The sequence below is a fragment of the Dyella sp. genome, assembly GCF_035277725.1.
Lineage (GTDB): Bacteria > Pseudomonadota > Gammaproteobacteria > Xanthomonadales > Rhodanobacteraceae > Dyella_B.
In genome coordinates this window covers 1-44611 of record NZ_DATEJY010000127.1, presented here as the reverse complement: position 1 = coordinate 44611, position 44611 = coordinate 1, and the positions used below count along the sequence as shown (strand labels likewise).

General features: G+C 59.0%; 44 protein-coding genes and 1 pseudogene. 21 read left to right on the top strand and 24 right to left on the bottom strand.

What is annotated here, in order from left to right:
- Positions 1 to 448: 448 nt before the first annotated feature.
- On the bottom strand, positions 449 to 898 hold the full coding sequence (locus VJR68_RS12055) for a helix-turn-helix domain-containing protein (protein WP_324147918.1): 450 nt from the start codon (positions 896 to 898) through the stop codon (positions 449 to 451).
- A gap of 98 nt (positions 899 to 996) precedes the next feature.
- Between VJR68_RS12055 and VJR68_RS12050 the strand changes: the two genes are divergently transcribed.
- Positions 997 to 1812, top strand: coding sequence for an oxidoreductase (locus VJR68_RS12050; RefSeq protein WP_324147917.1), 816 nt, complete (start codon positions 997 to 999; stop codon positions 1810 to 1812).
- 34 nt (positions 1813 to 1846) lie between these two features.
- On the top strand, positions 1847 to 2848 hold the full coding sequence (locus VJR68_RS12045) for an NADP-dependent oxidoreductase (protein ID WP_324147916.1): 1002 nt from the start codon (positions 1847 to 1849) through the stop codon (positions 2846 to 2848).
- 251 nt (positions 2849 to 3099) lie between these two features.
- On the opposite strand, the gene VJR68_RS12040 is transcribed toward VJR68_RS12045, so the two are convergent.
- The 3 genes from VJR68_RS12040 to VJR68_RS12030 form a co-directional block, all read right to left on the bottom strand.
- Complete coding sequence (locus tag VJR68_RS12040; RefSeq protein WP_324147915.1) at positions 3100 to 3345, bottom strand: hypothetical protein; 246 nt, start codon at positions 3343 to 3345, stop codon at positions 3100 to 3102.
- Positions 3346 to 3383: 38 nt separating this feature from the next.
- Complete coding sequence (locus VJR68_RS12035; RefSeq protein WP_324147914.1) at positions 3384 to 3644, bottom strand: hypothetical protein; 261 nt, start codon at positions 3642 to 3644, stop codon at positions 3384 to 3386.
- A gap of 111 nt (positions 3645 to 3755) precedes the next feature.
- Positions 3756 to 4235 (bottom strand): fasciclin domain-containing protein, encoded by a 480-nt coding sequence (locus VJR68_RS12030; RefSeq protein ID WP_324147913.1) that lies wholly within the window; start codon positions 4233 to 4235, stop codon positions 3756 to 3758.
- Positions 4236 to 4614: 379 nt separating this feature from the next.
- Between VJR68_RS12030 and VJR68_RS12025 the strand changes: the two genes are divergently transcribed.
- Both VJR68_RS12025 and VJR68_RS12020 read left to right on the top strand, forming a co-directional pair.
- A complete protein-coding gene (locus VJR68_RS12025) occupies positions 4615 to 4836 on the top strand; it encodes a TonB-dependent receptor (protein WP_324147912.1) in 222 nt (73 codons plus the stop codon).
- Complete coding sequence (locus tag VJR68_RS12020; RefSeq protein WP_324147911.1) at positions 4818 to 5045, top strand: hypothetical protein; 228 nt, start codon at positions 4818 to 4820, stop codon at positions 5043 to 5045. The genes VJR68_RS12025 and VJR68_RS12020 overlap by 19 nt, the downstream gene beginning before the upstream one ends.
- A gap of 111 nt (positions 5046 to 5156) precedes the next feature.
- Here the strand turns inward: VJR68_RS12020 and VJR68_RS12015 are convergent, their stop codons facing one another.
- Both VJR68_RS12015 and VJR68_RS12010 read right to left on the bottom strand, forming a co-directional pair.
- Positions 5157 to 5369, bottom strand: a complete 213-nt coding sequence (locus VJR68_RS12015) for a nuclear transport factor 2 family protein (RefSeq protein ID WP_324147910.1) — start codon at positions 5367 to 5369, stop codon at positions 5157 to 5159.
- A gap of 270 nt (positions 5370 to 5639) precedes the next feature.
- Positions 5640 to 6551: a LysR family transcriptional regulator gene (locus tag VJR68_RS12010; protein ID WP_324147909.1), complete on the bottom strand. Its 912-nt coding sequence runs from the start codon at positions 6549 to 6551 to the stop codon at positions 5640 to 5642.
- 104 nt (positions 6552 to 6655) lie between these two features.
- On the opposite strand from VJR68_RS12010, the gene VJR68_RS12005 reads away from it, so the two are divergent.
- The 6 genes from VJR68_RS12005 to VJR68_RS11980 all read left to right on the top strand — a co-directional run bounded on the left by VJR68_RS12005 (position 6656) and on the right by VJR68_RS11980 (position 10483).
- Positions 6656 to 7294, top strand: coding sequence for a DsbA family protein (locus VJR68_RS12005; RefSeq protein ID WP_324147908.1), 639 nt, complete (start codon positions 6656 to 6658; stop codon positions 7292 to 7294).
- A gap of 31 nt (positions 7295 to 7325) precedes the next feature.
- Positions 7326 to 8174, top strand: coding sequence for an MBL fold metallo-hydrolase (locus VJR68_RS12000; protein ID WP_324147907.1), 849 nt, complete (start codon positions 7326 to 7328; stop codon positions 8172 to 8174).
- A 5-nt stretch (positions 8175 to 8179) separates the two neighbouring features.
- Positions 8180 to 8569, top strand: a complete 390-nt coding sequence (locus tag VJR68_RS11995; protein WP_324147906.1) for a nuclear transport factor 2 family protein — start codon at positions 8180 to 8182, stop codon at positions 8567 to 8569.
- A gap of 41 nt (positions 8570 to 8610) precedes the next feature.
- The gene (locus tag VJR68_RS11990) at positions 8611 to 9405 is read left to right on the top strand and encodes an alpha/beta fold hydrolase (RefSeq protein ID WP_414647772.1); all 795 of its coding nucleotides are present in this window, start codon (positions 8611 to 8613) and stop codon (positions 9403 to 9405) included.
- Between the two features lie 130 nt (positions 9406 to 9535).
- Positions 9536 to 10162, top strand: coding sequence for an FMN-dependent NADH-azoreductase (locus VJR68_RS11985; protein WP_324147905.1), 627 nt, complete (start codon positions 9536 to 9538; stop codon positions 10160 to 10162).
- 12 nt (positions 10163 to 10174) lie between these two features.
- Positions 10175 to 10483 (top strand): YciI family protein, encoded by a 309-nt coding sequence (locus tag VJR68_RS11980; RefSeq protein WP_324147904.1) that lies wholly within the window; start codon positions 10175 to 10177, stop codon positions 10481 to 10483.
- 343 nt (positions 10484 to 10826) lie between these two features.
- Here the strand turns inward: VJR68_RS11980 and VJR68_RS11975 are convergent, their stop codons facing one another.
- The 5 genes and pseudogenes from VJR68_RS11975 to VJR68_RS11955 all read right to left on the bottom strand — a co-directional run.
- On the bottom strand, positions 10827 to 11693 hold the full coding sequence (locus VJR68_RS11975; protein WP_324147903.1) for an alpha/beta hydrolase: 867 nt from the start codon (positions 11691 to 11693) through the stop codon (positions 10827 to 10829).
- 107 nt (positions 11694 to 11800) lie between these two features.
- Positions 11801 to 12301 (bottom strand): SRPBCC family protein, encoded by a 501-nt coding sequence (locus VJR68_RS11970; protein ID WP_324147902.1) that lies wholly within the window; start codon positions 12299 to 12301, stop codon positions 11801 to 11803.
- Complete coding sequence (locus VJR68_RS11965; protein WP_324147901.1) at positions 12279 to 12677, bottom strand: metalloregulator ArsR/SmtB family transcription factor; 399 nt, start codon at positions 12675 to 12677, stop codon at positions 12279 to 12281. Before VJR68_RS11965 ends, VJR68_RS11970 begins: the two co-directional genes overlap by 23 nt.
- Positions 12678 to 12773: 96 nt before the next feature.
- Positions 12774 to 13361 (bottom strand): DUF4124 domain-containing protein, encoded by a 588-nt coding sequence (locus VJR68_RS11960; RefSeq protein WP_324147900.1) that lies wholly within the window; start codon positions 13359 to 13361, stop codon positions 12774 to 12776.
- Positions 13362 to 13450: 89 nt separating this feature from the next.
- Positions 13451 to 13615: pseudogene (locus VJR68_RS11955) on the bottom strand (DUF1428 family protein); the annotation flags it as partial.
- Positions 13616 to 13933: 318 nt separating this feature from the next.
- On the opposite strand from VJR68_RS11955, the gene VJR68_RS11950 reads away from it, so the two are divergent.
- Positions 13934 to 15511: a hypothetical protein gene (locus VJR68_RS11950; RefSeq protein ID WP_324147899.1), complete on the top strand. Its 1578-nt coding sequence runs from the start codon at positions 13934 to 13936 to the stop codon at positions 15509 to 15511.
- Positions 15512 to 15771: 260 nt separating this feature from the next.
- Here VJR68_RS11950 and VJR68_RS11945 read toward each other — a convergent pair whose 3' ends face one another.
- Positions 15772 to 16416 carry a DUF6348 family protein gene (locus VJR68_RS11945; RefSeq protein ID WP_324147898.1) on the bottom strand — a complete coding sequence of 215 codons (645 nt, stop codon included), beginning with the start codon at positions 16414 to 16416 and terminating at the stop codon, positions 15772 to 15774.
- A gap of 170 nt (positions 16417 to 16586) precedes the next feature.
- On the opposite strand from VJR68_RS11945, the gene VJR68_RS11940 reads away from it, so the two are divergent.
- Positions 16587 to 17477 carry a hypothetical protein gene (locus VJR68_RS11940; protein WP_324147897.1) on the top strand — a complete coding sequence of 297 codons (891 nt, stop codon included), beginning with the start codon at positions 16587 to 16589 and terminating at the stop codon, positions 17475 to 17477.
- Between the two features lie 147 nt (positions 17478 to 17624).
- On the opposite strand, the gene VJR68_RS11935 is transcribed toward VJR68_RS11940, so the two are convergent.
- Positions 17625 to 18455: an alpha/beta hydrolase gene (locus tag VJR68_RS11935; protein WP_324147896.1), complete on the bottom strand. Its 831-nt coding sequence runs from the start codon at positions 18453 to 18455 to the stop codon at positions 17625 to 17627.
- A 227-nt stretch (positions 18456 to 18682) separates the two neighbouring features.
- Positions 18683 to 20539: a hypothetical protein gene (locus VJR68_RS11930; protein WP_324147895.1), complete on the bottom strand. Its 1857-nt coding sequence runs from the start codon at positions 20537 to 20539 to the stop codon at positions 18683 to 18685.
- 576 nt (positions 20540 to 21115) lie between these two features.
- On the opposite strand from VJR68_RS11930, the gene VJR68_RS11925 reads away from it, so the two are divergent.
- On the top strand, positions 21116 to 22309 hold the full coding sequence (locus VJR68_RS11925; protein WP_324147894.1) for a hypothetical protein: 1194 nt from the start codon (positions 21116 to 21118) through the stop codon (positions 22307 to 22309).
- A gap of 5 nt (positions 22310 to 22314) precedes the next feature.
- Here VJR68_RS11925 and msrB read toward each other — a convergent pair whose 3' ends face one another.
- Positions 22315 to 22731 (bottom strand): peptide-methionine (R)-S-oxide reductase MsrB, encoded by a 417-nt coding sequence (gene msrB, locus VJR68_RS11920; protein WP_324147893.1) that lies wholly within the window; start codon positions 22729 to 22731, stop codon positions 22315 to 22317.
- Positions 22732 to 22933: 202 nt separating this feature from the next.
- Between msrB and VJR68_RS11915 the strand changes: the two genes are divergently transcribed.
- Together VJR68_RS11915 and VJR68_RS11910 are read left to right on the top strand one after the other, a co-directional pair.
- On the top strand, positions 22934 to 24454 hold the full coding sequence (locus VJR68_RS11915; protein ID WP_324147892.1) for a Na+/H+ antiporter: 1521 nt from the start codon (positions 22934 to 22936) through the stop codon (positions 24452 to 24454).
- Between the two features lie 579 nt (positions 24455 to 25033).
- On the top strand, positions 25034 to 25852 hold the full coding sequence (locus VJR68_RS11910) for a trypsin-like serine peptidase (protein ID WP_324147891.1): 819 nt from the start codon (positions 25034 to 25036) through the stop codon (positions 25850 to 25852).
- A 401-nt stretch (positions 25853 to 26253) separates the two neighbouring features.
- Here VJR68_RS11910 and VJR68_RS11905 read toward each other — a convergent pair whose 3' ends face one another.
- Positions 26254 to 26955: a hypothetical protein gene (locus VJR68_RS11905; protein WP_324147890.1), complete on the bottom strand. Its 702-nt coding sequence runs from the start codon at positions 26953 to 26955 to the stop codon at positions 26254 to 26256.
- A gap of 25 nt (positions 26956 to 26980) precedes the next feature.
- Here VJR68_RS11905 and VJR68_RS11900 point away from each other — a divergent pair, with 25 nt between their 5' ends.
- Positions 26981 to 27175 (top strand): hypothetical protein, encoded by a 195-nt coding sequence (locus VJR68_RS11900; protein WP_324147889.1) that lies wholly within the window; start codon positions 26981 to 26983, stop codon positions 27173 to 27175.
- Between the two features lie 116 nt (positions 27176 to 27291).
- Here VJR68_RS11900 and VJR68_RS11895 read toward each other — a convergent pair whose 3' ends face one another.
- Both VJR68_RS11895 and VJR68_RS11890 read right to left on the bottom strand, forming a co-directional pair.
- Positions 27292 to 27840, bottom strand: a complete 549-nt coding sequence (locus VJR68_RS11895) for a hypothetical protein (protein WP_324147888.1) — start codon at positions 27838 to 27840, stop codon at positions 27292 to 27294.
- A gap of 272 nt (positions 27841 to 28112) precedes the next feature.
- Positions 28113 to 29615: a PLP-dependent aminotransferase family protein gene (locus tag VJR68_RS11890; RefSeq protein WP_324147887.1), complete on the bottom strand. Its 1503-nt coding sequence runs from the start codon at positions 29613 to 29615 to the stop codon at positions 28113 to 28115.
- A 191-nt stretch (positions 29616 to 29806) separates the two neighbouring features.
- Here VJR68_RS11890 and VJR68_RS11885 point away from each other — a divergent pair, with 191 nt between their 5' ends.
- The 4 genes from VJR68_RS11885 to VJR68_RS11870 all read left to right on the top strand — a co-directional run bounded on the left by VJR68_RS11885 (position 29807) and on the right by VJR68_RS11870 (position 34126).
- Positions 29807 to 30430, top strand: coding sequence for a YkgB family protein (locus VJR68_RS11885; protein WP_324147886.1), 624 nt, complete (start codon positions 29807 to 29809; stop codon positions 30428 to 30430).
- A gap of 185 nt (positions 30431 to 30615) precedes the next feature.
- Positions 30616 to 32208, top strand: a complete 1593-nt coding sequence (locus VJR68_RS11880) for a carboxylesterase/lipase family protein (RefSeq protein WP_324147885.1) — start codon at positions 30616 to 30618, stop codon at positions 32206 to 32208.
- Positions 32209 to 32550: 342 nt separating this feature from the next.
- Entirely contained in the window at positions 32551 to 32703 is a 153-nt protein-coding gene (locus VJR68_RS11875) for a hypothetical protein (RefSeq protein ID WP_324147884.1), read from the top strand.
- Between the two features lie 28 nt (positions 32704 to 32731).
- The gene (locus tag VJR68_RS11870; protein WP_324147883.1) at positions 32732 to 34126 is read left to right on the top strand and encodes an SH3 domain-containing protein; all 1395 of its coding nucleotides are present in this window, start codon (positions 32732 to 32734) and stop codon (positions 34124 to 34126) included.
- Between the two features lie 60 nt (positions 34127 to 34186).
- On the opposite strand, the gene VJR68_RS11865 is transcribed toward VJR68_RS11870, so the two are convergent.
- From VJR68_RS11865 to VJR68_RS11850, 4 genes are all read right to left on the bottom strand, one after another.
- A complete protein-coding gene (locus VJR68_RS11865) occupies positions 34187 to 34654 on the bottom strand; it encodes a hypothetical protein (protein WP_324147882.1) in 468 nt (155 codons plus the stop codon).
- A gap of 61 nt (positions 34655 to 34715) precedes the next feature.
- On the bottom strand, positions 34716 to 35249 hold the full coding sequence (locus VJR68_RS11860) for a hypothetical protein (RefSeq protein ID WP_324147881.1): 534 nt from the start codon (positions 35247 to 35249) through the stop codon (positions 34716 to 34718).
- 204 nt (positions 35250 to 35453) lie between these two features.
- Positions 35454 to 36494, bottom strand: coding sequence for a glycoside hydrolase family 43 protein (locus tag VJR68_RS11855; RefSeq protein ID WP_324147880.1), 1041 nt, complete (start codon positions 36492 to 36494; stop codon positions 35454 to 35456).
- A 98-nt stretch (positions 36495 to 36592) separates the two neighbouring features.
- Positions 36593 to 39394: a TonB-dependent receptor gene (locus VJR68_RS11850; RefSeq protein WP_324147879.1), complete on the bottom strand. Its 2802-nt coding sequence runs from the start codon at positions 39392 to 39394 to the stop codon at positions 36593 to 36595.
- A gap of 607 nt (positions 39395 to 40001) precedes the next feature.
- Here VJR68_RS11850 and VJR68_RS11845 point away from each other — a divergent pair.
- Positions 40002 to 41798, top strand: coding sequence for a chloride channel protein (locus VJR68_RS11845; RefSeq protein WP_324147878.1), 1797 nt, complete (start codon positions 40002 to 40004; stop codon positions 41796 to 41798).
- Between the two features lie 114 nt (positions 41799 to 41912).
- Here the strand turns inward: VJR68_RS11845 and VJR68_RS11840 are convergent, their stop codons facing one another.
- A complete protein-coding gene (locus tag VJR68_RS11840; protein WP_324147877.1) occupies positions 41913 to 43802 on the bottom strand; it encodes a hypothetical protein in 1890 nt (629 codons plus the stop codon).
- A gap of 517 nt (positions 43803 to 44319) precedes the next feature.
- The coding region (locus tag VJR68_RS11835) for a sulfotransferase (RefSeq protein ID WP_324147876.1) at positions 44320 to 44611 on the bottom strand (292 nt) is incomplete at its 5' end.

The window sequence follows — 44611 nt, the reverse complement described above, 5'->3', positions numbered from 1 at the left end:
CCACAGGCCATGTTGGCCCAAGCCCTTTCCTTTTCGATCATCCATTGGGCCGTAGCCCCATTCTTGGCGGGGATGTCGTCGGCAAAGGCGACATCAGCGCACATCAAGGCAAGTACGGCGACAGATATGCAGATTGCATGACCGCTCATTACGTTCCCCCTGGCATCTCTTGGTTCTCTAGTCACTTAGGTCCGCTCCGGATCGAAAGCGGCCGTTGCCTATTCATGCCGCCGAGCCCAGAACAGCATCGTCTCGACACTGCGCTTCAATTTAGCTTCGTTGCAGCTACCAATCAGCTCATCCAAGAACGCGACAACTGCCTCCCTGCCAAAAACCAAAAACTATCGGCGCGGCCGCATATAAATGTCCTGATAGTGCCGGGACATATCTGACTTCCTGCCCGACTAAATCACGCCTCCGCAAGTACCTCTAGTATCCAAGGTTTGACCTAACGCGCATTCTCCTTCGGGGCAACAATGCGGATCGGTCGCGTTCCGATCTTGGCGCCGGTCACCTCGTCGACAGCTATTGCCTTGATCTCGGTCCCAGTTTGCTCGTCGAGGAATTGAGTCAACTCGCCGCCCTTACGGTGTTTGCGCCCCCACGCTCCGATCATGAAGAGGATCGGTAGGAAATCGCGCCCGGCGGTCGTTAGTCGGTATTCCTCACGTGGGGGGTGCTCGGAGTAGCGGTGCTTCTCCAGCATGCCCTCGTCCGTCAGTGTGGCCAACCGCCGAGTCAGGATGGTTGGCGCGATCCCCAAGCTCTTCCGAAATTGATCAAAGCGCGTAAGCCCTGCATGGGCGTCGCGCAGGATCAGGATGCTCCAGGCGTCTCCCGCGACGGCCAGGCTACGAGCGATCGGACAGGGTTCGCTGCAAACAATTTCATCATTCATATCATTTCGATAGTGACTTCCGCAGAAGGCCGCAGTATAGTCGATATCGAATTAGTAGTAACTATCGACAAACAGCCCCTCTCAGCGGAATTTGAAACATGAACAAGCAAGGCAAAGGCGTCGCCCTTGTGACCGGGGCGTCTTCCGGTATCGGGGAAGCCACAGCAGACCGGCTCACCCTTGCGGGGTACACGGTGTTCGGCACCAGCCGGCGCCCCGCTCCGTCGGGGAGATCGTTTGAAATGCTGCCCCTCGACGTCACGCGCGATGAGTCCGTTCAGGCATGCGTGGAGGCCGTCATCCGGCAGGCTGGACGTATCGACCTGCTCGTCAATAACGCCGGCTTCGGCGTGGCCCCGGCGGGTGCGGAAGAAAGCTCCGTCGAACAGGCGCAGGCAATCTTCGATACCAACTTCATGGGCATCGTGCGCATGACGCGTGCTGCCGTGCCCCACATGCGACAGCAAAGCAGTGGCCGCATCATCAATATCGGCTCGGTGCTTGGTTTCCTGCCCATGCCTTATATGGCGCTGTATTCAGCCACCAAGCACGCGGTGGCCGGTTATTCGGAAGCACTCGACCATGAACTACGCACGCTGGGTGTGCGCGTCTCGGTAGTTGAGCCCGCCTACATCAATACCTCCTTCGATTCGAATCTGATGAAACCCGACACCCCGCTTGACGTATATCGCGAGGTCCGCACGAGTGTGGAGCGCCGCGTCAAAGAGGTATTGGTCGGCGCCGATGGGCCGGAGGTCGTCGCCGAGATGGTGCTTAAGGCGGCTCTAGCTGATAGGCCGAAGATCCGCTACGCGCCAGGATTGGCTAGCCGGATGCGATGGCTACGCCGATTTGCCCCTGCCAGCGTGCTGGATGCGGGAGTTCGAAAAGATCTGCGCCTGGAAGCTCACTAAGCCCTTGCTGAAAACATCTACGAGAGAAAAAAACATGAAAGCTTTCCTGGTCGATCGATACAGCAAGAAAGAGCCTATGCGGCTTGCTGACGTGTCAATGCCTGAGCTCCGGGATAACGAGGTGCTGATCGAGGTGCACGCAGCCGGTGTGAATCTGCTGGACTCCAAGATCAAAAGCGGCGAGTTCAAGCTCATCCTGCCTTACCGACTGCCGTTGGCATTAGGTCACGATGTCGCCGGCGTCGTGACTCGCGTCGGGTCGCGGGTTCGGCAGTTCAGCGTCGGCGATGAAGTGTATGCGCGGCCAGCCGACCATCGTATCGGTTCCTTCGCGCAATTCGTCGCGGTGAACGAAAACGACGTAGCACCCAAACCCAAGAACCTCACCATGGAAGAGGCGGCGTCGATTCCGCTGGTTGGCTTGACCGCATGGCAGGTTTTGGTGGAACGAGCGCATCTCAAGAAGGCGCAGAAGGTTTTCATCCAGGCAGGCTCCGGTGGCGTCGGCACCTTCGCCATCCAGTTGGCCAAGCATATCGGGGCTACTGTCGCGACCACCACGAGCAGCACCAATATCGACTTGGTGAAGAGCCTCGGGGCGGACGTCATCATCGACTACAAGAAAGACGACTTCGAGAAAGTGCTTCAGAACTATGACGTGGTCCTGCATAGCCAGGATGCGGCAGCGCTTCAGAAATCGCTGCGCGTACTACGGCCTGGCGGACAACTCATCTCCATTTCCGGGCCACCTGATCCCACCTTCGCTAGCGGTATCGGCGCACCGTGGTTTGTTCGCCTCATCGTTCGCCTACTGAGCGCCAAAGTCAGGAAGGAGGCGGTCCGTCGCAATCTGAAGTATGGGTTCCTCTTCATGCGGGCCAGCGGTCAGCAGTTGCGCGAACTCACTCGGCTTATCGAGGACGGCGCCATCCGCCCCGCGATGGATCGTGTCTTCCCCTTCGAGCAGACCAACGAGGCCTTGGCCTACGTTGAAACGGGTCGCGCGAAAGGAAAGGTCGTCGTCCAGGTCAAGTAATCCCTTCCAATTTCCGGATATTCCCCATGAAGGTTGAAATTGCCTGAAGCACTCAGCATCACGCTAAGCCCTGCGACATCCAGCGCCCTTCGCAACACGACGAACGACCCCAGGGAAGCCATCGAATCGACAAGATTGACTGTCGGGGTGTGGTTGTTGACATGAGTGCTCATTGCCTCTCCTGCGAAATAGTCTGCTGGTGACCCCTCCGCCGATATGGACCCCGATGTCTCAAGGCAGCAAACCCAGGGTTACCGAATGGCGTCCAGAACGTACCGGATGTTCATCTCTTCCGCGGATTGATAGATAAACTGTCGGAAGACGACAACAAATTGCCGTGATTTACCATTGACCATGACTTGCACCAGATCGCCCTGGCAGGGCACGGGAAAGCCCTCTTTATACGGGGCCATGCCAATCTGGATGTCCGGCTCCACGCCCAAAGTGCGGAGTGCGTCGTCGGTAAAGGTGAAGTGGTTCTGAAGGTAGGCGGACATACGGCGATCCTCGATGGCGGCAAGCCAGAACGGCTCACTCACCTGGCAAGCGGTTTATTTCTCCATGAACGACGCTCCGGCACGCGCAATGGGCATGCAGCAGCGCTGAAGATCGCGTCGACACGCTCTTTCGCTTCATCGATGAGCAACGCTAGCGCCATCCCGGCAGGAATATCCATGCGCAAGTACTCGCGCGCAAAGCGGTCGATCCGGCCTTTATCGTGGAGAATCTCGCAGAACTCGCCGGTGGCGATAATTTGATAGCCACGATAATTCTCGCTTACGGAAATGCTTGGCATAAAACAATCCTCATCCGCATCCCACAAGCTCCCCAGCAGCCACCGAAGCCGTCCATGGCGTGTTCAGTCGATGCGACGTGGCGAGGTCGCCCCGCCACGACCCTCTGTTGCTCAGCGCTTGGTTGGCACGATGACCGTATCGATACCGTGGATGATGCCATTGCTCGATGCGATGTCCGGCTGAGTGATGACGGCGCCGCCGATGCTGAGCGTCTCGCCATCCTTCTTTATCGCCGCGCTTTGGCCCTGCATCATCTTTGGTTCCGTCAATTTCTCGACATCAACCGCCAATGCACGACCCGGCAGAACGTGGTACTTCAATACGGAAATCAATTCCGCCTTATTCTCCGGCTTCAGCCAGTTTTCGAGCGTGCCCTTGGGCAGCTTTTCGAATGCGGCATCCGTTGGCGCAAAGAAGGTATAGGGACCGGAACCTTTCAGAACGCGGCTCAGATCCGCGGCTTCGAGGGCCTTGCCCAGTGAATGGAATGAACCATTCGCTGCCGCTGTATCGACGATATTCTTGGAGGAAACTTGCGAGGTACTGGAGTCATGAGTAGACATGAGTTCGCCTAGAGTGGTAATCCGCATGGCGGATTTTGAGCAGCCGAAGCCGCAACTCCGACGTTAAGTCGAAGAATTACTCAGTTGGCGTTAGGGTATAGGACCGCGTGGCTGAGACGCCTGCCAAGGAGAAGGTTTACTTTCCCGGCGCTTGAGTATCATGCGCCTACATTTGTTAGTTCAGGGTAATCTGTCAGGCAAGCAATTCGTCGGCAAAACTGATGAGCGCAGGATCTCTATAGATCGGATGCCCTCATCATCTCTATCGATTGCCCAGATTACTGACACCATCACGACACCGGTCTAGGTTTGACCCAATGGATGCAAACTGACCATTGCTGATGACAACGTCGCGCCTCCTAAAACGGACTACGCTGGGGCCACGACTATCTCAGGGGCGGTGATCATGACCAGCGTTTCCGGCAAGACGAAGAACGGATTTACGTACGAAGGCGACTACGAACAAGCGAGTTCAGACCGCGTCACCTGGACGGCCACCTATAGACGCAGCGGCCATTTCTACGGAATGCGGCATGGCCGAGTCAGCGAGCTTACGGGTGTATCCGCGGCAGAGGTTGACGATGCCGTCAAGGATGATATTGAAGCGACATGGACCCAGCCCGCGTAGATAAAAATGACGGCGATAGCGTGTGCTACGACATGAAGATCGATGTGGTACGCGAATGCCTTGGTGCCGTAGGAACAAACCTCGCGTTCATTCTGCCGATGACGATGTCAGGCCGGATAGTTCGCGATGTGGTCAGTTATGAGCCTGATAGTGAATATGAGGTGCTGATCATGACCATTAAAGCGATCAGGGTCGGTAGCGCGATTTAAAAGCGGCGGTCCTCTGATCAGAATTTGTAGGTCGCCTGATCATTCCTGGTAGGTGCACGCACCGCCGACACTACCGTCGGCGACGCATCTAATCGCCTTCTAGTCAACTCATCAGCAACGCGCCTCAGCCACAGCTAGCGTGTCGATGTACTGACGGAAGCGCGCAATCTTGCCGGCCTTTACGTCCCAAAAGTGCGCATAGTGCGCCTGCACGGATTTACCCGTAGCGCCGTGCTTGCCGGTGAACACGCCCAGCGATACCACCGTGTCGCCTTCGGCGATGAACTCCGTCGGACCGGGCGCGAAGCTCGACCACTCGGCCATCAGAGGCTTGAATAAGCCTTCCTACGGGTCGGAAGCGAATCAGCTCATGCAAGAACGCGACAACCGCTTCCCTGCCAAACTCGTTCAACAATCTGACGAAGAATCGGAAAAATTATTCCTACTTTTTCGGCTTTCGCCAGGAATAACACCATAATCTTTGAGTTCTTCAATGCTTTGCTAGGCCTTGGATGACCGCAACGGCTTGCACAGGCATCACGCAACGGGATAAATCGATCAGTTTCGCAGCACGCAGTCTGGATCGCTCGAAGGTTAGCCAGGCCCTCGCTCGCCGGAAGCTCGTTGGGCCAGAAGTTCGACAAAGGCACGCACCTTCGGTGGACGGAAGCGCGCGGTCGGAAACACCACGTGGATACTGCCGGAGGGCAAACTCCAGCGCGGCAATACGTGAATCAACCTGCCCGCGGCCAGATCGTCGGCGATAGCGTAATCGGGCAGCACGGAAAGCCCCGCGCCGAGCAGCACGGCTTCGCGCACCGGCAGCGTGGCATCGAGCGAGAGGGATACCTGCAAGTTGACCTCGCGCTGTTCGAGTTCGTTCAAGGAGAAATGCCAGCGTAGCGGCTCGCGCAGCACCGTGTTGGCGACAAAGGGCAACTGGCTGATGTCCTCCGGTACCTGCATGCGCTCGACGCGAGCCCGCAACTGCGGCGGGGCCACCAGCAACTGCCGGAACGTACCTATGCGCCGCGCCTGCAGATGGCTATCGGTGAGCCAGCCAACCCGGACCGCCAGCTCGATGTTCCGCGCCATCATGTCCAACGTCTGATCGCTCAGCACCGCGTCGACCTTGCATTGGGGGTATCGCTGCATGAAGTCGGCAATGGCAGGGACAACCACGCCAATCCCGTAATCGAGCGGCGCGGTAAGCCGCAGCAGGCCGGAAGGTTCGCCGGCCGCTTCGGCCAGCTCGCCGAACGCATCCTCGGTCTCGCGCAAGATGAGGACGCAGCGTTGATAAAACGCCTGCCCGGCCTCGGTGGGCCGCACCTTCCTGGTGGTTCTGAACAGCAAGGCCGTGCGGAACTCCGCTTCCAGGCGCGCCACCTGTTGGCTGACCACGGCCTTGGTAATGCCCAGCCGCTCTGCGGCGGCAGTGAAAGAACCCGTCTCCACCACCGCCGCGAAATAGGCAATCCGCTTCAGATTTCCCCATCCGGCCATGGCTCCCCCATTTGTATGCCGTTAGCAAACAGTTTGTGTATTTGGCTGGGATTTATAAGTCAATGGGCGATGCCTAGGATGCGCAGCACGCCTGGGAGAAACGTATGATCAAGACGCTCCACTATCTCTTTGACCCGCTTTGCGGCTGGTGCTACGGCGCCATGCCGGCTCTGGCGGCACTTGCCACCGAGGCGGACCTCCGGGTCGAGCCGCTCCCCACGGGTCTGTTTTCCGGTGAGCGTGCACGCCCGATGGATGAGGGCTTTGCCGACTATGCCTGGTCCAACGATCAACGCATCGAGCGGCTGACCGGGCAGCCCTTCACTGAGCGCTATCGGAGCCAGGTGCTCGCGGATCGCACCCGGCTGTTCGACAGCGGGCCGGCCACGGTCGCGCTCACCGCCGTGTCGCTGACCGAGCCTGCGAGGGAGCTGGAGATGCTCAAGGCGATGCAGGCGGCGCGTTATGTCGAAGGCCGGGACATCACCGACCTGCGCGTCCTCGCGGATCTGCTCCAGCAAAGGAGTCTTGCCGACGCCGCGATGCAGCTCGAACAAGGATCGCCCGCACTGCTCGCCGCTCATCATGCGCGCACCGCCCGCGCCAATGCATGGATGGGCGAACTCGGCGCGCATGGCGTGCCGACCCTCGTTCTGCAGACCGGCGCAACGCGCACCTTATTGAACACCAGTGCGATCTACACCCATCCGAGTGCGCTGCTCGATCAACTGCGCGCCGCCTGATCCAACCCCCATCCGCCCTCAGGAGTCAGCCATGTCGAAGGCAACACCTCACGTATCCGGCACGACCAGTCAGGCGCTGGCGTGGCGACATTTTCCAGCCGGTGAAAGTGGCTTCTTCCGGGCGCCGGTGCTGATCTCCGGCGCCAACGAAGCGCTGCTGATCGACGCGGGATTCAGCTTTTCCGATGGCGCGGCGCTTGCCGATGCCATCCGTGCCAACGGCAAGACGCTCGGCACCATCTATATCAGCCAAAGCGATCCGGATTATTACTTCGGCCTGCTTCCGATCAGGCAGATGTTCCCGCAGGCGCGCATCCTCGCCGCTTCCGCCACGATCGCTGCGATCCGTGAAAGCGTGGAAAAAAAGCTTGCCGTCTGGGGGCCGAAACTCGGTCACAACGGCCCGCAGTCGCTGCAGCAAATCGTGCTGCCGGAAGCGTTCGATGGCGAGTCGCTCGGCCTCGAGGGGGAGTCCATTCACATCGTTCCCGCCCATGGCCTGAGCAACCGCCGCTCCTTATGGGTGCCGTCGCTGGGAGCCATTTTCGGCGGCGTGCTGGTATTTGCCGACTTGCACGTATGGACCGCGGACACGGCGACCGCAGAAGGCCGCGCCGCCTGGGTGGACAACCTTGAAGCCATGGCTGCTCGCAATCCCGCCGTGGTGGTGCCTGGCCATATGCAGCCCGCTTCCGCCGTGGATGCTTCCGCGATCGCCTATACGCGCGACTACCTGCTCGCATTCGAAGAGGAGTTGGCGAAGGCCCAGGAAAGCAACGCGCTGATCGCCGCCATGCAACGCCGCTATCCCCATGCCGACATGGGCATCGCATTGGACATCGGCGCCAAGGTCGCCACGGGCGAAATGAAGTGGGGTTGATGGCCATGAATACCTGTTTGGACATCATTCGCTCTACCTACGAGGGAAGCGCCGAGGAGAACGGCAAGCACCTCCTCGATGCGTTGGCGCCAGACGCGATCTGGACGGAGGCGGCGGGCTTCCCCTACGCAGGCACCTATGTCGGCCCGGAGGCGATCTCCACTGAGGTCTTCCATCGACTTGCCACCGAATGGATCGACTATCGCGCCACTGTGCACACTTATCTGGCCGACGGCGATCGCGTCGCTGCGTTTGGCGTGTATTCGGGCATCTATCGACAGACAGGCAAGGCCATGCAGGCGTCATTCGCACACCTGTACCGCCTGGAGAACAACAAGATCGTCGAAATGCAGCAATTCGCCGACAGCGCCATGGTCCGCAAGGCGATGGCCTGATGTGCATGGTCAACCACACGCGTACAACCGGAGTAAAAACCATGCCCTTCTTCAGCAAAAAAGTGCCGTCGCGGCTGCGCTCATATCGACTGGTCTTGATCGCACTCATGATGGCCCTCGCTGGACCGTCTCTGCCTGCCTACGCCAACCAGCCGATCCGCAACGTCGTGCTGGTGCATGGGGCATTCGCCGACGGCTCCAGCTGGTCCGATGTCATTGCGCTGCTTCAGCGCGACGGCTACCACGCCACCGCCGTGCAAAATCCGCTGACGTCGCTGGCCGACGATGTCACGGCAACACAGCGCGTCCTGGCACGCCAGCATGGGGACGTCATTCTGGTGGGACATTCGTGGGCGGGCGCTGTCGTCACGGAGGCGGGCAACGCAGCGAACGTCAAGGGTATCGTCTACCTTTCCGCGTTGGTGCCGGACAGTGGCGAGTCGGTCAACACGCTGCTCGACCGCCTTCGCTCACCCATGACCGGCATGAAGCCGGATGAGTACGGGTTGATCTGGCTGGACGATCCAGCGGCATTCAAGCATGTGATGGCCGGCGATGTCCGCGATGACAGGGTCAAGCTGCTCGCCTCGGTGGCGCCTCCCATTGCCACGGCCACCTTCGACGGCAAGATCACGCACGCGGCGTGGCGCGATAAGCCCACCTGGTATCTGGTGACCAATGGCGACCACGCGCTACCTACGCCTGTGCAACGCAAGATGGCTGACCAGATCGGCGCGCACCGTATCACCTTGGCGTCGAGCCACATGTCGCTCATTTCCCATCCCAAGGACGTCGTCCGCCTGATCGAACAGGCCGCCGCGACAGCCGGCCACTGACGCCCCGCCCTTTCGGCGTCTCCACTTCGGATTCTCGCGCCGCGTCTGCGGCGGCGGGATCTGCTTACCCGACTCGTCCGCTTGCGCCTGCACGCGGATAGCCGCCAACTCGCCATCAGGAGAAAACCTCATGCAGCTTCTTCATCTCGATTCCAGCATTCTGGGCGATGCATCGGCATCACGCGGCATGAGTGCCGCCATCGTCGACGCGTTCCGCCGGCAGAACCCTCAGGCCACGGTCGTCTACCGAGATCTGATCGCTGATCCGATTCCCCATTTGGACGGCCCGATCGCCGCAGGCTTTCGTCCGATCGGTGCAAGCGAATTCGATCAAGCCGCCCTCGCCGAGCACGCCCGGTCGGAAGCATTGGTCAAAGAACTGCTGACCAGCGACGTAATCGTGATTGGCGCACCGATGTACAACTTTTCGGTGGCCAGCCAGCTCAAGGCCTGGATTGACCGCGTAACGCAACCGGGCCGGACTTTTCAATACACCTCCCAAGGCCCTGTCGGTCTGGCGAATGGCAAGAAGGTAGTGATCGCCTCCACTCGCGGCGGCATGTACTCCGAAGGCCCTGCCATGGCCATGGATTTCCAGGAGGCTTACCTGAAGGCCATGTTTGGCTTTCTTGGTATTACCGACGTGCATTTCTTGCGCGCGGAACAGCTCAGCAAGGGCGCGGAGCTTCGCGACCTGTCCATCCGGGCGGCGCACGCAGCCGTGGCGGCCTTCACCGATGAACTCGCCTTGGCCTGAGGAGCGTTTGCCATGCTTTATGTCGTTACGCTCACCTATCTGCGTGCTGCCGCTGAGATTGAAGCGCAGCTCGACACCCATCGCGCGTGGCTGATCGGCCATGCGCGAGCCGGACGAATCCTTGTCGCGGGTCCTCTCGACTCAGGTGCGGGCGGCCTGATTCTGGCCCACTGCCAGGATCGCGCGGAACTGGATCAGATGCTTGGGCAGGACTCCTTCCATGTTCATCGCCTGGCCGATTATCACGTGCAGGCCTTCACGGCCGCCCTCCATGCCAAGGCGTTCGCAGCGCAGTGGGCACCGCAAGCGAAGGCGATATAACCAGCCCCGCCGCTGGACGCATCTTCTCGGCTGCGTAGCAGCGGGCACTTCGTAAAGTGGGTGGGCCGGTGAAACGTAGCCAACATGTAGCAGCGTGAAGCACCCTTGGGGAACGGGAGTTGGAATTCACTCTGGCCGATTTCGAGCCATGGCCTCTACCCAGCGCGTTCCCCGTCAGCCTCGCAGATTCTGCCAGACGGTCAATTTATGCTTAACCGCCGTGGACAACTTGTGCTTTAGCGGACAATCGCATTTGCGCGATCCAGCATCGCTTGATCATCCGCTTACGTGGTACATACGATTGCTCAAGACATCGAAGAGCACACGCAACTCTCCCGCGCATCTAACCTGCTGCCTTCCACGCGGCGCCGAGAAAGCGTTCGACGATCTCCGGCAACATCGGGTCGACGGGGAGCGTGTAGTGGGTGGCGTTCGGCACGATGGCGAGTTCATTGGCGGGCCGCAGGGAGCCATCCGTCCCGGCATCGCGTTGGCCGCCTCCCAATGCCTTCCACAATTCGACCATGTGTTCGGGTCGGATGGCGTCAGCGTCGGCAAAAACCAGCAGTGTGCGTGTATGAAGTTTGGCGACGTCGGCGCTCCAGTCGAAGGGGCGTTTGGTCATGTCGCCAACCTTCTTGAAGAGCTTGATCCAATCGACATTGGGATAAGCCTGCCCTAATGGCGATGCCTTGACGCTAGCGCCGAGCATGGCAGCGTTGGCTTCCAATTGTTTGAAGGCGGCGACCACCTCCGGATAAAAACCGTCTTGCTTCATCGCCGCGGACACAAGCACGAGCCTGTCGACCACGTTCGGATGGCGGATAGCGGTTTGCAGCGCGACGCTGGAGCCCAGCGAATAGCCCATCACGTCGGCCTTGCCAAGGTTTAGATAGCTGATCAGAGCGGCAACGTCGTCGCCCATGGTTTCACTGCGCAGTGGCCTCTCGCTGTCTGGCGTGCGTCCATGTGCCTGGAGATGGACGGCGATTACCTGCTGGCGCTTGGCCAGTTCAGCCAGATTGCTCCCGAAACTGTCTGGATCGATGCCGCCGTGGAGAAGAATAAGCGGCTTGCCGGTGCCATGGATGCTGTAAAAGAGATGCTGGCCATTGACGTCGGCAAAATGCTCGTTCGGTGCAGCAAGCGTCTTCTTGGCTTGCATGGGAAGCGCCGCAGTCAGTACTGCGGTCGCCATGGCGGTCTTCAAGAAATCGCGCCTGAGCATATCGTCCTCCCATCGCGCCAACTACGCGGCGCGGCGGTGATCGTGTGTTTTGTCGTCATCCCTTCCGTGTACCGGTGGCCGTGGCGTGGTCACGATCCGGCTGCGAGCAACTCATCCAGCTGCGCGAACTGTTCGGGCAAGCCTTCCGCCGAGCCGGCGAGGGCTTCGTCGAGGGCCTCTTTTGTGGGGTAGCGTTCGTGGAAGGTAAGCAGCGTCTTGCCGTCGTTTTCTTCGAACGTCACCGTGGTCACGGCACCCTGATCGCTTTCCTCGTTCATCCATACAAGGCGCTTGTGCGGTGTTACTTCTTTGTACGTGCCGAAGAAAGCCATTGGTTGATCGAAGTCCGGATGACTGAACACGAGGCGATACGTGCCTCCGGTGCGAATATCCATGTCGCACGAAACCAGTGACATGCCCACCGACTTCGGAATCCACCAGCGCGTGAACAATTCGGGTTTGCTCCACGCTTCGAAGACGATGCGTGCGGGAGCATTGAACGTTCGCGTCACAACAAATTCGAAGTCGGATTTACGTTCCACGACGGTGCGATTCATGACGGCGGCACTATCTTCTTTTGCGTTGGGCATTTGTCTTCTCCTTGCGTTTCAACTGTTCGACAAGTTCGTCCAGCGCGTCGAAGCGCGCGCTCCAGAGTTGGCGGTGCTTCTCGATCCAGGCGGCCTCTTCTTCCAGCCGGCGCAGTCCCAGCTTGCAGGTGCGTGTGCGCCCGACCTTTTCCGTGGTGACGAGCCCTGCCTGCTCCAAAATGCTGACGTGCTTCTTCATGCCCGTAAGGGTCATGTGAAACTTTTCGGCAAGGTCGGTGATGGAGGCGTCTGAAGCCCCGAGCTGCTCCAGCACACCACGTCGGGTGACATCGGAGAGCGCGGCAAACGTTGCGTCGAGGCGGGCTTGATAGTGAACCATATGGTTCACTGTAGACCGCGCATCGGTGATTTGCAAGCGGACGACACTACGGATGGAAATAGTGCGTAAGGAAAGTGACGCCCGTGGCATCGCCCTAGACAAACTATGCTGGATTGCGCAGCGTGGCTTTGCTCACTGGCACACCGTAGAACCATCCTGGCCGACTGAGCACCACTTCCCCCTGGCAGCGTTGAAGGTCTTGGCGGATTGACTCTGCAGCACCTTCGGAAGGTGCTGTTGCTTCATCTCGCTCCAGTGCTGTTTGCGAAACTTTTCCTCGTCGGCGTCGGCCTTCACCCATTTCGCCTGGTATTCGTCCATCGCTTGTTGATGGCGAGCCCGCGCTGCCGCCTCTTCCTTGCGCCGAATCTCAGCGTCGTTGGCCACTTCCTGTTGGCGCTTTTCTTGCTCGCGCCTGACGTTGGCTTGAATACGCTCCTGGAAAAGAGGGGTAACACCGTTTGCGGCAGCGAAGGATCTGGCTTCATCCATGCGGCCGTTATCGACCATGGCGTAGAGGGCGATGACGATACGTTCCTGTTTCGCCTGAGCAGCCTCCGCCGCTGTCTCCTTGTGCAACAGTGTGGTTTGCTGACTGGGGCACGGTGTATCCCCATAGGAAACCGCGCCGTTCCTGCCGGTGCACTTGTAGATATCCGTGGCGCTTGCCGTTGAGGCCATCAAAGGCAAAACCATAAGAACCCAAAACCTGGCATGCATGCGCGTTCCCCGATACGTGCAGTTGCGGGAAATGTAGCAAAGTTTGGCCAACGGACGTTTTTGCCTTGAGAGGCAAAAGCGGGGCGCTCCTAGCCTGACAGGCTGACCACCGGTGCGAAGCCGCCGAAAATCATGCGCTTGCCATCGAAGGGCAGCTCGCTGGCGGCATCCATGCGCGGATCTTTCATGGCTTTCTGCATGCCAGCATCGCGGGTGGCCTTGTCGGGCCACTCTATCCAGGAGACGAAGATGGTTCCAAGCATCCGTGCCGCAACACCAACCCCTCACCATGACGTCCAGCACTGGTTCCAGCGCTGACGGCTCACCTATGTTGCAGCGCGCCGTTATCCCATCTGCCGGCATGGACGTTTTTGTTCGCGTCCAGCAACACACTTCTCCCCGATCAGACGTTGCGATTCACTTCAATCTGCCGAGTGCACTTGGAGGAAGACATGCAGTCTACGAAGACCGTCCGCTCACCTCTTTCACGTTCAACGTGGACGCGCTTGATCTCACCATGGCTCTTCGCGCTCGTTTCGACACTGGCGTTTGCCAACAATCAGGCTCCGCCGATGAAAGGCCACATGATGGCCATGGCGCCGCTCAGCGTGGTGCCTGCGGCGACGAGTCTTTTGAGCGGCTACGGCACGGGTGGCTTCACGATAAAAACATCGAGCCAGGATGCCCAGGCCTATTTCAACAACGGCATGCAGCTTGCGCATGCGTTTGCGCATAAGTCGGCCATTGCGGCATTTCGGCGGGCCGAGCAACTCGATCCCGATTGCGCCATGTGTGTATGGGGAGAGGCGTGGGCGCGCGGGCCTACGATCAACTACACCATCAACGAATCGGTGCAAGCGCAGCTGGTGGCTATGGCAGACCACGCCGCTGCGCTGGCGAAAGACAATCCGCCCAAGGAACGGGCATTGATTGCCGCTTTGCAAAAGCGCTATCACCAAGGTGGCGGCAGCGGGCCTGGCGACCTGGCGTTTGCGCAAGCCATGGATGCGTTGTACAGCGCCGATCCTTCCGACGATGAAGTCGCCGTCATAACGGCTGATGCGTGGATGATTCCTGCCGCGCAGAACAATAGCCGCGATCATCTGGACCGCTCCGTGCAGATTCTCGAACAAGTGCTGCATCGATCGCCCGACAATAGCGCCGCCATCCATTTTTATATTCATGCGATGGAGATGGACGGCGTAGCGGCAGAGGCGCTTCCCTATGCGGGGAAATTGCCCGCGCTGGCACCCGCGGCGAGCCATCTGATTCACATGCCGTCGCATACCTATTTTTGGGTTGGCCAGTATCGCGCTGCTGAAAACGCGAATCTCGGCGCGGTGAAAATCGATAATGACAACGCTGCACGACTGAAACCAAAAGGCGGCGTGTTTGGGCTGCCCTATCACGGGCACAATGTGCAATATGGCGAGGCGGCCACGTTGATCGATGGCGACGCGAAAGAAGGCCTCGCACTGGCAACGGCGCAATTGCAGCAATTGTCCTCACCGAATGCTTCAAGCTTTCTGCATCAATTCGGATTCGTCACCGCCTATTTCGTGTTCGGGCGGTTTGCGTCATCGCAGACGATGGCATCCTTGCCGCCACCGGACAAAACTCTCCCCTACGCGCTAGCCATGTGGCATTACGCGAAAGGAGAAGTCGCTGCGCGAAACGGCGATGTTGCCGGCATTCAACGCGAAGCCCAGAACATCGCGATCAATCATGATGACCTCGCCAAGTTCGGTGATTCCGCTGCGCAAGTGCAGTCAATGGTCGACATCGCTCGGCTGGTGCTTGAGGGCCGCATTGCCATGCTTGAGAAACGCTGGGGCGATGCGGAAGCGGACTATCGCAAGGCAGCCGATATCCAGGATGCGAAGCTGGGTGCCTTTAGCGATCCGCCGACCTGGTGGTATCCCGTACGCAGAAGTGTCGCCGCTGCCTTGCTGGCCAAGGGCGATCCGGAGGCGGCGCAGGTCGAGGTGAATCAGGCGCTCGCGCACTGGCCGCTGGATCCGCAGAGCTTGCGGATTCTCGCGGATTGCCAACAAGCGCAGGGGCATGCGGAAGAAGCAAGGCAGCAGAATGCGCTTTCGCAAGCCAATTGGTTTGGCGATGCTGCCGCTATGCCGATGGCGCTGCTTTAGTTGGAATGATCGTCAACGGACGCTCCCACACAGACCATTGCTCCGATTTAGGAATGTTTTAGTCATCGCCAGACCAACAACGGTCATTCCAGCGCAAGCTGGAATGACGAGCAAGAGCTTCCGGCGAGTAAGAACCTTAACTTCCAAGCATGGGCGCAAGCCGTGGCCCGGCAGCTATTTTAGATCCTTAAAGTCACTGGGCCCCGGTTTTCGCCGAGGCGACAAGAATCGAGGTTAGTACCGCTGGCATACACGCCACTTCAATAATCCCGAATATCCAATGCCATAAAACAACGCGCGCTATATCCCTTATCCGTTGCAGGCCATGGCAACTGCGCCAGCAAGCGATCCCCACCCGGCCATGGCTCGTTGTCCAGCAATGCCTCGGCTGTGACCGAACCGTCATCGTCACGACGGTGGAACAGGCGAATCCAATGCAACTGACCGCTCAACGATTCGTTTCGCAGCGCATCCTGCACGCCCGACAACCAACCTTCAGGCGCAGCGACATCATCACGGCTAAATGCCAGCGGCCCGACGAAGACGTCCCAGCTACGCGCACCAAGGTCCCAGCTTTGCAGTTGAATACGCCGATCGTCCGTGACGTACCAGCATGCAGCCAACAACACGTACAAAACATTTCGCTGGAACGCGCCAAGTGCATCGCGTAGGCCGGTGGCACCGCTTCCGTTGCCGGCAAAGCTTTCTTCGATGTGGCGCTCCTCGCTGATCACCACGTCCACATCCAAGCGGCCCGGCCTGCCCGCATCCCCATCCTGCCAAGTCGCACGCACGGCGGGAAAATCGCCATCGGTCACCAGCCAGTCTTCATCTTCTTCCAGCTCTACGTCGTGGCGCTCGAACAGGTGAAGCAACTCAGCTTGCAGGGTGTCGGAATGAGCCATGGCGTTCTCTGGAAACGATAGTGCTGGGAATCGGAGATGGACATTGTCGCCCACTTGCGAAGACATTGTGCAGGCTTGCTGTGACGATATCCCTCGCCATCGACACCGTCGACGCACACTTGGTGAAATAATCGGGAAGCATCAAGCCGATCGCCACGAGGATGGACATCATGCGCCCCACCCACCGCATTCTGTTGCAGACCACCATTCCCTATGCCGAGGACGATTGGCACATCGGCCGCTTTACGCTATTGCGCGACCTGCTGGCCGATATGCGCGGCAGCGATGGTCTGCCGCGCTTTGAGGTGACGGCGCGCAACCGCGATCCCATTGGCGCACCCGACAGCGTGCTGTCCCGGCTGGATTCGTCGGCGTTCGACGAACTATGGCTGTTCGCGGTGGATACCGGCGACGGGCTCACCGCGGCCGACTGCGAAGCGATCGGGCGGTTTCGCCGTCGCGGCGGCGGGCTGCTGGTCGCGCGGGATCACATGGATCTGGGCAGCTCGGTTTGCACGCTGGGTGGCGTGGGCGCGGCGCACTACTTCCATAGCAAGCATCCGGATCCCGACCCGTCGCGACATAAAGTCGATGACACGATCACCACCGATATTCTTTGGCCCAACTACCACTCTGGTGCCAATGGTGATTTCCAGCGCATAGAACCCAGCTTGCCGTTGCATCCGGTATTGATGGATCCGGATTCACCGGATGGTGCGCTCCATTTCTTTCCTGCGCATCCCCATGAAGGTGCCGTGGGCAAGCCAGAACAGGATGCCTCGGCACGTGTCATCGCCAGGGGACGCAGCAAGCTCAGCGGGCGTTCGTTCAACCTGGCGGTGTCCTTCGAGCCTTCATCCGAACAGGGGCCTGCGGTTGCGGTGTCGACCTTTCATCATTTCGCGGACTACAACTGGGATCCTTCCACGGGCTCGCCTAGTTTCGTCAGTGAAGCGCCGGGTGATGGGCTTGCTCGTTCGCCGGAAGCGCAGCGTTCGATTCGCCGTTATGCGACGAATCTGGCGTTGTGGCTTGCGGGGGAATCGGTGGGGACGGCCTGAAGCGGGCGTTTCGGTTTGTTCGATCGATGGTCGTAGGCTGGGATGAAAATCCCAGCTTGGTTGGACTTCCCGATGCTGGGATTGCATCCCAGCCTACTGGGCGATGGGGAGGCGCGCGGTGTGGAACACCGCGCGCTCCGGGTGACATCAGCTTTTGATAAACGCCAACAGGTCTTGATTGAGCACCTCGGCATGCGTGGTGAGCATCCCGTGCGGGAAGCCCTCATACGTTTTCAACGTGCCGTGCTTCAACAGCTTTGCCGAGAGCGGTCCTGCATCGTGGTAAGGCACTACCTGATCGTCGGTGCCATGCATGACCAGTGTCGGCACATCGATTGCTTTCAAGTCTTCCGTAAAGTCGGTTTCCGAAAAAGCCTTGATGCCGTCGTAGTGCGCCTTTGCGCTACCCATCATGCCCTGCCGCCACCAGTTTTGAATCACGGCCTCCATCGGCGCTACGCCAGGACGATTGAAGTTGTAGAACGGACCGCTCGGAACGTCGCGGAAGAACTGCGCGCGATTCGCGGCCAACGCCTTGCGAAAACCGTCGAACACCTCGATCGGCAGGCCCTCGGGATTGGCCGGCGTCTTGAGCATGATCGGTGGAACGGCAGCCACCAGCACCAGCTTGGCTACCCTGCCCTGCGGCTGGCCGTGCTTCGCCACGTAACGCGCCGCTTCGCCGCCACCGGTGGAATGCCCGATATGGATGGCGTCCTTCAGGTTGAGATGTTCGGCCACGGCCGCAGCGTCGGCGGCGTAATGGTCGATGTCATGCCCCTCGCTCACCTGGGCCGAGCGTCCGTGGCCGCGACGGTCATGCGCAATCACGCGATAGCCGTGCTGAAGAAAGAACAGCATTTGCGCGTCCCAATCGTCCGCACTCAAGGGCCAGCCGTGATGGAACATGATGGGTTGGCCGTGGCCCCAGTCCTTGTAGAAGATCTCCGTTCCGTCTTTCGTTGTTACAAAAGGCATGTTGCTCTCTCCTCGATGTGCAAGTGCTGTGGGGTGGTTACAACGGGGAAGTAGTCGATGTTGAACTTATGGCATGAACCATGAAGCCAGTTTGACAACATGGCATCTCTTTCGCGCATCGCAAGTACGTAAACGGGATACTGCGCTAACGTGATGCAGCCAATCGAGAAAAAAAATGAGCGTGGCGGCATATCTCCGCCACGCCCGTTGTTTGTGGTTGTGAAGTCTCAGAAGCCCAGCAGCGAAATACGCGTCGCCCAGTTACCTAGCGCACCACGCGTACCGCCGCACTGAAACAGCGGAGACGTCAGGTATTCGGTGAGGGTGCATGTTTGCGCGATGTACTCCGATGCGATCCAGATCTTGTTGCCATCCACCGACGCCGCACCGTAATCACCCCAGCGTGGCGCGCTGCCGAAGTACGGAATGCCGGTAAACCCATCCCAAGGCCCTGCACCTGCTGCGGCAACATGCACGTCGCCCGCACCTATCCGCGCATCCAGGCTCGCGTAGCCGGCGCTTGGATAATCGTTGGGGCCAACCACCGTGAATGCAATAACACCGCGTCCACTTTGCGTAACGGCCGCGGCACCATAGGTGAGGTTCGCATCAGGCAAAGCCAATGTGTCGTTGGCAAAGAGGAAGCCGGAGTCCGGATTGATCACGAAGTAATTGATGCCCGAACCATGGCTGCCGTCACTCAGCAACACGTCGGTATCCAACGTGCCCCACAGCTTGCCGTTGGCGTAGCTCACCTGCTGCATGCGCGAATCGTTCACCGCCAAGTCGCGTGGCCCGGCATAGACGTTATTGGGATAGCCGAGAAAGTTCGGCGCGCAACCGGCCAATGCAAAGCATTCGAGCAAAGGCGTATCGCCCGGCTTCTGCTGAGCCAGACTGCTCGGCACGGCGTATGTCTGCACGGTCAGCGGCGCTACGTTCAGCGTTACGCTGGTGGGCATGAAGTCGATGGCCCGTGTGTTTGACACCGACCACAGCCAGATGGTGTTCGACGTACCCGAAGCGTTGAACACTGCGTCCGAACTGAGCAGGTATTCAGTGCCACCATGCCCGCCGGCATATTGCCCGCCGGACGAGATGGCGGGCCACACCGTAAACGCGGGAGCCGGAATGCTCGGATCGCCGCCGTTGAACAACACCACGTTCGGTGACGCCGCGCCCGATACCAGTGCGCGCTTGGATATCACATAGATCTGCGCACCGTAAAAGCCGGAACCGAACAACGAGAACTCGTTGGTGGTCAGGAAAATCGCATGGGCGTCCGCGCCGATGTGTGGATAGTCGCCAAGACAGAAGCCAAGCGCGCAACCGTGATCCGGCGTGCCTTGCGTGCCGTTGTTCTGCACCGGCAAGTGATAGATGGTCCACGCACCGGTCGGATCAGACGTCTGACTGACCGCGATGTCCAGGTGATTGGTACCGGCCAGTGATGACGTGGTGCCGATGCGATCCAGCGTCAACGCAAGCTGAAACCAGCGTTGCGTGCTTGCATCGTAGTAACAGGATGGATCGGTGATTTCAGGTCCGTATGCACCCGTGCTGCGATTGATCGCCGCCGGATAGCCGTAGAACGTATTGAGATCGACCGGCCCCACTAATTCCTTGCCACGATGGTCATAGATCGCCAACACGTCGTTGACGCTTTCCATGACGAAGCCGTTGCCGGCACACAAGCCTTGATCCGGCGGTTCTACGGAGAACTGATTGCCGCCATTGGCGTAACGCTGGTCGTGGAAATCAAGGCCGTCGAGGCCACCGAGAAGCTCCGGATGCGACTTGGCACGCCATGCATGCCCCATACGGTTACTGCCAGCATGGCCTTGGGCAATACTGCGATTCACTCTCGCCTTGAATCCAACGTCGAGGCCGCTACCCAAGTCATCGGTATCGCCGCCAGCCATGGCGGGATCCAATTCCAGGCTGGTCAGCGGTGCGCCGCCGAGAGGCGTGGTCACGGGTACCGTGGTGCCTCCTCGTTGCAGTTTGAGTGTGGTGGGGGGCGCCCCCATGGCACAGGTAGCGAACGCCATCACCGCTACTGCGATGAGCAGTCGAGTCTTCATAGGACTGGTCTCCTGTCGTTTCGTTAGGTGACCGCGCCCCCTGGAACGCTGATATCGGTCGCACCGAAGAGCGTTCGCGCAAGTACGCATATGTGGATATGCGCCCGGGTACGATACGCGCTTTCGCAAGGAAATGCGTTGTTGATTTTTGGCTGGCATCCGGCCAAAAAAATCGCCGTTTATTCCTGGGCTTACGAATAAAGAAGCCGGCCACGCCGAGAGAGGGAGCGGCGACAAGTCTTTTGGACCGAGCCTTCCCACGCCAGCACCGAGCGCACACGACGGCGATGCGGGCTGTTACGTAGGCTGCCAGCTTTTTTGCGCAGCTCGATCCTGGAATTTCATACCAGCCTACGTTTGACGTTGTTTTTAGATCAGCGGAGATGTTGGGGTTCGCGTTCCGCTCACCCCAACCTACGCCACCATCCTTAGATGCTGCTGCCTGCTCTTAAACCGTTGCACTGACGCCACTGCACGCAAGTTTTTACGCCGTAAAACTCGTTTCGCGCAGTGCTAGCATGAGCCATCGATCACAGCTGTGACGATGATCTGGTAACACGCATACCGGAGCGAAACATGGGGAAAAGGGACGATTACGGCGTGCCGGCGATCGTATTGGGCCGGGGCCCGACTGCGCTTGGCATTTTGCGTTGTCTAACAATGGCCGGTATTCCGGCGTATGTCGCGTGCCCACCATCCGATCACGTCACTCACTCGCGCTGGTATCGCCCCACGCCCGGACGACAAGCGTGGGATGGCTCACTCGGGCCACACGCCATCGAACTGCTGCGCCATATGCCGCTGCCCAAAGCAGTGCTGGTTGCCGGTGCCGACGATGCCGCCTTGTGGCTGACGGACCTGCCCCATACCGAACTGGCATCGCGCTACGTTCTCAGCACCAGCTCGCGCGAAACGCAGGAAATCCTGCAGGATAAATCGCGCTTTGCCGCGTTCCTGGAAGGCGCGCAGATTCCGCACCCGCGCACCTTTCGCATCGAACACGACGCAGATATCGAGGCGATACCTTTCGACGAACTCGATCGTGTTTTCATCAAGCCGGTGAACTCGCAAAAATTCAGCGACGTCACCGGCGTGAAAGGCATCTGGGTGACACGCAAGGACGAACTGCATGCAGCATGGCGCTCCCTGCACGAGCAGGGCTTTCGCCTGATGGCGCAGGAATACGTGCCCGGCACGGCGTCGGATCATTATTTTGTGGACGGTTTTCGCGATGGAAACGGCGAGATGACCGGCTTGTTCGCACGCCAACGCATCCGTATTTCACCACCGGATTTCGGCAACAGTTCGTATTGCCGCAGCATTCCGCTCGAACAGTTGCAAACGCCGGTCGAAGACGTCAAGCAGTTGCTCGCCAAGTTGAACTATCGCGGCATTTTCAGCGCGGAATTCAAACGCGATAAGCGTGACGGCGTTTACCGCATTCTTGAGGTCAATACGCGCGCGTGGACCTACGTGGAGTTTGCCGCGCGCTGCGGCGTCAACGTTTGCGAAATGGCGTATCAGGATGCACTCGGCTTACCCGTTCACCGCGCGGCGCCTGATTACAAGGCAGGCGCCGGCTGCGTCGACTTCTATCGAGACATCACCACCGTCCACGCGCAAAGTGCGCAAGCACGCGGCCCGCTGTGGAACATTCTGCTGCAGTGGGCTGGCGCGCATTTCCACTCTTTCCGTCTGGACGATCCCAAGCCAGGCCTGCACTTCGCCATGCAGGTTTTGACGCGTCGACGCGGCCGCGCACCCGGCTGATCGCATCAATCGGGCACGAAATTCAATGCGACGCCGTTGATGCAGTAGCGCAAACCCGTCGGCGGCGGGCCGTCCGGAAACACGTGGCCCAAATGACTGCCGCAACGCGCGCAATGCACCTCGGTGCGCGTCATGCCGTGGCTGGTATCCACCGTGGTGCCCGTCGTGCCAGGAACGGGATCATTGAAGCTTGGCCACCCGGTGCCGCTTTCAAACTTGGTCTGGCCCACAAACAACATCTGTCCACATCCCACGCAAGCGAAACCACCCGCACGCGATTCATGCAGCAACGCGCAACTACCCGGCCGTTCCGTGCCGTGTCCGCGCATGACGGCGTATTGCTCCGGCGTCAGCAAGGCGCGCCACTCGGCGTCGGTGTGCGTGACCTCATAGTGCGTCGAGTCTACGGTTGAGTTGGACATGGCGATGTCTTCCGAAGGACGTGTGACAGCTAGGTTGGGGCAAGCCATGTGAAAGCAACCGCTTCAGCAAGCGTACGCCTTGTTTTCTAGGGAGCAAGCAACGGGACATCACCTTGAAGAAGCACGCCGGCAGATGTGTCGCCCTGGTCTTCCAAACCATCCCTCATGCATCATTCCGCCCATTCACCTGGGGTAGTCGCTGATGTTGGCCTTCGAGATGCTGCTGGCAATTCTTCTGGGTGCGGCCGTGCTTGCCATGTTGGCGAAGCGCATCGGCGTCCCCTACCCGGTACTGCTGGCAATGATGGGCATGGCGATATCGCTGATTCCCGGTTTGCCCAGGCTGGACCTGGCGCCCGATCTGATCCTGGCTTTGCTGGTGGCGCCCGTGCTGCTGGATGCCGCGCATGACATTTCATTGCGTGATCTGCTGCGTAACTGGCGCCCCATCTTCTCGCTGGTGGTCGTTGCCGTCGGTCTTACGACGCTGGCCGTGGCGTTTACGGTGCGGTGGTTTCTGCCGGATATGCCCTGGCCCGCAGCGATTGCACTGGGCGCACTGCTGGCACCGCCAGATGCGGTCGCGGCCATTGCGATCATGCGGCAGGTCGAACCACCGCATCGCATCCGGATGGTGCTGGAGGGGGAGAGTCTGCTCAACGATGCGTCGTCGTTATTGATCTATCGGTTTGCCGTTGCTTCCATGGCAACCGGCAGCTTCCACGCCAGGGACGCTGCGCCTGCGTTGATCCTGGTCGCCTTTGGCAGCGTGTTGGCGGGTTGGGTGCTGGCGAAGCTGATCGGTAGCCTGATCAGGCGCGTGGATGACGCACCCATCTCCATCGTGCTGCAGTTCGTGATGACGTTCGGCGTGTGGCTACTGGCCGAACAACTGCATCTTTCAGCGGTGATCACCGTGGTAGCTTTCGGCGTCACCGCCGCTCGCGCACCGACCTCCGCCATGCCGACGTCCGTCAGGGTCAACGCCTTCGCGACGTGGGAGACGGTGATCTTCGTATTGAACGTGCTCGCCTTCGTGCTGATCGGCTTGCAGCTTCGCCCGATCCTGCCGACCATCACGGACGGTCAGCACATGAACTGGCTGGTAGTTGCAGCAGCCTGCCTCGCCGTAGTGATCGTCATTCGCTTCGTCTGGGTTTTCGCCTACCGCTTTTTCGCACCGGACGATCCACGCCGCCCTGATGCCGTAACCAGGCAAGAAAGTTTCAAGGGCGCGCTCGTGATCGGCTGGTCGGGCATGCGCGGCATCGTCACGCTCGCCGCGGCGCTTGCACTGCCTCATGACTTTCCCTATCGCGGCTTCATTCTGCTCACGGCCTTCGTGATCGTGCTTGGCACCCTGCTTATTCAGGGGCTCACGCTTCGACCACTGATGAAGTGGCTCAAGATGCCGCGCGATACCGTGGTGGAAAAGGAGATCCTGCTGGCGCGGACCAAGGCGCTCAAGGCAGCTTTAGATGGATTGGCAAACCAGGACGGGCAAGCCGCGCAGCGCTTGCGGCAGGAATATGAAGAAGCATTGGCTGGCACCAAAGCTGCCGGTGATTCGTCGGTGATTGCGGATAACGTGCTTCGGCGGGAAATTGTGAAGCACGCGCGGAAGGCGATCGATGCGCTGCGCGACAGCGGACAGATCGGTGATGACGCGTATCGACGGGTGGAGCAGGAGCTTGATTGGCTTGAGATGAGTACCCGCCGATAGTTATGCCCTTCGATCTCGCCGGATGCCAAAACGTTGCTGTTTCCCGTGCTGGGATTTCATCCCAGCCTACCTGCTGCGCAGGTTGAGGCGAGGCGCAGCCGAACCTCAACGTGGTCTGCAAGCATCCGGTGACGTTGGGTTCGCGTTCCGCTCACCCCCAACCTGCGCCGCCATGGCCTTGCTTACTTGTCTCTGCCAATTACAAATAAAAAAAGGTACCAGGTTCACTTATTGGTTTGTATCGATCGGAAATCATGATCAAAAATGCCGTGACATCTTTACATTTTGATAGCGATAGACCGATTTAAAACGCCATCAAGTGTGTAGACAACACGCTAACGAGCTGCATGATACGAAGCAGTTCTAAGGGGAATCGTCACGAAACGAAGGAGGCGTCTCGTTATGTCAACACTCTTACGTGTTTTGGTCTTCGTTTTTGCATCAGCAGTCGCGCTTCATACCCGGGCGGGAACACCCGCCCCTACGCATGATCAGCACGCTAGCGTCCCATTCGACGTTGTTATAAGTCCACCAGCCCCGAGCCGGCAAAAAATCATCGACTTTTGGACGCGGGAACGAATGGAAGAAGCTTGGCCGGCCAGCTTTTCGCCACCTTACGGTGGAGATCCGATAGAGCCTTTCTTGGATCCGAAGGCCGACCATTCTGGCTATACCCTGATGCCAAGCCCGTACGCCAGTCATCTGTTCTCTCGACTCACGGGCATCCTGTACTTCCGTCGAGCGAACACAAATGGCGAGGGTTATGTTGTACAACATTGCTCCGCGTCGATCATTCACTCCATTAGTCAGAACCTAATTCTCACTGCAGCCCATTGTGTCCATGAACCAATCCATCATGTGTGGAATGACATGTTCATGTTCGTTCCAGGCTTTGATGGCAAGCAGGCACCTTTGGAAAAGTGGCCCATTCAAAGCACCTATATTCCAGGGCAAGACGCGCAGGAATCGCCGGAGACGGATATCGCAGTAGCCCGCGTTTACCCATTGCCGTCTGGCAAGACACTTGAGGCTGAAGTGGGTCCCGGCACTGCTTTTTTTCCTCACGTGAGCACCAACGAGAACGAAGCGTTCTCGATGGTTAAAGACGTCGGCTACCCATCAGTCTCGCGATTTGGCGAAGACCCTGTCTATGAAAACGCGGAACAACGCCAATGCAATAGCGGCACTGCACCCGGGAAAGAAAATCCCAAGACCTTGTTGCTGCTGAATTGCACGCCGCAGGCGGGCAATAGCGGTGGCCCAATTGTCAGGCTCTTCAACCCACCCTTTGAGGTGGTCGGCGTGTTTGTCAAAACCAATCCTTTGGCAGGACAAGCCCGTTTGTTGCCGCAAACCTTTGTACCGATTTACAAAGCGGCCGATTCGACACCGAAATAGACTTTTAGCTCGAACGCTACCAACGTGGTCATGAGGGTGCGTTAGATTCAATGACTGTGAGCGTATGGCATCTGACAAGGCACACGGCACAGATGATAACTGTGATTATCATCTGTGTGCATTTTTGGGTATGCGAGCCCTATCTTGAAGGAATAAGTTGGCTGACGCGATCATTTATGATGAATGGTTCAACAGCTTCCGAAACTTAATCACTTCAATAATGTTCGTAGCCGCCAAGGCCGCCCCTGTCACCGCCATCTTGTTACTTGCACACCAATCCAATTCCCACTATCCGACTGTCGACCTTCGCATAAAGCCCGCGGTGCAAGCTGCCGGTCACGAGTGCTTTGAGGCGTTGGCAAATGCCTACGCGGCGTACGTGTGCGTCAAAGTTTTTTTTCTCAAGGCGTGGTGCACTTCAGTGACATCTGATACGCATTCTGTCCTTGCGCATAGGCATCACTTGCAGCGCGATCTTCGCTTTGCTTTACCAGCTCGGGGTCAGGGCCAACCGGTGTATGCGCGTTGTCCATTTCCATTTGGAAATAGGTGATGTCGGCATCCATGGATGCCAGATACGCCCGTTGCGCTGCTTTGGCGCAATCGTCTTGCAATGGTAAGTCGGCGAGCTTCTGCCGTATTTGTTGCAACGTGGGTAGCCGTCTTTCGATTTCTTGCTCGGGCAATCGAAAACCCAGATTCCCCTCCGCCGAGCTCCACTCAATCCAGACCGTCGCAAGATCGCTGGCATCGGTGCTGGTAGGCAAGCCGTGCACGATGGGCCGACGTGGCTTGTCGATGGGCATGTCATCGTTGCTTACTGTTGATGCGGATTCGGCGGGTGCGGCGTCGTGTGCAATGAGATCTTGTGCTGCTTTGGCGCGGTAGTGGCGTAGGGCCGCCATGCATAGGAATATGGCGAGGAATATTCCCACGCCGATAAGAAGGCGGTTTTGCATTTGGATCCCCCGATCCCGCCGGGTGGCGGCGCCGATAGTGTTGCATATTCCGTGCAGAACCACGCCCAGGTATGTTTCGCCAATTCCGTGGAAGCGGCGAAGTTCACGTCGGCGGCCTGGTGTTCTGTTGAGCCTTTGGTACACGAAATCCTTGTGGTGGGCAGTGGGCTTGCACGCTGGATGGGATTGGGGGCAGTCGTATTTCTATGGAACACCCGACAGCGGCCTGACCATGCAAGGCCACCTGTTTACGACGCATCCAAGCGGCAATCCACTGTTGAGCGGCGGTTCCACGGGGCCCGAAGGAAGCTTGTGCATGCTGCCATTGCTGCTGCTGATGGCGTTCGGAATGTGGCTATGGTGAGGACGCCTGGCGCGGCCAAGGCATTTGCCGCCAAACGATGCGGATGGTGCTACGCCGACGTGAAGGGAACAGGTGCGCACCTGTTCCCAAGCAGCCGCGCGCACGCACTGCCGTTATCACTTAAGCCGCGTCAGATCCGCCTTGAACGCAGTCGCCCATGTTCGGCCTCCGTCCTGGGAATAAGCAATTTCGTAGCGATGCGAGCTGGGCGTGATGTCAGACCAGACGCCGCGTACCAGCACGTTGCGGCCCTTATACACGCTGGTACCGTAGAACTCGCCACGACCGTTCTTGAAGCTGCCGATGGTCGGCGCTTCCATCTCTCCTGAATCGCCGTCGACGTAGGTTTGGCTCCATTGCGCAGCTTTCTTGTTGTAGACGAAGAGGGTTGCGCCTTCCCAATGTCCATGGGGACCATCGGCCTCGATTTCTTCCAGCCATGCATGCCCATTCCAGACCGGCCGTGCGGTCTTTGTGCCGTCCATGACGACCGTATGAGTGCCGCCATCGAAGGGGTCCAGCACTTGCGTGGCATGGGTATGCCAAACCCCGCGACAGAAATCGAAATCATGCGAGCCGTCGCGAAGCGCCTGTGCTCCGGCGGATAAAGACGCGCCGGCAAGCACGCCGACAAGCACGACTCCACGTAACAGTTTCCACATCATTGCAGTCTCCGTATCAGCAACCTGGGAAGTGACTTTAGGGAAAAGCCGTTGGCCTAGCTGGGCCAATGAGGGAAATTTAGGGTGGGCCATTTCACCGGCATGTGCCCTCACGCCAGCGGCCAGGGATGCTCTGATCTATTCCATGCACCCGGCATGACGTCCAGATGGCCCGCAGGGTGTGTTGCGTGGCGCAGGGCAGACTGGCCGTCTGTTCAAGCCGCGCGGCGCGCATACAGTGCGGTAACGGGTACATGGAATAGATCAGAGCATCCCTAGAGCACGCGGCGCAATGCCTTCAACCCTTGCGCGATGCCGTCGAGGTCCACCGCGCCGTAGCCGAAAACCAGGCCTTCCGCGGTGGGCTTGCCAAAAAAATAGCGCTCGAACGTATGCACATGCACGTTCGATTCCAACAACCGCGAGGTGACGCGTGCCAAGCGTTTGGGTTGCATCGCGAACGCCGCCACGTGCATGCCGTAGTGCGATGGCATGGGTGCCAGGTCTTCCACGAACTCTGCTTGAAGTATGGCTTCGATAAGGTCCCGTCGCCTTCTATAGACATCGCGCAGCTTGCGCACGTGCTGCGCCAGGTGGCCCTCGGCGATGAAACGGGCCACCGCCATTTGCGTCAGCGTCGGGCAATGCCAATCGAGGCAGTTCTTCGCCATGGTCAACGCCGGCATCGCCCACTGGGGTGCAATCACGAATCCAAGGCGCAGCGCGGGAAGCATGCATTTGGAGAAGGTGCCGACGTAGAACACGTCATCAGCGCTTGCCGTGGATCGCAGCGCTTGCAGTGGTGTGCCGTCGTAGCGGAATTCGCCGTCGTAGTCGTCTTCAACGATGACAGCGCCATGCTTGCGCGCATAGTGGAGCAGCGCGGCCCGCCGCGGCGCGGACATGGATACGCCGAACGGGAACTGGTGCGAAGGGCATACGCAGACGATCTGCACAGTGACCGGCAACGCATCGACCACCAGGCCTTCCGCATCGACGAGGATCGGCACAAGCCTGGCGCCGGCCGCGAGAAAGGCGGCGCGCATCGGTGGGTAGCCTGGGTCTTCCATCGCCACGGTCGTCACACCAGGCGTTACCAGCACACGGGCAAGCATGTCGAAGGCCTGTTGCGCACCGGCGGTCACCAAGACATCGTCTGGCTCGCATACCACCGCGCGCGAGATGCCGACATGGGTGGCGATGGCCGCCCGCAACGGGAAATGGCCCTGGTTGCCTTGGGGACTTTTGAACGCCGGCGGCTTCAATTCCATTCGCCGCAGTTGCTTGGCACTAAGCCGGCGAAATAGGTCGAACGGAAATAACCGTGGATCGACCAAGGCAGGCCGAAAATCCAGGAACGCCGTTGCGCTGGGCGTGCTTGTACGCGAATTGTCGTGCCAGAAGTTGAGTGCCTGGACCAGCTCAGGCCGCGACCAGTGCGGACTCAGGCGCGGATCGGGCGTGTGCTGTACCGGCAACCGTTCGCGGGCGGGACGATTTTGCTTTGCCGCCACATACGTTCCCGATCCTTGCCGGGGCTGTACGAGTCCATCGATCGCCAGTCGCGCATACGCACGCGCCACGGTGTTTCTTGAAACACCGAAAAAGATGGCTGACTGACGCTCCACCGGAAGCTTGGCGCCGGGAACCAGCCGGCCATCGAGAATGGCGGCGCGTAACTGTGTGTAGACGGATTCCGCCGACCGGCGGCTTCCGCTGGGCGGAGGATCGAAGGCGATTTCAAACAGGTTGCTTGCAGCTTCCCCATCGTTTGCCACACGTTTTTCCTCCAGCATGCCAACCGCCGCCAAAGACTATCTCCTCCTTTGCCCGCACGGGGAGTCCATCGCCGGGTATGGGGCAGCACGCTTCACCCTTTTCCGCGCCGCGTGCACGCGATCCGGATTGATACTCTTGAGCATAAAATTGCTGTAATCGAGCATTAAACAAAGTGCACCCGGCGCCTAGAGTGACTGCACTTCAACGCAAACCCAGGTGTGCTCCCATGTCTCGCATGACGACTCCAGCAGATGCGGCTACCGGCGACGCCGCTGGCATTTTCGGCCAAACCCATAAAGCGGCCGGCACAGTGATCGACAAAGTGATTGTCAGACTTGCAGGGATATCGCTATTCAAGGATGAGCTTGGCCATCACCTGATTCGCGCGGCGATGGTGTTTACGTTTGCCATTTTTGGTTATCAGAAGTGGTACAGCTTTGAAGCGCATCAGATCTCGCCGCTGATCGCGCATAGCCCGCTGGTTTTCTGGCTGATTCCGGCGTTTGGCATCAATGGCGCGGGATACTTTCTCGGTACGACGGAATGGTTGTTTGGTTCGCTGCTCTTGCTTGGTTTTTGGTATCGCAAACCCGGCATCTTGGGAGCAATCGGCTCGACCATTACATTCCTCGGCACGGTGTCGATCATTCCGTTCCTGCCGAATGCCTGGGCGGTGGAAGCCGGTGGATTTCCAGTGATGTATTTGCCGGTGGCGTTTTTAATGAAGGATGTGTTGTTTCTGGCGGTGTCGCTGTATCTATTGCAGACAGATATGAATCGGGCGGCGGCGGAATATTCGCGGAAGAATCCGTAGTCATGCGCAGGTTGGGGTGAGCGCAACGCGAACCCCAACATCCCGACGCTTACATAGTCATGTTGGAGTTCGGCCGCGCCTCACTCCAACCTACATAGGCTCGCGGCATGGGGTGGAGCTGCGTGCGGCAAAGCGAATATAGTCGCGGCGATACGGCTCGCACTAACCCACCAAAGACCTGGCCCATGCTCACTGCATTCATGCGTACACGCTGCATTCTTCCCGCACTGGCTATCGCACTCGCCGCCACCGTCGCCTCTGCTACCGACTCGCCGCCCATCGCCACTGTCGCTACCGGCAAGCTGGCCGGCATTCATGACAGCCAGACCGGCTTGAACGAATTCAAGGGCATTCCATATGCCGCACCACCGATCGGCCCCTTGCGTTGGAAGCCGCCGCAAGCCGTTGCGTCGTGGACCGGCGTGCGGCAAGCCGATCGTTTTGGGCCGCGCTGCATGCAGCGCCCCATCTACAACGACATGATGTTTCGTTCTAACGGCGTGAGCGAGGACTGCCTGTACCTCAACGTCTGGGCACCCCCGCACGGTGCGGACGCGAAGCTGCCGGTGCTGGTGTATTTCTATGGCGGTGGCTTCCAGGCCGGTGATGGTTCGGAATTTCGTTACGACGGCGCCAGCCTTGCCCAGCGCGGCATGGTGACGGTCACCATCAGTTATCGCTTGAACGTGTTCGGCTTTCTGGCCTTGCCGGAGCTGGCGGCCGAATCGCCGGAGCATGCCACCGGCAACTACGGTTTGCTCGACCAGAACGCGGCCTTGCGTTGGGTTCAGCAGAACATCGCGGCATTTGGTGGCGATCCGAACCAGGTGACTATCGGTGGCGAATCGGCCGGCTCCATGTCGGTCTCGGCGCAAATGGCCTCGCCGCTGTCGAAGGGTTTGATGCAGCGTGCGATTGGCGAGAGTGGATCCGTGCTTGGCAATCTCAAGCCGCGTCCTCTGGCGCTGGCCGAGCAGCAAGGCCAGGATTTTGCGAAGCATGTCGGCGCCCATTCGCTGGCGCAGTTGCGCGCCATGGATGCCAATACGTTGCTCAACGCGACCGGCGACAAGGACGTGCAGGAATTCATGCCGACCATCGACGGTTACTTCTTCCCCCGTTCGCCGGAGACCATCTATCAGGCCGGCGAGCAGGCGCATATTCCGTTGCTGGTAGGTTCGAATTCGCAGGAAGGCGATTATCCGAACTTCCTCGACAACAAGGCGCCGACGCCAGCGAACTATCGCGCGGCGATGGAGAAGCGCTACGGCAAGCATGCGGCGGAAGCGTTGAAGCTTTATCCCGGCCATACCGAAGCGGAAGTCAAAACGTCCGGCACGGCCTTCGCCGGTGATGACTTCATTGCGTTCGCCACCGGCCGCTGGATGGCCATGCAGCACCAGACCGGGCAAGCGCCGGTGTATTACTACTACTTCACCCAGCCCCGTCCAGCGAAGCGTGATGGCAGTGCCGGCCCGGACAAGGGCGCGGTGCATAGCGGCGAGATTGAATATGCGCTGGGCAATCTGGATACCAACCACGTCTTTGCGTGGACGGCGGCCGATCACCATGTGTCGCAGATCATGGAAGGTTATTGGGCCAATTTCATCAAGACGGGGAATCCCAATGGCGCCGGCTTGCCGGATTGGCTGGCGGTGGCGAGCAAGGATGGTGGCTTGCTGCGGCAGGTGATTGGTGCGGATACGCATGAAAGCGTGGATCACAACGCGGCGCGGTATGAGTTTATGCAGCGTGCGGAGCCGGATGCGCATCTTTGATAGCGACTCGATATCGATCGCGCTCATTCAATCAGCTTGATTAGCGTTGAGCCTCAGCGAGGCGAGATACGGTCCCCTCCCCTGCGATAGCAGGGGAGGGCTAGGGTGGGGTGCGAGCGCAGCGAGCGGCAACGGAGTTGCCTTCGTGTATGCGCAAAAAATTATTTCGCAGCACCCGACTGCGCGCTAAAGCATTACCCCAACCCTCCCCTACTGGCGTAGGGGAGGGAACAGGTCTCCGCACCGCCCGCTGTCCGCGCAACGCGGACAAACGTCCGCGGACACGCGAATGTCTTCTGCCGAATTTCAAGAGATGGCTTTACCATGCGGTTTTCCGTGGGCATGCGCGGTTGGCACGGGCTTTGCCCTATCTACCTTGCAAAGCTCAATCACTCACGGAGAATCACCATGAAATTCGAAACCCTGATGCTGCACAGCCTGTTCGCCGCCTGCTTGCTGGTTTGCGTCTCGACGCTGGGCGCCATGCTGGTCTGAACTGCTGCAGCCAATACAAGGACTCTTCATGCAAATCATGGCACGCGTCATCGGCAGTCTGGCATTGGCCCTGGCATGCACTCACGCCTTTGCGCAAAACGCCACGCTGCCGATTCCGCCATCCGGCGTGATCGGCGTGCAGGAGGCGATGCTGTCGCCCGATTACTGGATTGCCAAATTGCACGCACCCGATGCGGTGCTGATGAGCCGCGCGCAGATCGATGCGCAGAACCAGCACATGTTCGCTACCGATCCCAGCATGTATGACTTGCAGCGCATCGACCCCACGCTGAGCCGCGCGCAAGTGGAAAGCTGGATCAGGAAAGTTTCCAAGATGCCGGACAAGACGCTGCTCGATGAGCACGATCAGCCGATCCCGGCCGCGACTCTCAAGAGCATTGCATCGAACGTCGCGTTCGACCGGATTCCCGCGCAGGTAACAGCGCGCTATGGGTTAACGGTCCACCGCGTATCGCTGCGCAATTTCCCCACCAACCTTCGCGCCTTCCCCGGCAAGGGCCTGCAGGACTTCGAAGCTTTCCAGGAAAGCGCACTGTTCCCCGGCGACCCGGTCGCCATCGTGCATGCCAGCCTGGATGGGCAGTGGTATTTCATTGTCAGCCCGCGCTATGCGGCGTGGGTGGAAAGCTCGGCCATCGCCATCGGCAAGCGTGAGGATGTCTTGGCGTATGCGGCAACGACGCCGTATCGCGTCGTGACCGGCGACAAAGTGCGTACCGTCTACACGCCCGAGGCGCCGCAGGTTTCCGAATTGCAGCTCGACATGGGCACGCGCATTCCCCTCGCGCGGTTGCCACCCGACCAGCCCGTCAATGGCGAAGGGCCGTACGAATCATGGACGCTCGATCTGCCGGTCCGCAGCAGCGACGGTTCGCTGCGCTTCCAGCCCGCGCTGCTGCAGCGGAAGCTGGACAGCAACGCCGATTACCTGCCGCTGACACAGGCCAACATCGTCCGCCAGGCGTTCAAGTTTCTCGGCGAGCGTTATGGCTGGGGACATTTGTATAACGGGCGCGACTGCATCGGCTTCGTCTCCGACGTATATCGCAGCATGGGCGTGCAGATACCGCGCAACACGGGCGACCAGTCACGCAGCCCTGCCCTGCACTTCCGCGCCTTTACCGCCAAGGACGATCACGCCGCACGCATGAAGGCGATCACGGAAGCGCAAGTGGGCGATCTGATCTACATCCCCGGCCACGTGATGATGTGCCTGGGCTGGAACGACGGACAACCATATGTGATCCATGACGTCCGCGGCCTGGTGTTCCGCGATGCCAGCGGCAAGATGCGCTGGACCAAGACCAACGAAGTGTCGGTCACGCCGCTGCTGCCGCTGCTGATCGGCGACAAGCTTTCCTATGTCGATGCGATCACCAGCATCGTGCGCATGCGTCCGTGATGGATTGAAAACGGGCGAAGCGAATAATGCACTGCCCACCGTTTTGAGGCGGGCAGCTTTTCAGCGCTTACAGGCGAACGTCGAGAACGTGTAGTACTGGACGCTATCACGATCGGCGCGATTCCAGACTTCGCCCACGCTCTTGTCGCCCTCGCTTTGGGCGTTGCCGATACTGCCGCCCCACATCATTGGGTATTTGTGGCGGTACAGCTCTCCAGCCACGACAACACCCACATGGCCATGATGGCGGGGCGGACAGTGATCCTTCCCTTTCAGTAAAACCAGCACGAAGGCGCCATTGGCAGCGAGCCTTTGTGCTTCTTCGCCACCGTCGACCTTCTTCCAAGAGGCGGCCACAGCGCTTGCAATGCCGTCGGCATCGGCCGTTGCAGGCAAGGGAACGCCAAGCTGGGCGGCGACTGCTTTGACGAATCCCGAGCAGTTGTCCTTGTTCGGCGTGCCAGGCAGAAACGAGCCTTCCCACGCGCTTTTGCAGGCGTCTACGATGCATTGATCAGCATTGGCCATGGCTCAAGTTCCTTGCGAGTCAAGGTGGATGGAGGGAAAGCTCGGTTGCGCCAGTACACCATCAGCTGTGGGATGGCGAGGGAGAAGACGATGCTGTTGGGACAGCGCGAGGCCGACAGGCCTCATCCAGCCTTACCGTCTGGGGAGTGCCGGAGATCGGTTGCCAGGTGATCTGCGATCCGTGAATGCTCCAGTGAGTGCCGGATACGTCAAGCTCGTCGATCTTCTTGCAAGTCCGCACGTCGCGAAACACCAGACCGTCGTAGGAGCCGCTGAATTCGGTGGTGACCAGCACCTTGCCATCGGTGCTGATGTAGACGCCGTTGCGTGCCCACACGCCGCCGTCTGCTTCGCAATGATTCCCACTTTTCAGGCTGGTAATGACCAGCGGCGGCTCAGGGAAAACCGTAACGGCTCCCTTCGTTCGATAGTTGTGGAAAGTCACCCGAACGTCTTGCAATTGGCCGCTATACAGTTCGCCGTTTTCGGCGGTATCCGGCTTGACGGTAATCTGCGCAAGCTCGCAAGCCTTGCTGGGTATTTGGCTCAAAAGCGCCAAGGCGCTTGCCAACGTCAATATTATGCGTCGATCCATTGCTATCCCCTGTAGGGTGCCGTTCCGGTCAGCCACGTGCGAAGCGTCGCGTGCAGCAGCTTAACGGGAACTGCAGGTGCTGCAAAGATTGAAACGTGCCCCGGCGGGCAGACACTACTCGGTTGGGATGAGTGGAACGCAAACCCCAATACGCCTGGCTTGGCACCCATGTCGGGGTTCGGCGTTGCCGCACCCCAACCTACATCAACGCTTATCGCCCGATGGCATTGGCAGCGGCACCCCTGGGTCAACCGGCACACCAAGCACCGGCGCGCCTTGTGCATCGAAATGCATCGGCTGCATACGGATGTCACGGCATGCATAGGCGGGTTTGCATGTCAGCCGATCGATGGCGTGATAGACGTTCCAGTATTCACGCCCGTCCGGCGATGGCACGAACACGACGGAACCAGGGCCATATACCTTGCCGTGATGGTCGAAGATCGGGCCGGTTTTTTTCCATGCGGAGGCGTCCAGCGGATTTGCGCCTGGCTGCAATGTAAGCAAGCCCACCGCGTAATCATTCGGAATCCAGCTGGCGCTGCCCGAATAGGTGATGTAGTTGCGTCCGTGCCGCGTATAGCCGACCGGTCCTTCCTGGATGGGTTTGTCGCGCGTTTCCCAGGCTTGATCCGGTGTGGAGAGATACACGATTGGGCCCGCTACTGTGACTGCATCGCGCATGGGGGCGAGGCAAATGCGCTGCGGAAAGGTGGCGTCGGCAAAATTGGTGCAGGACCAAGTGAGATAAAGCCTGCCATCGGCTGCCGTAAATACGTCGGGATCGATACCCCAGCGATCGCTCGATAGATGGAGTTGGCCATGAGGCAGACCGGTGTTGGCTTCATGGAACATACCTGGTCCAGAGCCTGTGCTGCCGGAACTCAGTACAAACAAACGATGGTGATTGTTGTCGCCATCATCGGCGGCGTAATAGATGTACCAGCGGCCGTTCACGCGGTGCAGTTCCGGTGCCCAGATTTCGTGGGCATTGGGATCGCTGGCATGGGAATGCGTCCATACGCCGATCCAAGGCGCCTTGGCCAGGCCACTCAGGCTGCGCGATGTCTTGACGCAAATATCGGCTACACCGCAGTGGGAACCGGAGTAGTAATAGGTGCCATCCACACAGGTCACCCACGGATCCTGGCCCCGAAAAACGGGATTGGTAAATGTTGCTGCCATGCAGGTTTGCATCAGCAGCGAAGTGGCCAGCGTCAGGATGCAGGCAATGATGTGTTTCATCGATCTTGATATGCCGCTTACTTGCTGCGCCTCAAAGTCGCTGGGCCCCGGCTTTCGCCGGGGCGACGACGCTTGGGTGCTGTTCCCGTCACACACCTTCAGAGCTTAAAGCGCACACCCAACCCCACCGAGCGATCCTGGTAACGCAAATCCTGCGGCAGGCCGGTGCCCGGCCCGGCATATTGATGGAAGTTGTTGCCAAGCAGATTGGTGGCATTGAGCACCACGGTGAGGTACTTGTTGATGTCGTAACCCAGCGAGAGATCGAGCTCGCTGGCCGGCTCGTCGTACATCTGCGCGTTATTGCCGAGCACACTGGAACTGGCCAGGAAAAATTCCGGATAACGGCTGCGGAAGTTGTACGCCAGCCGCACCGACCAGCCGTATTTTTCATACATGGCCACGATGTTGTAGTTGTTCTTCGAGACGTTCTGGAACGGCGCGCTGATAAAACCGCTGCCATCCATCGCTGGCGTTTTCAGCTTGCTCTGGATGAAGGTGTAGTTGGCTTGCAGGCCCAAGCCGCTCCATGGTCCCGGCAGAAAGCTGAAGAACTGCGTATACGCCAGTTCCGCGCCATCCAGATGTCCCGAACCGGAGCTTTGCGGACCGGAGATCAAATACGTGATGCCGCCGATGTTCTGCTGGAAGGTGTAGTTTTCGATGTAGCCGGTGATGTCGTGGTAGAACAATCCGCCGGTCAACGAGCCCACGTCGCTGAAATACCACTCCAATGTGGCGTCATAGCTGTTGGATTTGGTCGGTTTGAGGTATGCATTGCCGCCGGCGCCGGTGGCAATGGTGTTGGCGGTCGGCGGACTCAATGACAACGACGGGTTGAGCTGGGTGAAGTCCGGATACTCCAGCGTCTTGCCGGCCGACAGGCGCATCTGCAGGTTGTCGGTGAAGTGCAGATTGAAGGTGGCATTGGGCAGCGCGGCGCGCTGGCTGGTCGTCAAGCCGATTGGCGAAAAGAGATTGGCAGCCGTGTCGTACGTATAAGCGTTGAGATTGCGGTTGATGCGCTCCAGGCGCACACCCAGCACGCCATCGAACGGCAGCCCGAACAGATCGCCGCCGTAGTTGGCCGAGCCATACAGCGACAAGGTCCGTTCCGTGATGTTGAAGTACTGGCTGTCTTGCGCCGGCAGGTTGCCGGGCGGCATGCCGTAGAACGCACGCAACGCATCCTTGTTGTTGATCAGATAGTTGTAGCAGCCGGTCAACGCACCGCCCGGGATCGACGCAATGCTGGGCACGTTGCAGAAATAGGACGAGCCAAACAGCGCCAGCACGTTATTGGCCGGATTGGGCTGGCCATTGGCCAGGTACGCACCACCTGGCGGCGCCTGGTCGAATTGCGCGCCACTCGCCTGCGCCTTGGTATCCGCATAGCGCACACCGAAATTCACCATGCTGAAGAAGCTGTTGCCGGTGTCATACGAACCATCCGCACGCCAAGCCTTCTGCGTGGCGCGGTTGTCATTCCATTGCTGATACAGGCCATTGAGGTAGTAGTTGGCCGGATTGTTCTGCGGATTGCCCACCAGACCCCAGTTATTGGAGTAGTTGTAGTAGGTGGTCAGCGGATTCGCATAGGCATTGAGGAACGTGTCGATGACGAAGCGCTCGTTGTAGTAGCTCGATCCGTTCAAGGTGAAGTCGGTGGAAAGACGCAGGCGATCACCCTTCCACTTCACGCCGATCGCATTCTGGATATTGTGGCCCCAATCCTGGTGCGCCTGTGTACTGGTGGCGGCGTAGTAGTTGCCGGTGAAGCTGGCGCCGGTCAGCGGACAGATGGTCTGCCCGTCATACGGGGAACCGGTCAGTCCAATCGGGAAACAGGCGCTGCTTGCCGTAAAGCTCGAAGGCGCGACGACATTCTGCGGACCGGAGAAGTAATACGGCTGGTTGTACTTGTCGGAAAGCCAGGTATACAGGCCTTCCATATACACTTCCGTACTGCCGTTCGGGCGCCATTGCAGGGCGTAATTCGCTTCGGGGCGCTGGCGATAGCCGATGTTGTAGTTGGCGCCGTACTGGTTGGGCGCCACCAGCAGATTGCCGTTCGATGCGCGCACCGGATTGCCTGCACCATCCGTCAGCACGCGCGTCAGGTTATCGTCGACATACGACACGTTGTAGTCGTAGTGCATGGTATTGATGCCGGCACTGAGCAGCGCGCCGAACTCGCCGGCATCCGTTTTCCAGCGGTCGCTGATCAGAAAGCTGCCGTTGGGATCGGTATGTGAGCCATACTTCTGGTTGGTTTCGGTGAAGGTGGTGGCGAGCTTGAAGCCGTCGAAATCGAACGGACGAAAGGTGCGTATGTCCACCGTGCCGGCGATACCGCCTGTCACCATGCTGGCATCGGTCGACTTGTAGACATCCAGGCCGCTTACCGCGGTCGCCGGCAGATCCTGAAAGGAAAATTCGCGGCCGCCGGCATTGAATATTTCGCGGCCGTTGAGCGTGGTCACCGCATTAGGCAAGCCGCGAATCACTACGGTAGTGGTTTCGCCCTGGAAGCCTTGCGCCACTTGCACGCCGGTGACGCGTTGCAAGGCATCCGCCACGCTGTTGTCTGGCAACTTGCCGATGTCTTCCGCCACGACCGAATCGACGATCATGGCCGAGTCCTGCTTGATGGTTTGCGCGCTGCGCAAGCTGTTCTGCAATGGCGTTACCACCACTTGCGACAGAGTCGTGGCGTTTTGCGGCTGATTGCCTGATTGTGGTGATGCGCCGTTTTGCGTCACAGGCCGCTTCGCTGTCTTTTTTGCGGACGTAGTCTGCGATGGATCCGTGCTCTGCGCGGAGTCAGCGGCGTGCGCCACAGGAAGTGCGGCAAGCAGGGCCGCCGCGAGCAAAGCTTGGGGAATGCTGATGCGAGTCATGATGGCTAATCCCTCCCACGGTGCTGCAAGCTCTGCCTGCAGCAGGGTTGTGCGTTGTGCTCGGAGGACCTTCATCATGGAAGTCGCCAAGGCAGCGCTGAAGCTTTAAGGTCTTCCTTCACCGTGATAAGGCGATGCAATCATATTGTATGATGATTTGGCAAGAGCCATGCGTTTGCTTGCGGCATCGCTATCGCGACGCAGCAACGTTGCATGCTTGCATGATGAATTTGCGAAACGTCTTTGCTTGAAAGTAGATGCGTTGGCGCTTCACGTCTTGTATGCAACCTTTCGTATCACGAAATTCTGCGATGCGTCACTTCCATGAACCATGCGATGTGTGCGTGACGGTTGCCAATGTAGGCCGGACGAAAATCCCAGCATCACCCTGCCAGGAAAGCTGGGATTTCATCCCCGCCTACGTGGCGCTGCATCACACATGTATGACCACCGTGAAGACATCATGCACCTGATCACCACGCGGCAATACGCTATTCTCTCTACGCCGCATGCGTGCCCGCCGCACTGGCCCGCACAAACTTGCGTTGACTCCGAGCGGGTCGTGCAACACCCGTCGGACCGTGATTGACAGTCATTTGGAAACCCTATGACCAGCATCACGCACCTTATCCGGCGCATCTACGAGAACTGGAAGCGCGACACGCTCAGCCAAAGCGACTTCCGTCCCAGCGTCAGCATTCTGAAACTCTCCTTGATGGCGGTTTTCATCGGCATCGCCGCGGCGCTGGTAGCGTTCGTGCTTTACCGCATGATCGGCCTGGTGACCAACGTGGCATTCCTGCAGCGATGGTCGTTCGATTTCATATCGCCTTCGCTTGGTCATTCGGTGTGGGCAATCGTGATCGCACCGGTCGTGGGTGGCCTGATCATCGGCCTGATGGCGCGCTTTGGTTCGGATCGCATTCGCGGCCATGGCATTCCCGAAGCACTGGAAGCCATTCTGTTTCGCAAGAGCAAGATGATGCTGAAGGTGGCGATCCTCAAACCGCTATCGGCGGCGGTGGCGATCGGTACGGGCGGACCGTTCGGCGCCGAGGGGCCGATCATCATGACCGGCGGCGCAGTCGGCTCCTTGTTCGGGCAGATGTTCTACCTCACCTCGATCGAGCGCCGCACCTTGCTGGTGGCCGGTGCGTGTGCGGGCATGGCTGCCACCTTCAGCACGCCGATCGCGGCGACCTTGCTGGCGGTGGAATTGCTGCTGTTCGAGTGGCGTCCGCGCAGCATCATTCCGGTGGCGATCGCCTGCTTCGTGGCCGACACGCTGCGACCATTCCTGCTCGGGGGCGGTGCGCTGTTTCCGATCGCGCCGGAATTTCATCTACAGCTGGTGGACATGTGCATGGCCGCGGTCTGCGGCTTTCTCGCCGGCCTGCTCGCTACGGCACTCACGGCAGCCGTCTACAAGGCCGAAGACGGTTTCACCAAATTGCCGATTCACTGGATGTGGTGGCCAGCCATGGGTGCTGTCGCCGTCAGCATCGGCGGCCTGATCGAACCGCAAGCGCTGGGCGTGGGTTACAACGTGATCGGCGAGTTGCTGACCGGCAAGCTGGTCGGCAGCGCCATCCTGGTGTTCATGGTCGTCAAATCGCTGATGTGGGTGATCTATCTGGGCTCCGGTACGTCGGGCGGCGTGTTGGCACCGCTGTTGGCCTTGGGCGCGGGGCTCGGCGGGTTGGAGTCGATGGTGTTTCCCGGCAGCAATCCCTTGTTGTGGCCGCTGCTAAGCATGGGCGCGATGCTGGCTGGTGTGATGCGTCTGCCGTTTACCTCGATCCTGTTTGCGTTGGAGCTCACTCGCAACGCCAGCGCGTTGCCTGCCCTGCTGGTCGCTTGCACGACCGCTTATGGCGTCAGCGTGTTCCTGATGAAACGCTCGATTCTTACCGAGAAGGTCGCTCGCCGCGGCTTCGATATCTTTCGCGAGTACACGGTGGATCGGCTGGAACACATGGCGGTGAAAGACGTAATGAGCACGGAAGTAATGACCGTTTCCGGCGAGATCAGCGTGCGCGAGGCCGCGCAGAAGTATTTTGGCGCCGATCAAAAATACCGTGCCTATCCGGTGGTGGATGGCGAAGGCCGGCTGCTGAATATCATCAATCGCGAAGAGATGGCGCGTTTGCGGCAGGCCGATCCCGATGGCACCAGCCGGCTCGCCGATGTGCTTGGCAAGGATCCGGTGGTTTCCTATCCCGATGAAAGCTGCAAGACAGTGGCGATCCGCGCAGCGGTGGAAAAGCTTGAACGCATGCCAGTGGTAAGTGCCGACCGGCAAATGCTGCTTGGCGTGGTCACGCGTTATGACTTGTTGAAACCCTATACGCATCATCACGAAGAAGAGCGGATACGCGAACGTTTCTTCAGAAACCATCGATAGCAAAAAAAACCAGCGAAGGGGACTTCGCTGGTTCACCAACGGGTGATTACCGGGAATCGTCGCTACTGACTGAACCGACGCGCACGCAACGTGTGCGCCTGCATGGACGTTGGGTTACTGCACCAATGTCATGGCCATGATCTGCACATGCGCGTTATCGGGCAGTTGGATGCTCTGGACCGGCTTCGGGTTTAAATGGAACGTGTAGTGGTAGAGATAGCTGTTGCCATTGCGCTGAGGCAGCCTGGCGGCCTGCAATTCGCCGGCATAGCTTTGCGGGTTGGAGCGGTCGCTGACGCTTTGCGTGAAGATCGATTTAGTGCCGTCGGTGTAGGTGACCGTGAAGGTTTGCGAGGTCTGATGCCCGTCCACCGCGGCACCCAGCCATTGCAGCGTGGAGAACTGTCCCACCGGCAGGCTAATCGTTTGTCCCGCGGCACTGACGACATGGGCGGCATTGGCCTCGCCGAAGCGATACAGCACGTCGTTGAACTCCAGCGATGATCCCGGCAACGGCGCCGTGCCATTGCCGCTGCTGATCGCGCGCTGATTGAACGAAGATGCGAGATTGACCGACACTGCATTGGTGGCGGGATTGCTCACTGCATAAGACAGCACCGCCACGTTGCGATTGCTCGGCAGCAGCACGCTCTTTACCGTCTTGGTGCTGTCGATCGGGAATGCGTAGCCATACAGGTAGAACGTGCGGTTGTCCGCGGTGCCGCTGCTACTGTCGCGATACGCCATGGTGACGGCTTTCGATTCACCCGCATAATTTTGGGGCGTGAACCAATCGCTCAGGCTCTGGCTGATGACGGTGCTGGTACCGTCAGTGTAATTGACGGTGAAAGTTTGCGATGCCTGATTGCCATTGAGGCCGGTCGCCAGAAGGCTCAACTCGCTGTACTGGCCTTGCGTGAGATTGACGGTGCCGCTGCTATACGCGTTGGCCGTATTGGCCGCACCAAAAGTGAAGGTGTTGCCATTCCAGCTTTGCGAGTTGCCAAGCAACTTGGCGGAGTAGGCATAACCGTCGCCATCCAGGCCACCCGTGGTGAACGACGTGCCATCGCTGTAGATGCCATATACGGCAGGCTGCGCGGTGCTTGAGCCAAGGCCGGCATTGATGGCGCTGGCGTAGGCAGCGGTTTCGTTCTGGCCGTTGTAGGTCTTGCCGGCGATGTCGTCGTATAGCCAAAGGAAAGCACCGGTAATGCCGCATTGCGAATGCCAGCTGCTCATCGCGCTTTGCGCTTGTGGCGGCGTGTCGTCGGCATCCCAGACGCCGGGATAGACCGGCACACTGCCGAAGTTCCAACCCGAGCAAGGACTGTTGCCCGAGCCGCCGGCATAGGTTTGCAGATGCACGCCATCGACTGTGCCTGGGCGCTGACTGTTGATCTGCGAGACCACCGACGTCCAATACGAAGCATTGGTGTACGGATCCACTTCCACGTGATAGCCAAGGTTGCCGAGCATGACGGCGAAGGCGACGGTGGAAGCGGCGTCGTAGCTGTTCTCGTCATCGAAGTCGATGGCATCGACCGATGGCAACGCCTGTTTGAGCGCCTGGAAATCCTTGTAGAGAATGCTGTTCGATCCGGTGCCCTGTGCGTTGACCAAGGCCTTGATGTCCTGCCAATCGCCGACATTCGACGAACCGATGCTGAAGGTGATGCGCTTGGGCGTGCCTTGCTTCATGGTCACCAGATCCGCCGCGAACGACGGCCAGGTGTTGTTGCCTACGTAAGCGCCATTGGAGGTCAGCGGAAATTCGCCGTTGAAATTCAGATTACCGGTCGAGCCGACTTCGACACTCCAGACCACCACTTCGGTAAAGCCGGAGTTTTCGATTTCCGAGATATTGCTCGCCACGTGCTTGTACATCGGGCCGCCACCGAAGATACCGGTGTAGCCCGTGCTTTGGGCATGCGCGCCTGCACAGGCGAAGGCGAGCGCCGACGCCAAAAGCATCAGCGCGGGTTTGCGCTTGATCTGTTTCATGGACATGTGTCTCCTCTGCCTTTCGGCAGGTTGGCTGTTGTTGAGCGCCTTGCGTGCGGGATGCTTTTGCAAGGCGCGAATCCACCCCTGAGCCATGACGGTCGCCATGGCCCTTCAGCACTGCTTTTGAGAGATACACAAACGGGTCAACTACTGATGCGACTACGGGCGAGATGCATGCCTCGCCGTCTTCCCCAGAATCCAGCGGTTACCGATTTTTTTGAAGCGCTGTATAGGCTCGCGACAAGGGCGTTGCCATGCCTCGAGTGGGTTAATCAATAAGGCTGCGAATAAGCGCTGTCAAGAAAAATTTGTCTCGATCCAAATTTAGATTTTCTAAATCTATCTATTTGATATAGATGAAATTATTGTGACGATGTGCTGCGTAACAGCAAAGACGCTTGGATCGATTTAATTATGGTGGGGTTTATGGGTGTTGCATGTGCAAAAAGCATCGTGAATACACGTAGGCTGGGATGAAAATCCCAGCATGCATGACGCACCGAATGCTGGGATTTCATCCCAGCCTGCTTAGCACCTCACGCAATGGATCCAGCAGTGCGCCATAACGTGGTGCACGCGCGGTATCGTCGCGCAATGGTTCCCGCACTTGCATCGCGCTGGGCGTGCCGATCGCGCGCTGTGTTTCGTTGAAGCGCAAACATGCTTCTTCGAATGGCAAGCCACAAAAGGCGAGCAAGGCGCGAATCTGTGCTTCAGGATGTTTGGTCAGGTCTTCATACACGAACGGATACACGTGCGCAGGCTCTTTGCCGGCCCAATACGTCGTCGCCGCATCGAAGCTACGC

Excerpts from the sequence above, each read along its gene's own strand:
- VJR68_RS12005 (WP_324147908.1), top strand. The coding sequence starts at position 6,656 with ATGATCAAGACGCTCCACTATCTCTTTGACCCGCTTTGCGGCTGGTGC.
- VJR68_RS11950 (WP_324147899.1), top strand. The coding sequence starts at position 13,934 with ATGAAAGGCCACATGATGGCCATGGCGCCGCTCAGCGTGGTGCCTGCG.
- VJR68_RS11845 (WP_324147878.1), top strand. The coding sequence starts at position 40,002 with ATGACCAGCATCACGCACCTTATCCGGCGCATCTACGAGAACTGGAAG.
- VJR68_RS11945 (WP_324147898.1), bottom strand. The coding sequence starts at position 16,416 with ATGGCTCATTCCGACACCCTGCAAGCTGAGTTGCTTCACCTGTTCGAG.
- VJR68_RS11910 (WP_324147891.1), top strand. The coding sequence starts at position 25,034 with ATGGAAGAAGCTTGGCCGGCCAGCTTTTCGCCACCTTACGGTGGAGAT.
- VJR68_RS12050 (WP_324147917.1), top strand. The coding sequence starts at position 997 with ATGAACAAGCAAGGCAAAGGCGTCGCCCTTGTGACCGGGGCGTCTTCC.
- VJR68_RS11840 (WP_324147877.1), bottom strand. The coding sequence starts at position 43,802 with ATGAAACAGATCAAGCGCAAACCCGCGCTGATGCTTTTGGCGTCGGCG.
- VJR68_RS11990 (WP_414647772.1), top strand. The coding sequence starts at position 8,611 with ATGCCCTTCTTCAGCAAAAAAGTGCCGTCGCGGCTGCGCTCATATCGA.
- VJR68_RS12045 (WP_324147916.1), top strand. The coding sequence starts at position 1,847 with ATGAAAGCTTTCCTGGTCGATCGATACAGCAAGAAAGAGCCTATGCGG.
- VJR68_RS12040 (WP_324147915.1), bottom strand. The coding sequence starts at position 3,345 with ATGTCCGCCTACCTTCAGAACCACTTCACCTTTACCGACGACGCACTC.
- VJR68_RS12010 (WP_324147909.1), bottom strand. The coding sequence starts at position 6,551 with ATGGCCGGATGGGGAAATCTGAAGCGGATTGCCTATTTCGCGGCGGTG.
- VJR68_RS11915 (WP_324147892.1), top strand. The coding sequence starts at position 22,934 with ATGTTGGCCTTCGAGATGCTGCTGGCAATTCTTCTGGGTGCGGCCGTG.
- VJR68_RS11850 (WP_324147879.1), bottom strand. The coding sequence starts at position 39,394 with ATGACTCGCATCAGCATTCCCCAAGCTTTGCTCGCGGCGGCCCTGCTT.
- VJR68_RS11940 (WP_324147897.1), top strand. The coding sequence starts at position 16,587 with ATGCGCCCCACCCACCGCATTCTGTTGCAGACCACCATTCCCTATGCC.
- VJR68_RS11930 (WP_324147895.1), bottom strand. The coding sequence starts at position 20,539 with ATGAAGACTCGACTGCTCATCGCAGTAGCGGTGATGGCGTTCGCTACC.
- VJR68_RS11960 (WP_324147900.1), bottom strand. The coding sequence starts at position 13,361 with ATGCATGCCAGGTTTTGGGTTCTTATGGTTTTGCCTTTGATGGCCTCA.
- VJR68_RS12030 (WP_324147913.1), bottom strand. The coding sequence starts at position 4,235 with ATGCGGATTACCACTCTAGGCGAACTCATGTCTACTCATGACTCCAGT.
- VJR68_RS11925 (WP_324147894.1), top strand. The coding sequence starts at position 21,116 with ATGGGGAAAAGGGACGATTACGGCGTGCCGGCGATCGTATTGGGCCGG.
- msrB (WP_324147893.1), bottom strand. The coding sequence starts at position 22,731 with ATGTCCAACTCAACCGTAGACTCGACGCACTATGAGGTCACGCACACC.
- VJR68_RS12020 (WP_324147911.1), top strand. The coding sequence starts at position 4,818 with ATGGACCCAGCCCGCGTAGATAAAAATGACGGCGATAGCGTGTGCTAC.
- VJR68_RS11985 (WP_324147905.1), top strand. The coding sequence starts at position 9,536 with ATGCAGCTTCTTCATCTCGATTCCAGCATTCTGGGCGATGCATCGGCA.
- VJR68_RS11895 (WP_324147888.1), bottom strand. The coding sequence starts at position 27,840 with ATGATGTGGAAACTGTTACGTGGAGTCGTGCTTGTCGGCGTGCTTGCC.
- VJR68_RS12000 (WP_324147907.1), top strand. The coding sequence starts at position 7,326 with ATGTCGAAGGCAACACCTCACGTATCCGGCACGACCAGTCAGGCGCTG.
- VJR68_RS11855 (WP_324147880.1), bottom strand. The coding sequence starts at position 36,494 with ATGAAACACATCATTGCCTGCATCCTGACGCTGGCCACTTCGCTGCTG.
- VJR68_RS12015 (WP_324147910.1), bottom strand. The coding sequence starts at position 5,369 with ATGGCCGAGTGGTCGAGCTTCGCGCCCGGTCCGACGGAGTTCATCGCC.
- VJR68_RS11980 (WP_324147904.1), top strand. The coding sequence starts at position 10,175 with ATGCTTTATGTCGTTACGCTCACCTATCTGCGTGCTGCCGCTGAGATT.
- VJR68_RS11870 (WP_324147883.1), top strand. The coding sequence starts at position 32,732 with ATGCAAATCATGGCACGCGTCATCGGCAGTCTGGCATTGGCCCTGGCA.
- VJR68_RS11880 (WP_324147885.1), top strand. The coding sequence starts at position 30,616 with ATGCTCACTGCATTCATGCGTACACGCTGCATTCTTCCCGCACTGGCT.
- VJR68_RS11970 (WP_324147902.1), bottom strand. The coding sequence starts at position 12,301 with ATGCCCAACGCAAAAGAAGATAGTGCCGCCGTCATGAATCGCACCGTC.
- VJR68_RS12025 (WP_324147912.1), top strand. The coding sequence starts at position 4,615 with ATGACCAGCGTTTCCGGCAAGACGAAGAACGGATTTACGTACGAAGGC.
- VJR68_RS11865 (WP_324147882.1), bottom strand. The coding sequence starts at position 34,654 with ATGGCCAATGCTGATCAATGCATCGTAGACGCCTGCAAAAGCGCGTGG.
- VJR68_RS11860 (WP_324147881.1), bottom strand. The coding sequence starts at position 35,249 with ATGGATCGACGCATAATATTGACGTTGGCAAGCGCCTTGGCGCTTTTG.
- VJR68_RS12055 (WP_324147918.1), bottom strand. The coding sequence starts at position 898 with ATGAATGATGAAATTGTTTGCAGCGAACCCTGTCCGATCGCTCGTAGC.
- VJR68_RS11875 (WP_324147884.1), top strand. The coding sequence starts at position 32,551 with ATGCGCGGTTGGCACGGGCTTTGCCCTATCTACCTTGCAAAGCTCAAT.
- VJR68_RS12035 (WP_324147914.1), bottom strand. The coding sequence starts at position 3,644 with ATGCCAAGCATTTCCGTAAGCGAGAATTATCGTGGCTATCAAATTATC.
- VJR68_RS11935 (WP_324147896.1), bottom strand. The coding sequence starts at position 18,455 with ATGCCTTTTGTAACAACGAAAGACGGAACGGAGATCTTCTACAAGGAC.
- VJR68_RS11995 (WP_324147906.1), top strand. The coding sequence starts at position 8,180 with ATGAATACCTGTTTGGACATCATTCGCTCTACCTACGAGGGAAGCGCC.